This is a genomic window from Planktothricoides sp. SR001, from assembly GCF_001276715.1.
GTDB lineage: Bacteria > Cyanobacteriota > Cyanobacteriia > Cyanobacteriales > Laspinemataceae > Planktothricoides > Planktothricoides raciborskii.
In genome coordinates this window covers 1-57671 of sequence record NZ_LIUQ01000038.1, presented here as the reverse complement: position 1 = coordinate 57671, position 57671 = coordinate 1, and the positions used below count along the sequence as shown (strand labels likewise).

The 57671-nt window shown below is 43.1% G+C and carries 62 protein-coding genes and 1 pseudogene (1 of these 63 running past the window's edge); 23 read left to right on the top strand and 40 right to left on the bottom strand.

What is annotated here, in order from left to right; translation table 11 throughout:
• A protein-coding gene (gene dndD, locus AM228_RS19985) for a DNA sulfur modification protein DndD (protein WP_054468553.1) crosses the window boundary here: on the bottom strand, nt 1-1604 show its 5' portion. It extends 400 nt beyond the left edge of the window; only the first 1604 of its 2004 coding nucleotides appear in the window; its start codon is at nt 1602-1604; its stop codon lies beyond the left edge, outside the window.
• A gap of 56 nt (nt 1605-1660) precedes the next feature.
• Nucleotides 1661-3229 (bottom strand): DNA phosphorothioation system sulfurtransferase DndC, encoded by a 1569-nt coding sequence (gene dndC / locus AM228_RS19980; RefSeq protein ID WP_054468551.1) that lies wholly within the window; start codon nt 3227-3229, stop codon nt 1661-1663.
• Nucleotides 3230-3322: 93 nt separating this feature from the next.
• Between dndC and AM228_RS19975 the strand changes: the two genes are divergently transcribed.
• Nucleotides 3323-4477, top strand: coding sequence for a DNA sulfur modification protein DndB (locus tag AM228_RS19975; protein ID WP_231636878.1), 1155 nt, complete (start codon nt 3323-3325; stop codon nt 4475-4477).
• Between the two features lie 203 nt (nt 4478-4680).
• Nucleotides 4681-6282: a DGQHR domain-containing protein gene (locus tag AM228_RS19970; RefSeq protein WP_054468546.1), complete on the top strand. Its 1602-nt coding sequence runs from the start codon at nt 4681-4683 to the stop codon at nt 6280-6282.
• Between the two features lie 343 nt (nt 6283-6625).
• Here AM228_RS19970 and AM228_RS19965 read toward each other — a convergent pair whose 3' ends face one another.
• The 6 genes from AM228_RS19965 to AM228_RS19945 all read right to left on the bottom strand — a co-directional run bounded on the left by AM228_RS19965 (nt 6626) and on the right by AM228_RS19945 (nt 11853).
• Nucleotides 6626-8815, bottom strand: a complete 2190-nt coding sequence (locus AM228_RS19965) for a DNA sulfur modification protein DndB (protein WP_054468545.1) — start codon at nt 8813-8815, stop codon at nt 6626-6628.
• A gap of 114 nt (nt 8816-8929) precedes the next feature.
• Nucleotides 8930-9400, bottom strand: a complete 471-nt coding sequence (locus AM228_RS19960; RefSeq protein WP_054468544.1) for a DNA phosphorothioation-associated protein 4 — start codon at nt 9398-9400, stop codon at nt 8930-8932.
• Between the two features lie 356 nt (nt 9401-9756).
• Nucleotides 9757-10077, bottom strand: coding sequence for a hypothetical protein (locus AM228_RS19955; protein WP_054468543.1), 321 nt, complete (start codon nt 10075-10077; stop codon nt 9757-9759).
• Between the two features lie 119 nt (nt 10078-10196).
• Entirely contained in the window at nt 10197-10337 is a 141-nt protein-coding gene (locus AM228_RS33115; RefSeq protein WP_156331925.1) for a hypothetical protein, read from the bottom strand.
• A 22-nt stretch (nt 10338-10359) separates the two neighbouring features.
• Nucleotides 10360-10860: a helix-turn-helix domain-containing protein gene (locus tag AM228_RS19950; protein WP_054468541.1), complete on the bottom strand. Its 501-nt coding sequence runs from the start codon at nt 10858-10860 to the stop codon at nt 10360-10362.
• Nucleotides 10861-10980: 120 nt separating this feature from the next.
• Complete coding sequence (locus AM228_RS19945) at nt 10981-11853, bottom strand: DUF6816 family protein (RefSeq protein ID WP_054468561.1); 873 nt, start codon at nt 11851-11853, stop codon at nt 10981-10983.
• 262 nt (nt 11854-12115) lie between these two features.
• On the opposite strand from AM228_RS19945, the gene AM228_RS19940 reads away from it, so the two are divergent.
• From AM228_RS19940 to AM228_RS19915, 5 genes are all read left to right on the top strand, one after another.
• Nucleotides 12116-12382 (top strand): hypothetical protein, encoded by a 267-nt coding sequence (locus AM228_RS19940; RefSeq protein ID WP_054468539.1) that lies wholly within the window; start codon nt 12116-12118, stop codon nt 12380-12382.
• Between the two features lie 31 nt (nt 12383-12413).
• Nucleotides 12414-13502: an RIP metalloprotease RseP gene (rseP, locus tag AM228_RS19935; protein ID WP_054468538.1), complete on the top strand. Its 1089-nt coding sequence runs from the start codon at nt 12414-12416 to the stop codon at nt 13500-13502.
• A 274-nt stretch (nt 13503-13776) separates the two neighbouring features.
• Nucleotides 13777-14430, top strand: a complete 654-nt coding sequence (gene nth, locus AM228_RS19930; protein WP_054468525.1) for an endonuclease III — start codon at nt 13777-13779, stop codon at nt 14428-14430.
• Nucleotides 14431-15074: 644 nt separating this feature from the next.
• On the top strand, nt 15075-16409 hold the full coding sequence (locus AM228_RS19920) for a TrkH family potassium uptake protein (RefSeq protein WP_054468521.1): 1335 nt from the start codon (nt 15075-15077) through the stop codon (nt 16407-16409).
• Between the two features lie 51 nt (nt 16410-16460).
• Nucleotides 16461-17159 carry a TrkA family potassium uptake protein gene (locus AM228_RS19915; RefSeq protein WP_054468517.1) on the top strand — a complete coding sequence of 233 codons (699 nt, stop codon included), beginning with the start codon at nt 16461-16463 and terminating at the stop codon, nt 17157-17159.
• Nucleotides 17160-17199: 40 nt separating this feature from the next.
• On the opposite strand, the gene AM228_RS19910 is transcribed toward AM228_RS19915, so the two are convergent.
• The 14 genes and pseudogenes from AM228_RS19910 to AM228_RS19860 form a co-directional block, all read right to left on the bottom strand.
• Complete coding sequence (locus AM228_RS19910; RefSeq protein WP_054468516.1) at nt 17200-17661, bottom strand: hypothetical protein; 462 nt, start codon at nt 17659-17661, stop codon at nt 17200-17202.
• A 1106-nt stretch (nt 17662-18767) separates the two neighbouring features.
• Nucleotides 18768-18971, bottom strand: coding sequence for a phycobilisome linker polypeptide (locus tag AM228_RS19905; protein WP_072160863.1), 204 nt, complete (start codon nt 18969-18971; stop codon nt 18768-18770).
• A 212-nt stretch (nt 18972-19183) separates the two neighbouring features.
• Nucleotides 19184-19669: an allophycocyanin subunit beta gene (gene apcB / locus AM228_RS19900; RefSeq protein WP_054468513.1), complete on the bottom strand. Its 486-nt coding sequence runs from the start codon at nt 19667-19669 to the stop codon at nt 19184-19186.
• An 89-nt stretch (nt 19670-19758) separates the two neighbouring features.
• Nucleotides 19759-20244 (bottom strand): allophycocyanin subunit alpha, encoded by a 486-nt coding sequence (gene apcA, locus AM228_RS19895; protein WP_054468512.1) that lies wholly within the window; start codon nt 20242-20244, stop codon nt 19759-19761.
• A 484-nt stretch (nt 20245-20728) separates the two neighbouring features.
• Nucleotides 20729-21091 (bottom strand): DUF2237 family protein, encoded by a 363-nt coding sequence (locus tag AM228_RS19890; RefSeq protein WP_054468509.1) that lies wholly within the window; start codon nt 21089-21091, stop codon nt 20729-20731.
• Nucleotides 21092-21356: 265 nt separating this feature from the next.
• A pseudogene (locus AM228_RS19885) lies at nt 21357-21701 on the bottom strand (sensor histidine kinase); the annotation flags it as partial.
• A gap of 12 nt (nt 21702-21713) precedes the next feature.
• Nucleotides 21714-22541, bottom strand: a complete 828-nt coding sequence (locus AM228_RS19880; protein ID WP_255353229.1) for a sensor histidine kinase — start codon at nt 22539-22541, stop codon at nt 21714-21716.
• 28 nt (nt 22542-22569) lie between these two features.
• Nucleotides 22570-22731: a hypothetical protein gene (locus AM228_RS33110; protein WP_156331924.1), complete on the bottom strand. Its 162-nt coding sequence runs from the start codon at nt 22729-22731 to the stop codon at nt 22570-22572.
• Between the two features lie 12 nt (nt 22732-22743).
• Nucleotides 22744-23505: a hypothetical protein gene (locus AM228_RS19875; RefSeq protein ID WP_054468503.1), complete on the bottom strand. Its 762-nt coding sequence runs from the start codon at nt 23503-23505 to the stop codon at nt 22744-22746.
• 242 nt (nt 23506-23747) lie between these two features.
• Complete coding sequence (locus tag AM228_RS35505) at nt 23748-23885, bottom strand: hypothetical protein (protein ID WP_231636877.1); 138 nt, start codon at nt 23883-23885, stop codon at nt 23748-23750.
• The gene (locus AM228_RS35500) at nt 23831-24085 is read right to left on the bottom strand and encodes an AAA family ATPase (RefSeq protein WP_054468501.1); all 255 of its coding nucleotides are present in this window, start codon (nt 24083-24085) and stop codon (nt 23831-23833) included. The genes AM228_RS35505 and AM228_RS35500 overlap by 55 nt, the downstream gene beginning before the upstream one ends.
• Nucleotides 24086-24088: 3 nt before the next feature.
• Nucleotides 24089-24250, bottom strand: a complete 162-nt coding sequence (locus tag AM228_RS35495) for an ATP-binding protein (protein ID WP_231636876.1) — start codon at nt 24248-24250, stop codon at nt 24089-24091.
• Nucleotides 24251-24377: 127 nt separating this feature from the next.
• Complete coding sequence (locus AM228_RS35490; protein ID WP_231636879.1) at nt 24378-24881, bottom strand: serine/threonine-protein kinase; 504 nt, start codon at nt 24879-24881, stop codon at nt 24378-24380.
• 167 nt (nt 24882-25048) lie between these two features.
• A complete protein-coding gene (locus AM228_RS19860; protein ID WP_054468493.1) occupies nt 25049-28267 on the bottom strand; it encodes a phycobilisome rod-core linker polypeptide in 3219 nt (1072 codons plus the stop codon).
• Nucleotides 28268-28897: 630 nt separating this feature from the next.
• Here AM228_RS19860 and AM228_RS19855 point away from each other — a divergent pair.
• From AM228_RS19855 to AM228_RS19825, 8 genes are all read left to right on the top strand, one after another.
• Nucleotides 28898-30124 carry a bifunctional 2-polyprenyl-6-hydroxyphenol methylase/3-demethylubiquinol 3-O-methyltransferase UbiG gene (locus tag AM228_RS19855; protein WP_054468491.1) on the top strand — a complete coding sequence of 409 codons (1227 nt, stop codon included), beginning with the start codon at nt 28898-28900 and terminating at the stop codon, nt 30122-30124.
• Between the two features lie 380 nt (nt 30125-30504).
• Nucleotides 30505-30825 carry a DUF433 domain-containing protein gene (locus tag AM228_RS19850; RefSeq protein WP_054468488.1) on the top strand — a complete coding sequence of 107 codons (321 nt, stop codon included), beginning with the start codon at nt 30505-30507 and terminating at the stop codon, nt 30823-30825.
• Nucleotides 30818-31153: a DUF5615 family PIN-like protein gene (locus AM228_RS19845; protein WP_054468487.1), complete on the top strand. Its 336-nt coding sequence runs from the start codon at nt 30818-30820 to the stop codon at nt 31151-31153. The genes AM228_RS19850 and AM228_RS19845 overlap by 8 nt, the downstream gene beginning before the upstream one ends.
• A 199-nt stretch (nt 31154-31352) precedes the next feature.
• The gene (locus AM228_RS19840) at nt 31353-31625 is read left to right on the top strand and encodes a hypothetical protein (protein ID WP_054468485.1); all 273 of its coding nucleotides are present in this window, start codon (nt 31353-31355) and stop codon (nt 31623-31625) included.
• Nucleotides 31626-31673: 48 nt separating this feature from the next.
• Nucleotides 31674-32000, top strand: coding sequence for a type II toxin-antitoxin system VapC family toxin (locus AM228_RS19835; RefSeq protein ID WP_231636875.1), 327 nt, complete (start codon nt 31674-31676; stop codon nt 31998-32000).
• 437 nt (nt 32001-32437) lie between these two features.
• Complete coding sequence (locus tag AM228_RS33100) at nt 32438-32608, top strand: hypothetical protein (RefSeq protein WP_156331923.1); 171 nt, start codon at nt 32438-32440, stop codon at nt 32606-32608.
• 95 nt (nt 32609-32703) lie between these two features.
• Nucleotides 32704-32922 carry a hypothetical protein gene (locus AM228_RS19830; RefSeq protein ID WP_054468482.1) on the top strand — a complete coding sequence of 73 codons (219 nt, stop codon included), beginning with the start codon at nt 32704-32706 and terminating at the stop codon, nt 32920-32922.
• Entirely contained in the window at nt 32919-33170 is a 252-nt protein-coding gene (locus AM228_RS19825) for a PIN domain-containing protein (RefSeq protein WP_072160861.1), read from the top strand. Before AM228_RS19830 ends, AM228_RS19825 begins: the two co-directional genes overlap by 4 nt.
• A gap of 126 nt (nt 33171-33296) precedes the next feature.
• Here the strand turns inward: AM228_RS19825 and AM228_RS19820 are convergent, their stop codons facing one another.
• From AM228_RS19820 to AM228_RS19805, 4 genes are all read right to left on the bottom strand, one after another.
• A complete protein-coding gene (locus AM228_RS19820) occupies nt 33297-33635 on the bottom strand; it encodes a type II toxin-antitoxin system PemK/MazF family toxin (protein WP_046320580.1) in 339 nt (112 codons plus the stop codon).
• On the bottom strand, nt 33622-33849 hold the full coding sequence (locus tag AM228_RS19815) for a hypothetical protein (RefSeq protein WP_006620406.1): 228 nt from the start codon (nt 33847-33849) through the stop codon (nt 33622-33624). The genes AM228_RS19820 and AM228_RS19815 overlap by 14 nt, the downstream gene beginning before the upstream one ends.
• Before the next feature lie 60 nt (nt 33850-33909).
• Nucleotides 33910-34089: a hypothetical protein gene (locus AM228_RS19810; RefSeq protein WP_054468480.1), complete on the bottom strand. Its 180-nt coding sequence runs from the start codon at nt 34087-34089 to the stop codon at nt 33910-33912.
• 109 nt (nt 34090-34198) lie between these two features.
• Complete coding sequence (locus tag AM228_RS19805) at nt 34199-34441, bottom strand: hypothetical protein (protein ID WP_054468479.1); 243 nt, start codon at nt 34439-34441, stop codon at nt 34199-34201.
• Between the two features lie 73 nt (nt 34442-34514).
• On the opposite strand from AM228_RS19805, the gene AM228_RS33095 reads away from it, so the two are divergent.
• The 3 genes from AM228_RS33095 to ruvA all read left to right on the top strand — a co-directional run bounded on the left by AM228_RS33095 (nt 34515) and on the right by ruvA (nt 37108).
• The gene (locus AM228_RS33095) at nt 34515-34655 is read left to right on the top strand and encodes a hypothetical protein (RefSeq protein ID WP_156331922.1); all 141 of its coding nucleotides are present in this window, start codon (nt 34515-34517) and stop codon (nt 34653-34655) included.
• The gene (locus AM228_RS19800; protein ID WP_190879638.1) at nt 34652-36031 is read left to right on the top strand and encodes an NB-ARC domain-containing protein; all 1380 of its coding nucleotides are present in this window, start codon (nt 34652-34654) and stop codon (nt 36029-36031) included. Before AM228_RS33095 ends, AM228_RS19800 begins: the two co-directional genes overlap by 4 nt.
• 447 nt (nt 36032-36478) lie before the next feature.
• Nucleotides 36479-37108: a Holliday junction branch migration protein RuvA gene (gene ruvA, locus AM228_RS19795; protein WP_054468478.1), complete on the top strand. Its 630-nt coding sequence runs from the start codon at nt 36479-36481 to the stop codon at nt 37106-37108.
• Between the two features lie 3 nt (nt 37109-37111).
• Here ruvA and AM228_RS33090 read toward each other — a convergent pair whose 3' ends face one another.
• On the bottom strand, nt 37112-37267 hold the full coding sequence (locus AM228_RS33090) for a hypothetical protein (protein WP_156331921.1): 156 nt from the start codon (nt 37265-37267) through the stop codon (nt 37112-37114).
• 301 nt (nt 37268-37568) lie between these two features.
• Between AM228_RS33090 and rpsO the strand changes: the two genes are divergently transcribed.
• The 3 genes from rpsO to aroF all read left to right on the top strand — a co-directional run bounded on the left by rpsO (nt 37569) and on the right by aroF (nt 39671).
• Nucleotides 37569-37838: a 30S ribosomal protein S15 gene (rpsO, locus tag AM228_RS19790; protein ID WP_054468477.1), complete on the top strand. Its 270-nt coding sequence runs from the start codon at nt 37569-37571 to the stop codon at nt 37836-37838.
• Nucleotides 37839-37861: 23 nt separating this feature from the next.
• Nucleotides 37862-38356, top strand: coding sequence for a PAM68 family protein (locus AM228_RS19785; RefSeq protein ID WP_054468475.1), 495 nt, complete (start codon nt 37862-37864; stop codon nt 38354-38356).
• Nucleotides 38357-38606: 250 nt separating this feature from the next.
• Nucleotides 38607-39671: a 3-deoxy-7-phosphoheptulonate synthase gene (gene aroF / locus AM228_RS19780; protein WP_054468470.1), complete on the top strand. Its 1065-nt coding sequence runs from the start codon at nt 38607-38609 to the stop codon at nt 39669-39671.
• Between the two features lie 127 nt (nt 39672-39798).
• On the opposite strand, the gene AM228_RS19775 is transcribed toward aroF, so the two are convergent.
• The 10 genes from AM228_RS19775 to gndA form a co-directional block, all read right to left on the bottom strand.
• Nucleotides 39799-40935 (bottom strand): hypothetical protein, encoded by a 1137-nt coding sequence (locus AM228_RS19775; protein ID WP_054468468.1) that lies wholly within the window; start codon nt 40933-40935, stop codon nt 39799-39801.
• Between the two features lie 343 nt (nt 40936-41278).
• Entirely contained in the window at nt 41279-42406 is a 1128-nt protein-coding gene (locus tag AM228_RS19770) for a HetZ-related protein 2 (RefSeq protein ID WP_054468466.1), read from the bottom strand.
• A 492-nt stretch (nt 42407-42898) separates the two neighbouring features.
• Nucleotides 42899-43714, bottom strand: coding sequence for an inositol monophosphatase family protein (locus AM228_RS19765; protein WP_054468464.1), 816 nt, complete (start codon nt 43712-43714; stop codon nt 42899-42901).
• 297 nt (nt 43715-44011) lie between these two features.
• Complete coding sequence (locus tag AM228_RS19755; RefSeq protein ID WP_054468460.1) at nt 44012-45448, bottom strand: BCD family MFS transporter; 1437 nt, start codon at nt 45446-45448, stop codon at nt 44012-44014.
• 357 nt (nt 45449-45805) lie between these two features.
• Nucleotides 45806-46132: a DUF2973 domain-containing protein gene (locus tag AM228_RS19750; RefSeq protein WP_054468456.1), complete on the bottom strand. Its 327-nt coding sequence runs from the start codon at nt 46130-46132 to the stop codon at nt 45806-45808.
• A gap of 159 nt (nt 46133-46291) precedes the next feature.
• Nucleotides 46292-46627 carry a DUF2605 domain-containing protein gene (locus AM228_RS19745; protein ID WP_054468455.1) on the bottom strand — a complete coding sequence of 112 codons (336 nt, stop codon included), beginning with the start codon at nt 46625-46627 and terminating at the stop codon, nt 46292-46294.
• 1082 nt (nt 46628-47709) lie between these two features.
• Nucleotides 47710-48786 (bottom strand): M20/M25/M40 family metallo-hydrolase, encoded by a 1077-nt coding sequence (locus tag AM228_RS19735; protein WP_054468452.1) that lies wholly within the window; start codon nt 48784-48786, stop codon nt 47710-47712.
• Nucleotides 48787-49051: 265 nt separating this feature from the next.
• Nucleotides 49052-49720, bottom strand: coding sequence for a PEP-CTERM sorting domain-containing protein (locus tag AM228_RS19730; protein ID WP_054468447.1), 669 nt, complete (start codon nt 49718-49720; stop codon nt 49052-49054).
• Nucleotides 49721-50526: 806 nt separating this feature from the next.
• Nucleotides 50527-51198, bottom strand: a complete 672-nt coding sequence (locus AM228_RS19725; protein ID WP_054468445.1) for a PEP-CTERM sorting domain-containing protein — start codon at nt 51196-51198, stop codon at nt 50527-50529.
• A 363-nt stretch (nt 51199-51561) separates the two neighbouring features.
• Nucleotides 51562-52974: an NADP-dependent phosphogluconate dehydrogenase gene (gndA, locus tag AM228_RS19720; protein WP_054468442.1), complete on the bottom strand. Its 1413-nt coding sequence runs from the start codon at nt 52972-52974 to the stop codon at nt 51562-51564.
• A 294-nt stretch (nt 52975-53268) separates the two neighbouring features.
• On the opposite strand from gndA, the gene AM228_RS19715 reads away from it, so the two are divergent.
• Complete coding sequence (locus AM228_RS19715; protein WP_054468440.1) at nt 53269-55524, top strand: Ycf66 family protein; 2256 nt, start codon at nt 53269-53271, stop codon at nt 55522-55524.
• A gap of 258 nt (nt 55525-55782) precedes the next feature.
• Here AM228_RS19715 and AM228_RS19710 read toward each other — a convergent pair whose 3' ends face one another.
• Together AM228_RS19710 and AM228_RS19705 are read right to left on the bottom strand one after the other, a co-directional pair.
• A complete protein-coding gene (locus AM228_RS19710) occupies nt 55783-56622 on the bottom strand; it encodes a pentapeptide repeat-containing protein (RefSeq protein WP_054468439.1) in 840 nt (279 codons plus the stop codon).
• Between the two features lie 66 nt (nt 56623-56688).
• Nucleotides 56689-56910 (bottom strand): hypothetical protein, encoded by a 222-nt coding sequence (locus tag AM228_RS19705; RefSeq protein ID WP_156331920.1) that lies wholly within the window; start codon nt 56908-56910, stop codon nt 56689-56691.
• On the opposite strand from AM228_RS19705, the gene AM228_RS33085 reads away from it, so the two are divergent.
• The gene (locus tag AM228_RS33085; protein WP_156331919.1) at nt 56902-57057 is read left to right on the top strand and encodes a hypothetical protein; all 156 of its coding nucleotides are present in this window, start codon (nt 56902-56904) and stop codon (nt 57055-57057) included. The genes AM228_RS19705 and AM228_RS33085 overlap by 9 nt on opposite strands.
• A 172-nt stretch (nt 57058-57229) precedes the next feature.
• On the opposite strand, the gene AM228_RS19700 is transcribed toward AM228_RS33085, so the two are convergent.
• Nucleotides 57230-57517: a hypothetical protein gene (locus tag AM228_RS19700; RefSeq protein ID WP_054468432.1), complete on the bottom strand. Its 288-nt coding sequence runs from the start codon at nt 57515-57517 to the stop codon at nt 57230-57232.
• Nucleotides 57518-57671: the final 154 nt, after the last annotated feature.

Genomic DNA, 57671 nt, shown 5'->3' with positions numbered 1-57671 from the left:
TTATGGAGTAAATAGCGGAAACAGTCGGTGACTTCTTTTTCGAGTTTACTGAGTTTTTTGATGGTTAATTTTTCCCGAAATAGTTTTAGGGTGTCTTGGACTCTGGCCGCTGTTTTAATTGTATGTTCATCTTGTTGGCGTTCAATGGTGTTGTCTACATAATTGATTAATTCTTTTTTGGCTTTGTTAATTTCTCGTTCTAGTTGGACAACGAGATGCTGGGCGTTTTCATAGTTAATTCTGGCTTTGATTAAGGCGGTTTGGGTCTTTTGTACCGCGTTTTTTAACTGTTCATAGATTTCCGGCGGTGGGGCAACTGCCAGTTGTTTTTCTATGGCGTTGAGTTGCAGTTCTAGCTGGTCAATTTCGGCGCGAGTTTGTTGGGCGGATTTGATGCGATCGCCTAAGTCAGATTGCACCACAATGCCCAGAGTTTCTAAGGCTTTTTCGTCCGCTGCTAACCAGGCATCTTTTTCGGCACCAATTTGATCTAATAGTTGTTGGTTTTCGTCCGCTAAAAATTGGTCAATTTTTTTGATTTGGTCGGCTTTTAATTTTAAGTTTTTGATATACTCTAAGAGGCGATCGCCCGTTGCTTGGACTAAAGCTTGAGCATTTTTTGCCTGTTGTCGCTTGGTTTCTCTTTCCCCTTGGGTACGGGCCGCTATTAGCAATGGTTGAATTAATGCTAAGGGTAATTTTTCGGCGGCTAATTCTCGTAAATATTGGCGCGATCGCTCAATTTGCCCCTCTAAATCGGCTTTTTGTCTTTCCAGGTCTGCTTCTCTTGAGGCAATTTTACCCCCTTCCGAGAGAAAGCGATCGCTGGCTTCTTTGGCTTTTTTTTCGGCTTTTTCCAACTGAGTTTTTAGGGTAGCTTCCTCCGCTTGTGCCTCCGCTAACTCAGCCTGATATTTTTTCAGCTTGATGTCAATTTCATCTAAACTAATTTTTTGTTGGAAATTCGCCAGCTTCTTTTGTTTCCGCTTGACGAGAATATCAATATCAATAGATAGCCTTTCGATTAATTCCAAGCCCAGCAGGGACTCGATCGCTTTGACCACCGTCGAGGGGGGAACCTCTTGTTCTGCTAACTCTTTCACCTGTTCCCCATCAAATAAGAATAGGTTAGAAATTCCCAGGGGCAGCAGATTTTCAATATACTCGTCCCAAGTTTCCGTTAGATAATCGTCTTTCCAGTAATCTTGCTGACTTTCATTCCACTCTAAAATCCCTAACGTATCTTTGCCGTCTTTGGGGTTTTTTGTCCAATAGCGGACAATTCTTAATTCCACCCAGCGATTGCGATCGATATGTTTAAAAGCCAACTCCAAACGGCTTTTATCCGTAAACGGAGATTGGCGATTCACACATTGAGAGAGAAAATCACCATAACTCAAATTTCCCCGCGTGGAACATTGCGCCCGTGACCCATATAAAGCGAGGCGAATTGCATCCATCAGGGTAGTTTTTCCGCCCCCATTCATGCCGCCAAATAGGATAATCGGGCGGGTTTCTCCAGCTTCGGCTTCCGGGTGAAAGTTAATGATTTGTTTGCCCACATAAGGGCCAAAATTTTCTAAGACAAGTTCAGTGAGAATCATGGTTGATTATATATGTGGTTATGGGTTGCGAATCCGTTATCTATCTGTTGTTCAAATCAATCATCACCATCCACCGCATCCACTCCTTGCTGCCCATATTTAACGTCCGACCAAGGGTTTAACTCAAGCTGTTTCACCTCATCAATACCCCCACCCCCAGCGGCAACCTTTAAATCCCGCTGATAATAAGCAGTTCCTACCGCGTCTTTTTCATCACGGGAACTACTTTCAAAGCAACCATCCAACGCTTCAAAAATGCCGCGTCGTTTAACGTAATAGTGGGATTCGGTGCCAATCAGTTTTGACATCAGTTCTAAATACATCGAATCTTCAGCACAAATTTCCTGAAGAATTTCCCATTCATCGCTGCCTAATAGTTTTTTGGCAACTCCTACTCGCGGGTCATTAAAAGGTTGCCCGGTGACTTCTTCATAGATTTTCGGCAAACTGTCATCTAACTCGTGCTTTTCTTCCAGCCAAATCCGGCGAATTTCGCTGAGTTCGTCATCAGAAATCAGGGTAATATCCCTCATTTCCTCCGGGGCAGTTCGCCGAATTTCTGTTTGCGCTTCCAGCAGTTTCCTGAGCAAATATTCTCGATATTCTTTAGTATATGGCCCTGGAATAGGTTCTACAGAAATTTTGCCATCAATATTCCGTTCAAAGAGTTGAACCGTACCCCAAATTCGGCGAAAGTCTCTTTTATCGTAATCCTTCATAACATCTAATTCGAGACGAAAATCAACGAGAGGCTGTAGCCATTCTTTTTCTTCGTCATTTTGGATCATAGCGTTTAAAGATTTATCGCTATCTACCAGGGTGCAAACCCAGCAACCAAACCGTGAACTACCACAACTAGGGGTTGAAGTATCTACTACTAACGGACATTCATTATCCGCAGTGGCTCCTCGATACATGGCGAATAAATCTTTATTGCTATGTCCCCAGGGATTTTCCCATTGCATTAGATATAGCCAAACTTCATCAGTCCGCCAATCTTCAATTGGGCTATAAACTAAAGAATTCAGAAGATTTGCATTAGGACTCAGGCGATCGCGCACTCGCTTTTCTTCAAGTTTTATCATTCTTTTAGCTCGTGCTGAACTTTCAGCTTTACGAGTTCCTAAAACTAGAATCACCTCTCCATTATCTCTAACAATGTTACGAACAAATCGATTAGATGGATCAATTTTTAATCGTCCAGTACACCATCTAAATTTCACACGAGGAGCCGGATAACCTTTGCCAATTAAACCAACCCAATAAGTAAGAGACACTTCTGGCTGCAATAAATGCGGCTCGAAAGGTAAATTTTCTTTTTGTGCCGTGAGTTTAATTTTTTCTAGAGACTTTTTCACCCAAGCAGCAACAATCGGATTTTCTACCAAAGTATCCGTCGTAATCACATAAATAGTTTTTTGGCGTTTGTCTTGAGGCAATTCGGCGATCGCATTCCAAATCAACTGTAAAGTTGCCGTAGAATCTTTTCCCCCAGAATAACCGATTACCCAAGGAATCTCATCCAAGCAGTATAAATACTTAATTTCTTGACTCAGCTTTTCAATATCTTCAACTAATTGACTAACTGTTCGGGATGGAAATAGTGAAATTTGATTTGCGATCATTCTTTTGAATAGCCCCCCTTTGATGCCCTTTGATGATAAATATACTGTTATGTAATTATTCAAAAATAAAATATGATATAATATTCTTAAGTTTTGAGTAATTCAGCCATAACCGAAAATCTTCAATCTGTCATGGAATTATATTTTACCTCTAAAGATAATGAACGGTGTTATCCCGGATTGATTTTTCATCACGGTAAACGAACTCTGTTACAAATTAATGTTCCTGCTTTAGATTTGCCCAATTTATTGCAAGCAAAACCTGCTACAGCCAACAATCCCGAATCAGGTAAAGATCGTCCAGAAATTCCTGGTCATGCTGATGAGATTAAGCAATATATTATTGAGCGTGTAATCTCAAATAAATCTTGGATACTCGGTACATTCACGGCGAATGTAGCACCAGAGATGATTACAGTCAATGAACTAGATAGAGGATTTTGCATTGTTCGGGTTCCGCAAGCAATTAAATTAGATTTAACTGATGGACAACATAGACTAAAGGCTATTACAGAATTGATTAAAAATGGTCAACACCATCTAATTTACGACCAAAATTTACCAATAACTGTTATTTTAGAGGATCGGTTTCACCAATGTCAAACAGATTTTAAAGATTTAGCTGAAGCAAAACCTGTCGATCGCTCATTGCTGCTGTCATTTAGTCCATCATCTGCTAGGAGTGGAATAACTAAAAATTTAATAGAGCAAGTTTCTATGTTTCGCGGTAAAACAGATAAGGTCAGCAAACAACCTAACAAAAATAGTAAATTAATCTACACATCGAATTATATAGCCAGAGCAGCCAGTTCTGCTTTAACGGATCAATCAGATGATAGCTTAGATGGCTTTGACATTGATCGATATTCACAAAAATTATCTGAATGCTTTAACTATTTTTTCTCAGCATCTCAACAAACTCAATATATTTCTCAAACAAGCGTGGAAAAGCTGACGGTTGAAGAAATTAAGGAATTTAAACAAACTTGTTTGCTAGGAGTCAGTGTTGGACTAGAAATTTTAGGCCGTTTGTTATATTGTGCCTATGAGGAAAATCAGGATTGCTTTAATTTTTCTAAGGTTTTACAGATTGCTAAATTAGATTGGTCGAGAAATAATCCTATTTGGCATAGAAATGTCGTGAGACTGAATACAAAAAATAACCAAACAACTTTAAACATAGCATGGGGTGCTGGTGCAATCTCAGATGCAGTTAAAGCAGCTAAAAGCGAATTAAGATGGATGTAATCGATCGCCCACTAAATTTTTCTCTCTACTCTGGAACATAGTTGCACCCTAAAATATTGACAAAAAAACAAAAATGTGCATTAGGCATCGGCGTCCTAGGTAGTTTTTATCTAGACCGCATTATTTTTTAAAAACTGCAAAAGTATCGTAGCATATTAACCAGCGATTTTCAAAAACTTTACAAAAATTGCTCCTCAGCAACCATGAACAGCGACCCCAAACAACCTCCGAACATTGCCAAGCAAATACTGGAACAGGATCAGCAAGACCGAGAAGCCCTAGCCCTGCTATTAGATCGCCATTTGTCCAGAAGCGATCGCCTCCTAGTCCAGCAGACTCACATGGGCAACACCGAAGCCTTCATTGGATCCGTGACCTTAGAATGGCTAGACAGTCGAGTCCGTTTTGCCTCGCAACTGCCCCTATTCCGCAAAAAATTTGACCCGGAAACCGACAACGTAATCCGGGACGAGGAAACCATCGACGATATCTTGCAACGACCCCTCGACTGGTCTAGACAAGCGCCCCTCAGCCTGTATCTGGTCGCCCGCAAAGCCCACAAATTCCCCGCCGTCCTGGTTGTCCTCAGCGCCAGTTGGGTAGACGACCCCCACGCGGACGAATGGGACGAACAAGGACGCGCCCGCCAATCCGCCGCCGATTTCACCCCATTAGATAAAGATGGCACCGTAGGACTATTAGACATTACTGAAAAAGTCTCTATTTTTGCCCTAGATGGCCAACACCGACTCATGGGCGTTCAAGGGTTAATGCAACTAATTAAAACCGGCAAAATTCAACGCTATAACAAACAGAAAAAGGCGATCGGTAATCCCATCACCATTGAAGACCTACAAAAGCAATATCAAGTTGAACCCAACCATGTCCAAACTTTAGCCTATGAAAAAATCGGCATTGAATTTATCCCCGCCGTCGTGAAAGGGGAAACTCGCGAAGAAGCCCGCTTGCGAGTTAGGTCTATTTTTGTCCATGTTAACCTCATGGCCGTTAACCTCAGCAAAGGCCAATTAGCGGTACTAAATGAAGATGATGGTTTTTCCATTGTGGCTCGGAAAATTGCCGTCCAACATCCTTTATTTAAAGAAACTAAATATCGCAAACCTCGCGTTAATTGGGATAGTGCTACGGTCGCCAGCAAATCCACAGTTTTAACCACTTTACAAGCGCTCAAAGATATGTCTGAGCGTTACTTATCTGCTCGTTTTCCCACTTGGCAAACTTCAGACAATAAAGGGTTAATTCCCATGCGTCCCGAAGATGAAGAACTAGAAGCTGGAGTGGCTGAATTTAGTCAGCTTTTCGACCATTTAAGCAAGTTATTAAGTTATGAACGTTTAGAATATGAAGCCGAAACTCCAAAAATGCGCCGATTTAGCCATGAAAAAAGCGGCGGTGAGGGGAATTTTCTTTTCCGTCCCGTGGGTCAGGTTGCTTTTGCTCAAGCGATGGGTATTTTAGTCTATGAAAAAGGATTTTCTCTGGAGAGTTTATTTGAAAAACTTAGCCGGTTTGATACAGACGGCGGTTTTAGTGGCATGGAACATCCCCAGTCTATTTGGTATGGGATATTATACGACCCAAATCGCAAGCGGGTGTTAGTGGCTGGTCGTGATTTAGCGGCCAAGTTGCTGGTGTATCTTTTAGGGGGAATTACTGACAATTATGAGCGAGCTAATCTGCGGAAAGAAGTGGCGATCGCTCGTACTTTTGGCAGTCAAGCCATGAACTTTGATGGTAAATTTGTGGAGCAGAAAAAAATCGTTTTGCCTCCTATTTTGGGGTAATTTGGCAACGGATGGGATAACTGATGGGGTAATGGAAAAATAAAAGGTGATTTTTTTACCACAGAGACACAAAGGACACAGAGAGAAAAACCATTATCCCATCGGTTGCCAATCACTATTTATGACTAAAACAGTTAATCTATCCGTTGGCAACTATCCGCTGCCGATCAAAAAATAAAATGTGATTTTTTTTACCACAGAGACACAAAGGACACAGAGAGAAAAACCATTATCCCATCGGTTGCCAACCACTATTTATGACTAAAACAGTCAACCCATCCCTTGCCAACTATCCGCTGCCAACTGCCTAGGAGTTGCCAATTTTTACCCGCCCCATTAAACCTCAATTATCATCATCAAAATCAGACTCTTCATATGAATATTCACTTTCGTTTAAAGTGGAAATTTCCTGATTTAATGGTCTATCAAAATTCTCTAACCAGTCACTAAATTGCTGTGAAGTAATGCCAAACCATTTCCGACAAAATTTACTCATCCGGTTTTTAGCCTTAACATTGGCTTTTTGTTGGCAAACTTTAGAAGTCATACTGGGATAATTCTTTTTCAGGGTTTTTTCTTCGTCTTTTACCAAAGCGTCTAAATACAATTTTCTTGCTTGACTTAAAAGACGGGCGATCGCCTCTTTTTCTTCCGGGGTAAATTCCTCGCTTCGAGAAACTTGCATAAACTCTAATAAGAGATACCGGAAATAGACCGCATCAGCGGGAGATAGTGTGGTAAAGTCTAAAAAAGCATAGTCTTGTTGGCGATCGAATATCTTAATCCGATCTAATGATAATTCTAAGGCCAAATTCCAAGACCGGATCCAAACTTCAGCCCGTTCTTTAAAAGTCTTGGCATCATACCCTAAATCGTGTTTTAGACTCGCCAAAGTTAAGACCGCACCAGATAAAAAAGCCTGAGTAAACAGCCACTTGTAAATATTGTCGGCAGTTTTCAATAATTCATCATTAATTTCTCGTTTCCGGTTAAATAATTTCTTGGCACGTTCCTGCTCAAACTCTTTTTCTTTATATTGAATAATTTCCCAAGCTTTTACGGTTTCAGTTTTATCTTGAACTGTACCACCATCCAAGCGAGCCGTTTGATTATTTTTTAACCATTGCTCGTGATCTTCTTTAAGAGTCCAGTAAATCCCTAACCCTTTGAACATCGCATCATTTGCCAAAATAGCATGAGCCGCCCCAGCCGTCCAGTTATTTTGTAAGTCCTTCAAAGCTTCAATGTGACATTTAAACGGAAAAAATTCAGAAAAAATATTCATAATCACACTGCCCCAGCCATCCCAAAACTTTTCAATTAATGTTTTTAACTGTGTCTTGGGAAAATTCTCATTCGTTAAATCATTTCTCACAAAGGCGATCGGGCCATTCATTCCTTCATCGACGATTTCTGAATCCAGCCATTTATTAATTTCTAATTCATACTGAAGTCGCCGGTCTTTGTCACTTTTTTTCGCGGTTCCTTGAATCGTTTTACTCACATCTTTAATATACTTATCTGGGCCGCGTAATGCCCATTTTATAGCACTATTGAGCATCAAAATGCTGGCTAAAGCCGTCTTGCGAACTGGCACTCCTTCCCCTTGTTCATGGGGATAATCGTATTCAATGGCGTGCAAAGGAAACCGCGCATCTTTTGTGCGGAGATGATTTAAAAATTCCCTGACAAAAATAGACGTTAACTCGGAATCCGAAAGCAAAATCAATCGAGATTTACTGGGGGTTCGCGCATTCTTATTTACATCCACAAAAAGCTTCCGCGCCGCTTTATGAGGATTTGGCCATAATGAATTGTCAGAGGTAGGGTGTGGAAACCAACAAATACAGACCGGAAATTCGATATTTTCCAACAAATCAGGGGGCGGATTATTTAATAACTCGTTAATTCGTTTCTCATAAAAATAACGATAAGCGCCACCAGTCCCCGCATCCCAATTGCGATCGATAGTGCGACGAATCGCTAACAATGCCATTGCCCGATGTTGCCCATCAATCACCACCAGTTTAACGTGCTTAGTATTAAAATCTAAGCGACCTAGGGGAGTTTTATGCAGCATTTGATTATTCTTATCCCAGAATTTTAACACCCGAAATGCCTCTCCATATTGCGTTTGTTCCCAGGTATTTCCATCAACCTGGGTAACTGAAATATCTAGATTTTCAGGATAACTATCGATTGGATTTGGCCCATCAAACGGTAATACTGCTGCAAGAATCGGCGTATAAAATGCCGGACCGCCAAAATTGGGTTTAAGCAAATAATCGACTAAATCTGTGGCTACCCGGTAATCATCCAGATCCCGTTGCAGCAATTGGTTAAAATCCAGATCGTCAATATTGAGAACTTCGCGCACTGGGGCTAAATATTTAGTCAGAATGCCTTCGGGAGTAGTATCTGCTTTTAGCTTGGCTTTAGTCATTAAATAAGAGACTTTTCCGGCAAGGGTATGGAATTCGCCATAAGTTCCTTGAGTTTTAACTTCCCAATCTTGGATTGATGGACCTAGCATTTTTTCGTTGACTCCTATATATAGATCGATAAACAAATCTGTTGTTAGAGAAAGAAACCGGGTTTCTTTTCGGGAAACCAAGAAACCCGGTTTCTGGGCTTTCCTGACGTTTCTTTACAAAAACTTACTCAAATCAAAAGAAAACTGCCCGGTATCTTCCTGCTTAAACCGCTCAGAAATCAGCATTAACATGATTTGCTCGGTGTAGTCCACGGCGCCGCGCAATTCATCCCGCAAAATTTCTAACCCCCCATTGGCATATTCTTCAAAAATCTCCAGCCGTTTTTCCACCATTGTTTGGTCTAGAGTCCCCAGAATTTTCGCGTCTTTGGTTTCGGCGATCGCCAATAATTTGATGGCGACATCGTACCCACGGGTGACAAAAATATCCAAGTTAATTGGGCCGGGATCTTTTTTAGAAATTTGTCCCAAAGGCGATCGCTTCTTGCGTTTTGCCCCCAAAGCCGCAGCAAACACCATCACATCCGCATAGGTGGGAAAGGGAGAGTTATTATTTTCTGAAGTAGTTAAGGATTTAATCAACTCAGCTTTATCTTTAGCAATCCTAATTTTCAGAGCACTCATAAAACGGTTAGGCTATAATTAACGGCTATGATTAACAATAAAAAAGCGCTATAGATCATTATCTCATATTTTTTAGCGATCGACACAAAATCGCCGCAAAAAAAAGTTAACACAGCTATCCCGTATTTTTACGGAGAAATCATGGAATTATACGGATAGCAATGGCGTTTTCCCATGAAAAAGGGTGGACAATGCCCACCATAAGAAAATTTTAATGATCTATGCCCATAGAATTTTAAATTAAAAAATTACCGCCAATTGCCCACCAAAGCAAACCCCGACCATAAACAAGGATGAAAGATTATATCATCCTTTAACCTTTTCTCATTAAAAATAAAAACACGAATAGAATCAACTTAATCGTTATACAAATCCGGCAAATGAAATCGAACCAATTCCACAAAATTTGGCGCATCAACTGCCAAAGCATTTAACACATCACTGACGCTAATTGGGGGTTGACGAAGCTGTTTTGCTTGTTCTATAATAATTTGCGTCATAATCTGCGGATTTTCATTAAATAAACAAATTAAAAATTGATCCGCTGACCAAGCTTCAATTTCATAAATTGATAAAGCTGATGCGGGAAAATCTTTGAGATTGCTCGTCACAATAATATCAGCTTCAGCCATCACTGCTGCCGCGAGGATATGGCGGTCTTTTGGGTCATTTTTCATCTCTGGAATCAGAAATTAAAAACCCTTAACTGTAGCATTGGGGAAAAATTGGCGCATAGCCGATAAAAGTCGCTGTACTTGCTGGCTATTCATCTTATCGGTTTTGAGCAGATTCCGATTTACTTCTTCAAGAATTGTCTCACTCCAATAAACAAAACATCATATATGCCTTTTTCCGCTGCACGCAGTAAAGTATCTCGCAGGGACGATTTAAATAAAATACAAGCGTCTAAGACCACTTTGAATAAACCTGATTTCATCAATCTATTTCCTATTAAGCGTTTATTCTGCTGATATTTTAGCGGTTGGTTCGCTTAACTCAGATCCCAGAAAATAAAGACCGGCATCATGGCTCATCTGGGCAATGTCTCTAATATTTTTATGCCGCAATTTTGCCCAATTTTTCTGATAATCAATTAGATGATCAAACTGAATTTTACGATTAACTCCTTCTCCGGTACTCGGAATCTCACCATTTTGGAGTATTTCTACCATATGTTGCCGGGAAAAATTCAGTAAATAGGCAGCTTCATTGATGGTTAATGGCTGATGAAATGTTTCTATAACTACCCCTTTTCCCTGGTTAAATTGATGGACAACTTGGCGAAGTAACTGCAAGATACACTGAGGCATTGGGATGGTTTCTCCGGTTTCTCCATCCAGGATTTGTAATTTGCGATCGGAGTGACCATTATTCAGCATATTTAATATTTGTGCTAATTTGGCTAAATCAGCTTTTTCGTTTTCATCGGCAACAATGGGTTCAATATTTACTTCAGTCATCGGTTAATTCTCCTATTTTGCTGGCATTTTGCTGGCAATTATGCTTTTATTATATAACGTGATTATGATCGATCGCCTCTGGGTTAAAACATCTCTGGTAAAACCTCTCTGGTAAAACATTTATGGAGAAACCGTCGGAACTGGCAATAATTCCAACTGATAACGATACAAAGCCACCGGATGACCTGCGGCATTAAAATAATCTGGGTCTTGGGGAGATAAATAAATCGCCGTAATTTGGTCAGCAGCGATTCGCGTTCGCGATCCGCTTTGCGGAATCGCCCCGGAATTTTGGAACTGATAACGGGTCGTAGTTTCCACTTCATTTAAATAAATATCCGTTTGACCATGAAAAATTTGTTGGGTAATTTCTGTAGCCACAAATTCATCCGGGGCAATAGTTTCACTTAACCGTCCTGTGACCACAGAAACCAATTGGCGATCGCCTCGCAGTCCCGTAATTTGCCGATTGGGATTTTCCGGATCGACTTTCACCGACAATATGCTATCATTCCCTAAATACGCTTGGGCAATATTCAACCCATTAAAAGCGCGATCTGCGACGACCAAAGTTTCCCGAAAATCCTGATTTTTTACTAAAGGAATCGGCACCAATGTAACCTTTTTACCCTTAGATGAATTTTGCCGATAAGTCGGTTCGCCAAACTTAACTAAAAACTTGATTGGTTGATGCAAATACTGACGATTACTTTCAAATCCGGGCGTGATTAATTTGGGGGCTAAAGGGGCGACTAAATCAACCAAGGTACTGCTGACTTCCCAAGTTCCAGCCATCCATTCAGGATAGCGTAAATCTCCTTGGGCTATCTCAACCGGGGGTTTACTTTCCCAATGGGGAAATTGGGCAATGCGATCGCCCAAAACACCGGCGATCGCTGAGTCATTACCCCACAACACCAGCATCAAGACTAAGCAAACTTTCCAGCAAACTTTCCAGCAAACTTTCCAGCAAACTTTTACAAGTAATTTCATAATAGTGGCATAATCCAATTAAAATTGTAGGTTGGGTTGAGGCACGAAACCCAACACAAACCATAAAAATTCGTAGGGGCGAAGCATGACCGCAGTCAATTCATGGGTCTAATCAATAACTTATATGCGGTCATGCTTCGCCCTTACAATATTTTACCCAATAAATTATCTCCTCTTGGGGCGAAACATGACCACAGTCAGGGCGGCGTTGCATGACCGCAGTCAGGGCGGCGTTGCATGACCGCAGTCAGGGCGGCGTTGCATGACCGCAGTCAGGGCGGCGTTGCATGACCGCAGTCCAATTAATATTTTAAGCAATAAGCTATCTGCGGCCATGCTTCGCCCCTACAATATTTTAATCAATAAATTATCTATAGTTTTAACCAATAAATCATTGGCGGGAAAAATTACGAATGGGCGATCGGTTAACTTAAATTGCCCGAATATTTCGATTCCGGGATCGGAATTGACAGATCGGTCAGAAATTTTCCCAGAGGCACACAGACCTGAACATAAACCCGTAAAATAGAACAAAGTAAAAATAAACCTGTAATTTCTCTATGTCTATATTGGCAGCGATCGCGGTTCTTGCCCTACTCATTTTCGTCCATGAACTAGGACATTTCCTAGCCGCTAGACTCCAAGGCATTCATGCGAATCGTTTTTCCATCGGCTTTGGCCCCGTATTGTGGAAATACCAAGGCCCCGAAACCGAATACGCCATCCGAGGCATTCCCCTGGGGGGTTATGTGGGATTTCCCGACGACGACCCGGACAGCGAAATTCCCCTGGATGACCCAAATTTACTCCGCAACCGGCCAATTCTTGACCGGGCGATCGTCATTAGTGCCGGGGTGATTGCCAACTTAATCTTTGCCTATGTGCTATTAGTCGGTCAGGTTGGCATTGTTGGCATCCCAGAATTTAACTACCAACCGGGAGTAATTGTGGCGGAAATCATGTCCCAAGACTCTGCCGCTTATCGGGCTGGACTGCAAACAAAAGATATTGTGCTTCAAGTCAACAATCAAAAACTTGAGGCTTCCGAAGAAGCCATGCAACTGTTCATTCAAGAAATCCAAAATCATCCCAACCAAGAACTTTCTCTGATAATTCAAAGGGATGAAAAAACCTATCCCATAACCATTATCCCCAACGATCAAAACGGCAAAGGAATTATTGGGGTTCAGTTAGCCCAAAACCGGGAAGTTTTCAGACATAAAGCCGCAAATATTATTGATGCTTTTGTCTCTGGGGCGAATGAATTTCAGCGCCTCACCATGTTTACCCTCAACGGATTTGGTAAGCTAATTAGCAACTTTGGGGAAACCGCTGAACAAGTCGCAGGCCCCGTAGCAATTGTGGCGATCGGTGCCAATATTGCCAAAGATAATGCGGCCAACTTATTCCAATTTGCCTCGCTAATTAGTATTAACTTAGCGATTCTGAATATACTGCCCTTACCTGCCCTTGATGGCGGACAATTAGCGTTTCTCCTAATAGAAGCCTTACGAGGCAAACCCTTACCCACCCATATTCAAGATGGCGTGATGCAAACCGGGTTAATGCTATTATTGGGTCTAGGAATTTTCCTAATTATTCGGGATACAACGCAACTGGATTTTGTCCAGCAGTTATTCCAAGAATAACCAGAATAAATTCCGTGGTAGTGGTAGGGTGCGTTAGGCTGACCAGCCGTAACGCACCAACCAGCAATCCCGTGGTAGTAGTGGTAGGGTGGGTTAGGCTGACCAGCCGTAACGCACCAATCAGCACTCCTGTTGTAGTAGTAGGCTTAAAAATGTAGGTTGGGTTGACGAAGGAAACCCAAAACGAAGAATAATGTGGGGTTTCGTTCCTCAACCCAACCTACGAATCAAGCCACGAATCAAGCTAAATTCAATCATTCATTTAATAGATTCTATGAGTATTACTCGAAAATGGGCAGCCAAAGAACAACGGGCTATTGAAATATTGATTCGCTTAAAGCGCCTTTATCCCGATGCGAAATGCAGCCTAAACTATGAAACTCCTCTACAATTATTAGTCGCCACAATTCTATCCGCCCAATGTACCGATGAACGAGTCAATAAAGTAACCCCCGCATTATTTCAACGGTTTCCTGATGCCCAAGCTTTTGCCGAAGCTGATATCGCAGAAATCGAAAATTTAGTCCGTTCAACGGGCTTTTATCGTAATAAAGCGAAAAATATTCAAGGGGCTTGTCAAAAAATTGTGGAAAAATTTAAAGGTCAAGTCCCTAAACGCATGGAATTATTGTTAGAATTACCGGGAGTCGCCCGGAAAACGGCTAATGTGGTATTAGCCAATGCTTATGGTATTAATCAGGGAGTTACGGTTGATACTCATGTCAAACGTTTAAGTAATCGTTTGGCCTTAACCACTCATCAAGACCCGGTAAGAATTGAAAAAGATTTAATTAGATTAATTCCCCAAGAAGATTGGGAAAATTGGTCAATTCGCTTAATTTATCACGGACGGGCTGTTTGTCAAGCTAGAAAACCTATGTGCGATCGCTGTGATTTGGCGGAACTTTGTCCCTCTAAAAATGAATGAGCGATCGCCAACAGTCAACCCCCAAAAGCCAACCAACAACTCACAACAAATAACCAACAACAAATAAACTCATCAACACCTAACCGCCCAGTAGCAGCCTGCAAAATATTCAGGATGATTAAAAATTTTCGGTTGGCGCATAAAACCCATATAGTCAGCGAGTTATTAAAAATAATAGCGATAAAATAGCGAGCCAAAAATTAGTAATTATCATGGTAATAATTTGACTCTTTTATCAAAGATAAATAAATTTAATTCAATCAAATCAATCTGAATCTGAGTTGACAAAATAGATCATTGATATATCATTGATGGTTGATACCCGATCGCTCAAATAGTAATTCTGCCTAATTCTGCCTAACTGCCTAATTCTGTCTAATTCAAGCCTAATCAAAGCCTAATTCAAGCCTAATTCAAGCCTAATTAAGATTTCTGTCATAAATTTTACCACTAAAATTGATAAAAGCAAAAAAATCTCAAGTTTTGAGGTTCCCTGACCCAATATGCGGGGATTTGTGATTTTCTGTGTCTCAGGAGTCAAATTATGTCACAATAACTGACATTATTAGACCCATGAGTGATTTAGGTCAATCCCAGCCTAAGTCGATTCATGTTAACCCGATGAAAACATTACATTTTATCTTATGACAGTATCCAGAACGATTTGCCTAGGTTTTCTGGCAATCATCAGCGTTGGTACGATTTTACTACTATTGCCTTGGTCAACCACAGAACCCGGTTTTAGTGATGTCATCACTGCTTTATTTACTTCCACTTCCGCCGTCTGTGTCACCGGGTTAGTTGTGAAAGACACGGGCACATATTATACAGGATTTGGACAGTTTATTATTGTATTGCTGATTCAGTTGGGTGGCTTAGGTTACATGACCGCCTCAAGTTTTTTGCTATTGTTACTGGGTCGCAAATTTCGGTTACGAGAAAAGCTGGCCATTCAACAATCTTTGGATAAACCGGGAATGGCGGGAGTTTTGCAGTTGGTTAAATCCATTATTGCCGCCACTCTGATTGTGGAAATTACCGGCATTTTTTTACTGATGCTAGTCTTCATCCCCAATTATGGTCAAGCTTATGGGCTGTGGTTGTCAATATTTCATAGTGTCAGCGCTTTTAATAATGCGGGATTTGGTTTATTTTATGATAACCTAGTCCAATATGTAGGAAATCCTTTAATTAACCTGGCAATTACCTTGTTAATTATTTTGGGCGGCATCGGCTATCAAGTAATGATGGAATTATTTTACTGGATGCGCGATCGGCTACAAGGCCGTTCCCAACGAGTCATATTTTCCCTTCATTTCAAAATTGCCACCACCACCACAATTTTTCTGCTAATTTTCGGTACTCTGATCTTTTTCATCATAGAATTCAGCAATCCAAATACCCTAGCCAGTTTGACCTTTGGCGAAAAAATATTAGCAGCTTGGTTTCAATCTGTCACCACCCGTACCGCTGGATTTAATAGCATTGATATTGGCAAAATGACCACCGCAGGTTTATGTCTCAGCATTGTGTTAATGTTTATCGGGGCTTCTCCGGGCAGTACCGGCGGCGGGATTAAAACCACCACCTTTCGAGTATTACTGAACACAGCGCAAACTGTTGTCCAAGGCCGTCAACAAGTGCTGTCTTTTCAGCGGCAAATTCCCATAGAATTAGTCCTGAAAGCTGTCGGACTGATTATGACCGCGATGTTTACCGTGTTCGCCGCTACTATGATGATTTGCATTAGTGACCCTGAAATTCCCGCGATTCAAATTTTGTTTGAAGTCGTTTCTGCTTTTGCAACAGTGGGCTTATCTACGGGAATTACTGCCAGTTTGACTCCCTTTGCCAAACTGGTTTTGGTTTTGACCATGTATATAGGTCGAGTCGGTCCATTGTTGCTGATGAATGCAATTCTGGGAGAACCCCAGCCCACAACTCTTCGTTACCCCGACGAAGAACTATTAGTTGGTTAATCAAGCATTGAATTTGTTGCCATTTACCATAGAGAATTAATAGGAGCATTAATGGTCAACTTATCGTCTCTAAGTTTTCTGCGTAATCTCCGCACCGACAACAAGCAATTTGCGGTGATTGGGTTAGGTCGTTTTGGTCGCGCTGTCTCTTCCACATTACATAGTTTGGGATATGAAGTGCTGGCAATTGATAACAATGAAACGAGTGTTAACCAAGCGTTAAAAGAGCAAATATCCTCCCATGCAATTCAACTAGATACTACCGATCCGATCGCCCTGGAGGAGGCAGGACTTTCTGATTTTGATGTGGTGATTGTAGCCATTGGGAATTATCTCGCCCAAAGTATTATTACCACTTTGAACTTAAAAGAGTTGGGCGTCAAGCACGTCGTGGCCAAAGCCTCCTCAGAAATTCACATGAAACTGCTGAATAAAGTCGGCGCCGATCATGTAGTTTTTCCCGAAAGAGAAATGGGATGTGAACTCGCCCGCAGTCTGACTAAACCTAGACTTTTAGATCAGTTTGAACTCGACCCCAATCATAGTATTGTGGAAATGCTAGTTCCTGCCCAATTTAACGGGAAAACCATCGCAGAATTAGAACTGAGAAATCGGTTTGGCATTAATGTGCTGGCGGTGGGTTCTGATGAGAAGTTTGAAATTAATCCGCCGCCGAATAAACGCATGGAAAAAGGAACGATGATGGTAGTGATTGGAGCCAATAAAGATATTGATCGCATCCCCTTGTAGTTAACTGTAGGGTGGGCAATGCCCACCCTACACCTATTTTTTAACTAATTTCTGGGTCTAAAACAATCTCAGTTTGATGGATTAAATCCTCAAAAGATAGAACAAATTTACTCCGAGAATAAGCCCCCGCTAGATTTTTCATTAAAGACCTTTGCATTTGGCTAGTCATTTGCCATAAAATTTGACGGGTGGGTTTAACCAAACTGTTCCATAAATGGAACAAGGCTAATTCAATATATTTCTCTGTTTTTAGCAGATCATCAAACACGACCCGACTCATCAATTGAGTTGGCTTGATCCACGCAAAAATCTTGGCTTTGTTGTTAATTTGATGCCAAAATCCCATACGAGGTGATTTCGCCTTTTGCTGGTTCAGCAAGACACTCACCGTTGGTTGATCGGTGAACTCATCCCCAACCATTTCTGGTGAAAGGAATAAGGGCAGTGGTAAGGTCAGCCATAAAATCAACAAACCGACGATCATTCCCCGAAAAATTCCCATAGCAAAATAGACCCATGACTAGAAAAAGAAATGGGACTTATTTAGTCCTGTAAGAAAGTCACTTGATTTTCCCAGGATGGCTGTGTTTAATGCGATCGCTTCTCACCGCCATGCTTAGTCAAACTAGCCCCCGGCTGCTCCATAGACGATCAACATCTATTTGCCGACTTTTTCCGTCGTCATATGCGTTGATTTGACCGGGTAAGACTATCTTGACTGACGGTTATTTCTGTGCTTTCTGGGTGACAGAAGCAAATTACCCACTCAACTTACCCTTGGTAAGTTTTTGTCTTACAGTTATCCAAGTCTCATCGTTTCTACTTCCAGATCCGATGGCCGGATGTCAAGCCCTCTTTTTTGATTATAACCCCTTTTATAAATTTATTGAGATCCCTAGAGCAAATTTCTGAAAAATTTATTTTTTTACTGCCAAAATTATTACAAATAGATTTGACATTAGCCATTAGCCATTAGCCATTAGCCATTAGCCATTAGCCATTAGCCATTCAAAGAGTAAATAGGACACCTAGGAAAGAGGCAGCATAAGCGATCGTCAGTGTAAATCAACGCAGCCGAACACTTTAGTTCTTAGTTCCAGTCTTCTCTTGGCAATGTATCCTGGCCATAGCCTGTAACAACAGCGATCGCGGCATCACCACTGAAAACTGAAAGCTGATACCTGAATGCTTACAAAAGCCCACCCTAGGGAATGCTATCAAATACTGGCCAAATACTGAAAATCATTCGGTGGTTCAAGCTGACCTGAAATGCGATGAACACCCGAAAATCTCAAGATAATCTAATTAGTTTTGAGTCTTAAACAAGCAATACTGAAAAATGCTGGAGGGAGAACTATGGAGAGGGAAAAACCGGATTGAAAAACACATTGAAAAACACATTGAAAAACACAACTAAGTGAGATATCCTCTGCTTTTTCAAGGAAAATAACCTTAGCTTAAGAGAATTGAAACCCACCGTGTTTCTATCCATCCCATCCCTGAAACAGCAGAGGTTTTCCCACCTGAGCCTGAATCTATACTACACACAGTTCTAAATATTTGTGTTGGGTCGATTCAGTCATCGAAATTCATATCGCTGAATGTTAATTACAGCAGCCCAGTGTTGGTTCCGGGCGTACCAGTGACCAATTTAACCTTAATAATTTTGCCACCCATTTTCATAATTCTTTGCTGTTCACTAAACCAGTTATCATAAGGCACTAGCTTGGTGAAGTAGGTGTTTTGCAATTCTCGTTGGGTACGAATACGAGTTTGACTTGGGACGCAAGCCGTCACCTTGAACATACGCATGAGTTTTTTCTCCTGATTTAATTGAGAAAATTGTAAATGTCAATTGAGATTATCAAAATTAAAGGCAGGGAGTCGAGAGTCAATCCTAACTCGTCAAAACTCATCTTGTAGATAAGCCCTCGACCAGCTAGAACTCACTCTTGACTTCCCTGACCTCAATAGACTCAAGACAATGCTATGATTTGTAGCATTTCCCTGTCAGGGTGGCTATACTAGCTCAAACCAGAGCTAATGTAGTCGAAGTAAACACCCATTTCTTTGCCAGCGTCAGGGCCGACCAGAGAAGCGGTGACTTCTTTCATGGCTTGGATGGCTTGCACGGTAGAACCGATTGGTACACCCAGGGAGTTGTAGGTTTCCTTCAGACCGTTGAGCACGCGCTCATCCAGGATGGAAGGATCGCCAGCTAACATAGCGTATGTGGCGTAGCGCAGGTAGTAGTCCAAGTCGCGAATGCAAGCAGCATAACGACGGGTGGTGTACATGTTGCCACCGGGACGGGTGACATCACTGTACAGTAAGGACTTGGCCACAGCTTCCTTGACGATGGTAGCGGCATTGGCGCTGATGGTGGTTGCAGCACGAACGCGCAGTTCGCCGGTTGCGAAGTAAGACTTGAGCTTGGCCAAGGAAGAGCTATCGAGGTACTTACCTTGGACGTCGGAGGAGTTAATTACAGCGGTAATTGCGTCTTGCATTGTTTTGATGATTCCTTAAACTGCTTAATCTGGTGACAATTGGCTAAAAGGTGCGGAAAGAATTAAAGAATTAATCAGAGGATTAACTCTTAGGACATAGCACCAATTACATAGTCAAAGTAGGAAGAAGCTTCGGCAGCATCTTCGGCAGAAAGCAAGGAGGAAGCAGCTTCCTTCATTTCACGGACGCCTTGTGCCACTGCATCAATGGGGGTGCCCAGAGATTTGTACATTTCACGAACACCAACGATGCCGATTTCTTCGATGGGGGTCACATCACCAGCGATGATTCCGTAGGTGACGAGACGCAGGTAGTAGTCCAGGTCACGCAGGCAGGTGGCGGTCATTTGCTCGCCGTAGGCGTTTCCACCAGGAGACACCACGTCGGGACGTTTTTGGAACAGACGATCGCCAGCGGTCTTGACGATGCGTTCACGAGATTCACTGAGAATTTGAACGATGCGGAGGCGCTTTTCGCCGGTGGTGACAAAGCTCTTGATCCGATCTAATTCGCCTGGGCTCAGGTAACGAGCTTCAGCATCGGCATTCACGATGGATTTCGTGACGATACTCATTAATTACTTCCTCCAAAAGAGAATGATGTCCAGATAGGTCAAAGATTGATCTGGATTGTGGGTTTGGGTGAGAAAGCGGAGATTCTTTAAGTTTTTTTACTTAAAGACTCATATTTGAGCCTCTCTGCTGCTCCCGACAATATTGTACGGGATAACGTCACCCAAAGAAACTCAATTCAGTTTTTCTTTGACTTCAGTTTTGTAAGTATCGCTATTTTGCAGCATTAGGTTAACACTTGAGCGATTTGCTTAATATTTTTTTACAAATCCGTTAATTTTTGGCCGATTCACCCACCCCATGATTAACCTCTTATGCTTTCATTACAAGAGTTTCAGGGACTTATGTGTTGCTACCTCTTGGATGTAATGTGATTGGTGATTCGTTATGGGACAATTCCTCCCCCCAATCACAAACAACGAATAACAAGCAACAAAAGAATCCCTACCCAACAACAAATAACAAATAACAAATAACAATTAACAATTAAATTGCATATTTTCGCAAATCTTCCAGAGAAACAAATTCTAGGGCTTTTTCATGGGTGGCAGAGAGAATGACCGGGGGCGCCACTCCAGCTTCCAGGGCTTCTTGCCAGCGGCTGGCACATAAACACCAGCGATCGCCCGGTTTCAGTCCCGGAAATTGATAGGCAGGCATGGGGGTGGATAAATCGTTGCCACGAGATTTGGTAAATTCGAGGAATTCCTCGGTGACTTGGGCACAGATGACATGGCTGCCAAAATCCATCGGGCCGGTTTTGCAACAGCCGTCGCGATAAAATCCGGTGACGGGATTGGTACAGCAAGTTTCCAGGGTTTCGCCTAAGACATTTTTTGCTTCAGCCATAAGTAATTCCGATGTGATGGTTGGATGGATTGGTTTAAACCTATTAGTCTAAGTAGGTGAACATAATTAATTGCACTTTTCGTTCCCCGCCGATAGGCTTTGGATTCCCGCCTGTAGGAAGGAGAGAGGTTCGTAGGAGAGAGGAGAGAGAATATCTTTACTCTTTACTCTTTACTCTTTACTCTTTCCTATGCATCCTCTTTCCTCTTTCCTCTAATGGGGTCTGTGGTGCATTTATTTCTGCCCGTCTACTTATTATGTTCACCTATATAGATGAAATTTTGGGGGCAATGGGAATCTCTATGATAAACTCGGTGCCTTGATTGGTTTGACTTTCATAAGTTAATTGCCCTCCATGTTGTTCGACGATAATTTGGTAGCTGGTGGAGAGTCCTAACCCTGTCCCTTGTCCGACGGGTTTGGTGGTAAAAAAGGGATCGAATATTTTGCCTTTAATCGCTTCTGGAATACCCACCCCATTATCTCGAATCAAAATTCTCACAGTGTCTTGAGAAGTTCTTTCGGTAATAATCTCGATTTTAGGGGCAGACTCAGAAAGCGATCGCACTTCCGCTAAAGCATCGATCGCATTAGTCAAAAGATTGAAAAATACCTGATTTAATTATGCGCCATAGCAAATCACGTTGGGTAAATTGCCATAATTTTTCTCCACGGTTACTTGGCGCAAATTTGCTTCACCGTTAATCCGACTTTGCAATAACATTAAACTACTCTCGATACTGACATGAATATCCACGGGTTTGATTTCAGCTTCATCTAACCGGGAGAAAGTGCGTAATCCTTGGACAATCTTGGCAATGCGATCGCAGCCATATTTCATAGAAGTCAATAACTCTTTCACATCAACTCGCAGATAGTCCAAATCCATCTCTTCAATTTTCTCTTGAATCATGGGACTGGGATGGGGCAATTCCTCTCCATAAGCATGAATCAGATATAGTAACTCATCAAAATAATTCTGGGCATAAATCACATTGCCAGAAATAAAATTAATGGGGTTATTAATTTCATGGGCAATTCCGCCAACTATTCGTCCCAATCCAGACATTTTTTCCGATTGAATCAATCGGACTTGGGTGCGCTGCAATTCCTCTAAGGTTTGGGATAACTTCTGATTTTTTTGTTCTAATTCCTCAGTCCGTTGCTGCACTTTTTCTTCTAAGGAAGCATAAAGCCGAGAAGTTTCTAAAGAAATCGCTGCCTGGGTGGATATCATTTGCAATATTTCCATGGGTTTCGTGGTAAACACCCCAGTAGCCAAATTATTTTCTAGATACACTAAGGCAATTAACCGTCGTTGATTTAATAGGGGAATACAGAGGATTGATTTGGGTTGATGGGTTTTAAAGTAAGAGTCGTTACTTTGGCTAATTTCTTGACTAGCATTCTGATAAACCAAAGGTTTTTTAGTGCGAATAACATATTGAATAATTGAGTTAAAAAGCTGATTTTTTAAGTCAATTATTCAATATAGCCGTTTGCTCATCTCCTGGCACTTCTCCAATAGCTTCGATTTTCCAGTTATCTAATTTTACATAACTTTTGTCACCGAATTTCAAGATTAAATAACCCCTTTTGGTTCCGGCAATTTTAATAAAAATTGTCATTAAATTTTTCAAAATTTATTCTACTTATAAACACCGATAAATAATTTGATAATTTTTCGCCAATGCCGCATAATCTAAAAAAGCATTAGCATTATTATCCCCAGGATAAGATGAAATTGTTGTGGTGTTAAACTCAGGGAAATTACCAATTTGGAGGATATATTGAGAGTAGTTGGCTTCCAGTTGTTTTAATTTGTTTTTCGCCCCCCAGCGATCGTAAGAAGAGTAACTCTGGCTGAGGTAAATTTTGGCAAAGTGTTCTTTCCCTAAACCCAGATAAAAATAACCAGCCATTTGATTGGCTAATGCATGATCTTGGAGAAATTCGTTTTCTTTCGCTAAGGCGATCGCGCGATCGTATAAATCCATTGCTGCGAGAATATTTTCGTTTCTCCGCGCTTGTTCCGCTTCGATCAGCAGCAACTTATGTTGGAAATTTTTTGGACAACTTTTCACCCATTGGCTCATCGTTTGCTGATTTTTATTGATTTCATTCAGATAAAGATACCAATTGGGCTGATTTAACATCAGTAAGGAAGCATAATAGTAATATTCTGAGGATAAAGTAAATCCCAAGATACTGGTTAAGATTTTTTTGGTTGGGTTGATATATAGGATGCCTTGGGCAAAATCCTGAGTGATACAACAGAGTTGCATTTGACAGATATAATAAATGGTCAAAGCAAACAAAGATTCAGAAGATTTACAGCGATTAACAAATTCGCGATCGCTAATATCCTTATCCCTTTCAATTGTGCTGTCAATTTCCTCGGCATCAACTCCCACGAAGGAAATGATAAATTTTTTAATCGCGAATAAGACATCAATACCTAACCTAATTGATTTTTGCTAGTTAATGCAAAAGATAAATAATCATTTAATTTATTTAAAATTTCAGGCAAATACAAGCCTTTAATCAGTAAAAATTAAACTCGCTAAGTCTGACAATTGCAAATCATCCAAGAATAAGAATAAGGGATGTTCTGGGTTACAGAAAGATCGGATAAATAAAATATTTAAATAAAAGATTAATTAAATCGATTTTGGGCTTCCACCAGCCCGACTTCAGCCACCGCAGGCTGAGAACTAATAATTAACTCTAATTCAGGAATCACATCAATAATAATTTGCCATTCCCTAATGCGGAGAATATTTTTTCTCGCCATTCTTGTAGTTGCTCTTCACTTTCTGTTAAGATTTGTTCGATTAATTCTCTAAAAGCATTGATTAAGGCTGAGTAGGGAATATGAGTTGGCAATTGATCGAATTTACCACTAATAAAATAGCCCCGTTTGGCGATAATGGCTTTGTGAAGTTCTGCCACTAACGCTGATTTGCCGATACCGGAATATCCGCTAATAAGCATTATTTAATTGGAGAGAATTACCCCGTATCCATGAGCGATCGCCGGTTCTTTGCCCAGACTACTGCTAACTCGTTCAAAGGCACTAATTAACTCAGCAATTTCCGCTTCTCTGCCATAGAGTTTTTGGGGAATCTGGAATTGATCGGCAAAATACCACGCTCCCAAAGCAAAGGGTTCAATAAAACCAAGGGCATTAAACTGCCTTTGACATTCTTGTAAATCCGTCAGGAAACCCCAAGCACTTTGATAACGTTCTTCCGCATTTTCGCCATCAATTTCAGCACAATGTTAGCTAAATTTGAGGTAATTTCGGGACAAATAGAGGAGATGGGGGTTGGGTGGCTAAATGACAGTGGACTAATTCCAGTGGATCTTGGCTGGTAAATGGCAGTTTTCCCGTGAGGAGTTCGTAAAAAGTAACCCCAAGAGAGTAAAAGTCACTGCGATAATCAATTACCCGGTTCATCCTGCCAGTTTGTTCTGGGGAAATATAAGATAAAGTTCCCTCTAAAACATGGGGATTTTTAACTGTGGGATTTTCTCGACTCAGTTGGGTGGCAATGCCAAAATCAATTATTTTCACCTCATTGGTAGAGGGGTTGATGATAATATTACTGGGATTAATATCTTTGTGAATAATGTTGCCACCGTGAATTTCGCCAACAATCTTGGTAATTTGAATGGCGATCGCCAAGAATTTAAGTAAAGGTAGAGGACGACCTGCCAGATATTTCTTTAAGGAGATGCCCCCAATGTCCTGAAACACCAAAAAAGGCTTTTGTTGATGGTATTCCAGGCTATCTACTTTGACGACGCCGGGGAGGGAGAGATTTTGCGCGATATTGCATCCGCAACGCTGACGCGATATTGCATCCGCAACGCGAGAGCGATCGCATCAAAAAACCCCCAGTCTCATCAACAGACCAGGGGTTAAACATTAGAAATGAAAGGTGAAATCAGAAGTTAGGAACGCTTGTAAGGCACCACATCCTCGCGGAAGTAGCGGCCATACTCTGCACCATCCACCAAAGCATCCACAGCGGCAGCCAATCCTTGGTCTAACATCAACTGCTCACACTGATTCACTTCTGGGGTAGCGCCAGGAAGTATGGAACTGCGACCCAACAGGTGACGGCACAACAACTCAGCGGCCTTCGGTGCCGGATAAGGAGTCACAAACCGAGCCTTGTAAGCGTCGGAACTGGCCAACTGGCGGACAAACTCGCGCACGGAAATTTCTCCGTTGCGGAGTTGTGCTTCAGCGTCCAACAAGCGAAACTCTTGGGGAATTTCCTCAGAGTAAACATCCATAATCTGTTGATAGATCGCTTGGATGCCTTCTTCCACTTGATCCACACCACTGTTCGGCGCAACTCGGTGAATCCGGGCGGCTTTCTGGACGGCCACCGGCTGAGGGCTGACGCCGTTCACCGATCGCCCGATTTCCACCACATCGAATTGAGCGGCGGATTCGGCGGTCTGAGACATACCAGACTTCACCGGCTTAAAGCTGGGGACAACGATGTCTTTACTTTGCTTGGTTAGCTGGTTGTAAAGAATTTCCGTATTCGGGAAGTTGGCCGCAGGCAGGGTCGGGAAGCGGCAGAACGGCACGGTATCTTCATTAAAGGCTTGGAGATATTCCATGCTGTTCACCATTGCGGTGATGAATCCACGCAGACCTTGAGCCGCGAGAATCTGGTTATACTTGCGAATTTCCTGCTGATTCAAGGGCGCACGACCCAAGAAATGCTTGGTGCCAAGTTCAATCACCTTGGTATTGGGATAGGGAGTGTAGAACTCTTTAACATAGAGTTTGGAACAACCTAAGCCTTCAATAAATTCCTTAACGGTGATTTCCCCATTCCGCAGTTTGCTTTCCAGGACGCTGAACTCGTTCTTGATGATATAAGCATCAATATCCCGCTCAAAGATTTGCCGGTAAGCTGCTTGAATGACGTTTTGGGCTTCCACGGGGCTGAGGTTGGTGAGCTTGAACACCTTGGTTTGCTCGCGCCGCTTGCTGACCCCTTGAGCCAAGCGCATTTCCACATCGGGAACACTGCGATCGCCCACCGCACCCAGTTCGATAAACAGCGGGGTTTCTTCCTTAACAATCTTGAGATTCTTATCGGCAATGCTGCCAACACGGGTACTGCGTAAGGATTGACCCGCTGGAGTCAGATAGCGCTCATAAGGAACGGTATCTTCCCCAAAGGCTTCCTCATATTCTTTGCTATCGATAATTGCATCGACCAAAGCATAGAAACCTTTCTTCGCCGAGATATCAAAATAGGCATTCATCTCTTGACGACCATAAGTAGGACGTCCTAATAAACGCCGATGGATATACTCGATCGCCTTACAAACGTAGAGGGGAGTCCAGTACAGTTTCAGGAAAGCGGGAGACTTAGCGATCATGCGAATAAATTCCCGCATGGTGATTTCGCGGTTTTCCAACTTAATCTCTGCCACTGTCAAACGCTGACCGGAATAAACCTGACGGCCAAAGACTTGGCGGTAAGCGGCTTCAATCACCGTTTGGGTGCTGGCTTCAATCCCACTGATATTGACACTGCGGGCGCGATCGCGAGGAACTCCAGTCAACTTAAACACCTTAGCGCCCAAAGAACCGGGATTTTCACCCCGTGCCCCTGGGTTGCTCAACTGGTTATTAATTCCCGGTCCTTGATGAATCAGAATCCGGCGACTATCCTTACCAAACGGTGCGGGACGGTTCTTGGGATTCCGGGTTTCTTTCGGGAAAATCGCGCCAAACTGGATTTCCAGAGGATCGTTGCCACTGCCATAGGGATGCTGATCCGGCAACGGCTGGGTGTAATCCGCAAACAGAGTAATAAACTGTGGCACCTTGCGGAAGGGAGCGCTGTAATTAAACAGGTCAAACTGCACGCCCCAGTTGCGGCATTCTTGAGCCTCTTGGCCCAAACCGCGCAGGTAAGGCACCGTTTCCTCACCGAAGTAGTCAGAATACTCTTGGGAATCTACCAAGGCATCGACCAAGGCGGATAAACCGCCAGTAGAAACAATTGAGAAATATTTATTAAACTCTTCGCGGCTAGAAAGACCCCGGCCCAAGAAGTGCCGATGAGCCAATTCCACCACCCGGCTGTTCACAAACGGGCCATAAAACTGTTTTTGGTATAGAGGCGATTTGCCCAAACGACGGACAAACTCTTTCATGGAGATATCGCCATTTTTTACCTGAGACTCCAGGTAAGACAGGCTCAAGCCATAAGCACGAGTAATATCCCGCTCAAAGATTTGCCGATAAGCTGCCTTCACCACTGATTGTTTTTCAGAGAAAGACAAACCGGGCTTCATCACAAATTTTTGCCGACGCTCAGATGCATTGAAATAAATCTGAGGCAGTTCTAGACCTTGTTGATCGGTTGAAGGCCGTTGGCGCAACTTATTAGAAGGAGTAGAACCTTGGAACTCAGTTAATACCAAGTCAAAGCATTGACCGACAAGGCTCTGCGCTTCTGCATCTTCCTTGAAATAAGACAAACTGGCTTGTCTCATTCCTTGGATGGCCACAATGGTCGCCGCCGAAGAACAAGCCCCTTCAATGATTTCCCGCAGTCCGCGCACGTTCACCGAGAGAATATTCATATCCCCGGCCACGATCGCGTAGGTAATATAACGCAAGAACCAAGACAAATCCCGCAAGGATTTGGTCATATTGGATGGACCATAGCGGGAAACGTTAATCGGTTGGAACCCTGGGGGAATTGGTCCACCGCCTGGGGCTGTGGAAAAAATCTCACCCAACCGGCTAAAGATATTGCCACCGCTGGATTTACTTTCCACATAGGTGACAGTTCCCAGTTTCATCCCTTCTTGCAGGGTCATCGGATCGCCTGCTTTGGTCATTTCCATTGGGCGATCGTCCGCTGGCTTTTCTAAGAAAGCCAAGGGAGAACCCCCAGTGAAAATCCGGTTCGCACCACGAGACACAATCAGTTCTGAGTTTTGAGTCAGGACTTCCGCAATCTCTAACCGCTTGGTGCCGGATTGAAAAAATACTTGCAGTTCGCTTAATTCAGAATTATCTGGGAAGCGATCTTGTTGTTCCGCTTGCGAAATGGTTGCAACGGCCACTGTTTGATATAGTTGCGGACGTGCAACTGAGCTTCCACCACTTGCCTTTACACTCATGCGATTTCAAAAACTCCCAACACAGATATTACTAGATTCAACCGAACTCATATAGTTAATCGGCACTTTCACTCCAGTCATGGTTAACAATTCCAGAGTGCCTTCCCTCGATTCGGGGACGGTGAATCATGCCATTGGTTCGACCGTCTGGGTTTAATCAACACAATCTTATTTAGATTAAAACGATTCGGCCTTAACCTCTCAATTATTAAGAATTGTGTAGAAATCTTACGATAGACCCACCATTGGATCTTATGGGTTCATGGGAAAAACTGAGAAAAAAGATAACTTTTGTTACGCTTTCATTGCAAATTACTAACTGCTTATAGAAAAAGAGGAGTTCTAAAGCTTTCGCGGATTACCCGATCGCCCAGCGATCGCGAGTCACGGGCAACTACCAAGCGATCGCCCATTGGAGCCTACTGATTCCTTTGATAATTGGGAAAACGGGTAAAAATCGTTAAATTTACCCCGGCAAATTACGGAAAAATCACCTCGGATTTTGGCAATATTTGCGGAAAACTGACCGAACAAAAAAGGTAAAAAAATTTTTTCCTATTGCACGATAAAAAAAGTCCATAAAAGGTTAAAATAATCGGGAAAATAACCATCATCAATCACGGATAAATTATGAATTCTGAAAGTAACATTAGTCAGGCAGTCCAACAACTTTATGATACTTACCCGTTTCCCCCAGAAACCCTCTTAGATGAACCCCCACCGGGATATAACTGGCGCTGGAATTGGCCGGTTGCTTATAGTTTTTGCACCGGACAAAAACCAAAAAATCAGGCCATTCGGATTCTTGATGCCGGTTGTGGTACTGGGGTGGGAACCGATTATTTAGTTCACCTCAACCCGGAAGCCCATATCACCGCTATTGATTTAAGTAGCGGGGCATTGGAGGTAGCCCAAGAACGCTGTCAACGTTCTGGGGCAGACCGGGTGACATTTCATCATTTAAGTATTTATGATGTGGGTCAACTGGAGGGAGAATTTGATTTAATTAATTGTGTCGGGGTACTGCATCATTTACCCGATCCAATTCGGGGGATTAAAGCTTTGGCGTCTAAGTTGGCGCAGGGGGGTTTATTTCATATTTTTGTCTATGCAGAGTTAGGTCGCTGGGAAATTCAACTGATGCAGAAAGCGATCGGGCTGTTACAACAAAATTCTAGCCTCGATCGACCCACAGGCGAAACCTATCAAGAAGGGGTGAAAATTGGGCGGCAAATTTTTGCCGCATTACCAGAAAATAACCGGATTTTGAAACGGGAAAAAGAACGTTGGGCAATGGAAAATCACCGGGATGCCAGTTTTGCGGATATGTATGTGCATCCTCAAGAAATTGACTACAATATTGACACTTTATTTGAATTTATTGATGCATCAGGATTAGAGTTTTTAGGGTTTTCTAATGTAGATTATTGGAATTTAGAGCGACTTTTGGGCAAGGAACCAGAGTTAATGGAACGGGCAAAACAGTTGAGCGATCGCCAACGGTATCGACTGATTGAATTACTCGATCCAGAAGTAACTCACTATGAGTTTTTCCTGACTCGTCCCCCATTAGCGATCGCTGACTGGTCTAATGATGAGGCATTAAAAGCAGCCTATCCCGAAATCAGTCCTTGTTTACATGGATGGCCAAGCACACAAGTCTTTGACTATAACTACCAAATCGTCGATTTTTCCCCGGCAGAATTTGAATTTCTCCAAGCTTGTGAAACCGCTAATTCTTCTGGTGACACCAAAAAGACTATCGCCGAAATATTAGCCAAAGTTGACCTAGATTTGGATGGGGTGCGGAGTCTGCAAAAACGACAAATTATTTTACTTTCACCGGCTCAAGGTTAAGCATAGGAAAAATACTTAGAAACCGGGTTTCTTTAGACCATCTCTGTCACCTAACCAAAATGCTGATAGAAACCCGGTTTGTTTGCTTGAGCACATTTTTGGCTATTGGTGCGTTACGGCGGGAATGAAGATAATTAATTTGAGCCATAAATTTTGCCCCGCAAACACGCACCCTACCAAAGACTACCAAAGACGTAGGCTTGAGAAACCGGGTTTCTTTAGACCATCTCTGTCACCGAACCAAGAAACCGGGTTTCGTCAAAGAAACCCGGTTTCTAACCCGGTTTCTTTGCTTGGTTGATTTCGGTGCGATCGCCCTTCATTTGTTTATGCTAGGATTAAGTAGCTTAAACATTAGCAAATAAGAGATTTTCAATAAAATGCCTCAGCCAGCAATCATCACAGAACATATTGAAATTACGCCGGGAGTCCTTGGTGGTAAGCCCCGCATTGCCGGTCATAGAATTGCCGTAGCACATATCGCTGAAATGTATCTAAAAATGGGAATTTCTCTAGAAGAAATTGCGGGCAAATATGATTTATCCCTGGCATCGGTTCATGCAGCAATGACTTATTATTACGATCATCGCTCGGAAATCGATCGTCATACCGCTGAAAGTCGAATGCGGGTAGAAGAATTAAAGCGCAATAGTCCCCCATCTCCGTTACAAGAAAAGTTGAGGGCAATTAGAGGTGAGTGAGAAAATTCGGTTTCATTTGGACGAGCATATTGACCCTAATATTGCGCGGGGTTTACGTCGTTATGGCATAGATGTAACCACAACAGTAGATGCAGGGTTGCGGACTCAAAGTGATGAATTACATCTGGCATTTATTCGTGAAGAGCAGCGGGTGATAGTCACCCATGATGATGATTTTCTAATTATGGCCAGTGATATCACCAATTATCCTGGGATTGTCTATTGTGCGCCTAATTCTCGTTCCGTTGGGGAGATTATCCGTAGTTTGATTTTAATTTATGAAGTCTATACCCCTGAAGAAATGAGCGGAAGAATTGAATATATTTGATATGATTGCAAGGCGATCGCCTCTATCCAGAAACCGGGTTTCTTTAGACCATCTTTGTCACCGAAACAAGAAACCGGGTTTCGTCAAAGTTACCCGGTTTTTAACCCGGTTTCTTTGGTTGTAAGATGAATTCTCAATATCCTGGTAAATTTAGACTAATTTGAGATAAAATAGAATAGGTTTTTCTGGAGCAAAAGAGATGGAAACAATTAAGCTGAATTCTCATGTGGTAACCGATGGTATTCTCCAAATTACGATGCCAGCTAATTTAAAAAATACTGCGGTTGAAGTAGTATTAGTAGTACAGCCGTTATTATCTGAAGAAACTAAATCCAAGTATAATGCCTGGGGGAAGTTGACCACTAAAGAATCAATTCAACAAGCCATTGAGCAAATGCGAAAATTGCAGCAACAAGTGGCGTTGTCACCAAATTTTATTCGAGAAATGATTGATGAAGGGCGGAGATTTTAATGCATTTTGTCTTAGATTGTTCGATCGCAATTAGTTGGTGCTTAGTCGATGAAAATAACGATTGTACCGGCAATTTGGTCACTAGAAGTCGCGAATACTCTACTGGTGGCGGAACGACGCAACCGTATGACTCAGGAGCAATCACAATTAGCGATCGCTTTGTTACAATCTTTGTTAATTCACGTTGAGGAAGCAACGGATAGCAAGGCGTTCTCTTCAACATTTGATCTGGCAAGAAAAGAAGGTTTAGCGGCTTATGATGCGGCATATTTAGAGTTAGCCATACGATTAAAATTGCCAATTGCAACACTCGATCGCCGCTTGGCAGAAGCCGCAACTCGCTGCAGGGTAGATTTGGTAGTTGTTGATGGTTAGAAAAATCCCAGAAACCGGGTTTCTTTAGACCGTCTTTGTCACCCCACCAGAGGGTTCATAGAAACCCGGCTTCTTTGCTTGGTTGCTTGGTTGCTTGGGGGCAACAGAGAAACCGGGTTTCTTACCCAAATCTCTGTCACCCAATCAACATTATCGCAGAAACCCGGTTTCTTTATTGTAGGGTGCGTGTTTGCGGCGAAAAAATTGAGATTTTTACCGAGATTTATAAATCCGCCGTAACGCACCAATATTTAGCAATAAAGGTGCGTTACGTCTGGAATGGAGATGGTTAATTGGAGGCATAAATTTACCCCCGACTAACGCACCCTACCAAAGACTACCAAAGATTACCAAAGACTGTAGGCGATCGCCTCTATCCAGAAACCGGGTTTCTTTAGACCATATTTGTCACCCAACCTAGTAGGGGCGTTCTCGCATTGGCCCCTACTAGAAACCCGGTTTCTTTGCTTGGTTGCTTGGGGGCAACAGAGAAACCGGGTTTCTTCAGACCATCTTTGTCACCCCACCAAAATGCTCATAGAAACCCGGTTTCTTTGCTTGGTTGCTTGAGTACCTTTTTGGCTATTGGTGCGTTACGGCGGGAATGAAAATAATTAATTTGAGCCATAAATTTTGCCCCGCAAACACGCACCCTACCAAAGAGGTGGTTAAACTAGATACACATCCTTAATTCTGTTAACCTATGATTTCATTTAAAACGATTCTTCACAACGGCATCATTAACATTCCGTCTCAATACTCCTCCCAATGGGAAGGAAAAACCATCTGCGTCATTGTGTTAGAAAACCAGGAAAGCACACCGTCATCTATTGATATTGAAAACAACCCCCTCAAAGGAAGTATTATTTTTGAGGATGACCTGATTTCTCCCATTGATGAGCCTTGGGAAACAGACGAATGATTATTCTCGATACTCATGCTTGGCTTTGGTGGGTCAATGAATCCGACAAACTAGCTCCTCACGCCGGAGAAATCATTCAGGGAGCAGACCAGATTGGGATTTGTGCGATTAGTTGCTGGGAAGTAGCAATGCTCATTGCCAAAGATAGACTCGGGCTATCAATGGATGTACAAGTCTGGATTGATTTAGCACTACAAGTTTCTTTGCTTAGTTGCTTGCTGATGGCGTCAGAAACCGGGTTTCTTTAGACCATCTTTGTCACCCAACCAAAATGCTGATAGAAACCCGGTTTCTTTACTTGGTTGATTTTGGCGCGATCGCGCTTTTTTAACCACAAATAAAGGTGAATGAATCAATGGCGATCGTGAGGAAATTTAATCTAGCTTTAAGTGGAGTTTGAGGGCAGTCTCTACTATTTGCATAACTTCCTGACTCAAAAAACCCACTGCATCCCCACCGATCCTTTGTTTAGAAATAGTTCGCACCTGCTGCGCTTGCACCTTGGAAGGCTTGGATAAACCGCTATCCTCCGGATTGATTAACACTTCAAAAGGGTAAACGCGAGTCACATTAGAGGTAATGGGTAGAATTGTCACTGTATCCGCTGCGCGGTTATTTGCATCGTTACTTACTATAAGCACGGGGCGGCGTTTATCCATTTCCGATCCAACCGCCGGACTGAGATTAGCATAGTAAATTTCACCACGTTTCATCGGTTAATCCATCGGCAATTGTAATATCCCAAGCGGAATCAATTTCACTAGATGCTTCTCTGTAAGCGGATTCTAGTTCTTGATTTCTCAATAATTCTAAAGCTAATTGAATCACTTGGTCAGGGGATTGACATCCTTTGGCGGTTTTATAGTTCTCAATAAATTGTACTAGGGATGTTGGTAAGGAAATTGAGATTTCTTTAGCGGGCGACATCTTAGTTATTGATCGTTATAGATATGATTATTTGATTATAGCATCAGCGATCAACTTAATTCAGAAACTCGGTAATTGACACCAAATCTCTGTCACCCAACCAAGAAACCCGGTTTCTAACCCGGTTTTTTTGCTTGGTTGCTTGCTGAGGGCAACAGAGAAACCGGGTTTCTTCAGACCATCTTTGTCACCCAACCAAAATGCTGATAGAAACCCGGTTTCTTTGCTTGCTTGGGGCAACAGAGAAACCGGGTTTCTTTAGACCATCTCTGTCACCTCACCTTAATGCTCACAGAAACCCGGTTTCTTTATTGGTAGGGTGCGTTAGGCGGCGACAAACTTTAGATTTTTACCGAGATTGATAAATCTGCTCGTTGAGTTCTTGCATTCCACCAGATATGATAGCAATTAGAATAATCGCACAAACGACAAATGTAGTCCATCGATTTGCGGCTTCACGATCACCAGTCAAAGCCTCGAAGATGCCGCCAACGGGTATAACAGCTAAAAGTCCTGCCCCAACTCCTGCAACTCCCCAGACGAAAGATGACCATAAAACTGCAAAAATGTTAATTGTGGCAAGTATAAACATACTTTACTAAGAAATATGTGCTTGAATACCTCTCCTATGATCGTTGCTAAATCAAAGCGTTGTCTAGGCTAAAATGCTCGATTTTGTTGGCAATTTTGTCGGCAACCCCAACTCCACCGCGTCAAAACTGTTGGAAAATGCCAGAATTTGTTGGAAAATGCTAGGAAATGTTGGCTATAATACGGAAAATCCCGAAATCTACCCGAATCCATGAATCTTGATGAAGTGCTAAAAATGGCTGACGCTCTGGTGTTTGCTAAGACCGGGCAACACCTTGATGACTTGCAACAGGCGATCGCACGGGGAACTCTGCAAGGTAAGAAATACAGCGAAATTGCCCAAGAAAAGCACTGTAATGAGAGTTATGTTCGGGATGTTGGAGCAAAATTATGGCAGATACTTTCAAAGGAGTTAGAGGAAGAAGTTACTGAGGAAGTTACTAAAGTTACTAAATCTAATTTTAGATCGACAATGGAGAGGCTGCAATTTGCCTTATTTTCATCAAATGTTGCTCAAGATTCTGTGCAAATTAGGAATATTAATATCTGCGGAGAAGCCAGACAACCACCAGATACAACTAACCAAAACCCACAAAATAAAACAACATCTAACCCCCAACAAACCCCAACTTTCCATCACGATTTAAGTGAAATGCCCAAGTTAGGCAGCTTCTATAATCGGACTGCTGAACTGGAACTACTCAAAAAGGAAATCCTCACAGAAAAAGCACAACTTTTAACCATTACTGGCATGATAGGGATGGGCAAAACCGCCCTGGGGATAAAACTTGTAGAAGAAATTAAACATGAATTTGAATATGTGATTTGGCGTAGTCTGGAAACTTGCCCGACCCTTGCCCAATTGCAAAATAATTTAACCGAAATTTTTACCGAGGGGGATAATCAAACTTCACCGCTACCCCTGATGAACCTGATGAAATTTTTACAAAATCATCGCTGTTTAATTATTTTAGATGATATCCATTACCTGTTTATGCGGGGTGAATTGGCCGGTCATTATCAACCAAAATATGAGGATTATCGCAGTTTCTTTAAACAAATTAAAGAGCGATCGCATCAAACTTGTTTTCTCTTAATTGGTTGGGAATACCCGCGAGAAATTGCTCAAATTAAACACCCAAATACCCCTAACTTAATCTTGACCGGGTTAGACACTGCATCCGCTCACCAAATTATCGCCGAACAAGGATTAGAACCCGAAGCAAACGGCTCCCGATTCATTGATCATTATCAAGGCAACCCGTTATGGTTAAAAACTGTGGCGAATTTTATGGTTGAATTAGGCTTAACTGTGACTGAAGTGTTACAAAATCAGCCTTTATTATTTCCCCAAGATTTGAAAGATATTTTACAGCAACCGTTGGCTTACCTATCGGAACCAGAAAAGCAACTTTTATCCCTATTAGCTAAAGAAAATGAGGCGATCGCCCTGGTCAAACTATTAGAAATTGCCCCGATGCCATATGCCGATTTACTGGATATCCTACAATCTCTTTGCCGTCGTTATTGGATAGAAAAAACCGATCATCTTTATGGAATGTCACCTGTATTGAGACCGTACCAATTTTGAATAAAAAAAGCTGAATAAAAAAAAGCGTCTATTCGGGAATGAAGATAATTAATTTGAACCCTAAATTTTACCCCTACTAACGCACCCTACCAAAGACTTAATACCATCTTTGTCACCAAACCTTATGGCTGATAGCAACCCGGTTTCTTGGTTTCTTTGCTTGGTTGCTTCGGGAGCATCTCCATTAAATTAATCTATAAGTAGAAATACTTAGATAATTTAGGCACCAAAAGCCCCATTGAGATAGGCGCAACGATGCTTGAGTACCTGACTTCTCTTATGGTTAAAATTGTCAAGGAATTCTAGGGATTTCTGAGACAATTTCCCAACCCTAACCCTAATAAAGAACCATAAATAACAAACAACCAACAACCAAAGAATCCCTACCCAACAACCAATAACTAATAACCAATAACTAATAACTAATATTTAATAACTAATCAAAAAATGTTAAGCTATCTCAAAGGCACAGTCGTCGGCGTGCAAAAAATCGCTCCTTGTCGAGTTATTCTCACCGTAGAAGTGAATCATATCGGTTATGACTTGCAAATTCCGCCTCGGATGATGCAGCAGTTGCCCACGAGCGTCGGGCAACCTATTCAAGTATTTACCCACTTACAAGTTCGGGAAGACCAGTGGATATTATATGGCTTTGCATCAGTAGCGGAACGGGACTTATATCGCCAGTTAATCAGTGTGAGTGGGATTGGTTCTCAGTTGGCGATCGCCCTCCTGGATACCTTGGGCATGACGGACTTAGTGCAGGCGATCGTCACCGGCAACACCAAAGTGCTAATTCAAACCCCTGGGGTGGGCAAAAAAACCGCTGAACGCATTGCCTTGGAACTCAGAACCAAGCTGGCAGAATGGCATCAGCGATCGGGTTTATCGACCACAGCCACTCCAGGGCTAAACCCAGCCCTCCAAGAGGATATAGAAATGACCTTACTCGCTTTGGGATATACCCCCAGTGAAGTCATGGCTACTCTGACCAGTCTCAGCCGAGATCCGCATTTATCGGCGGATACCGATGCGGATGAGTGGATTAGACAGGCGATCGCGCTTCTCAGTCAATAATTGTCATTTGTTGATTGTTGATTGTTGATTGTTGATTGTTGATTGTTGATTGTTGTTGGTTGGTTGTTGGTTGGTTGTTGGTTGGGGTGTGGGGGGGGAAAGTGATGCATTGAAAAGTGATGCATTGAAAAGTGAAAAGTCGTAGGGGCGAATGGCCATATAGCCTGACGGCATGGGCTTCGCAAGGACGCCCGTACAAAAGAAATATCACTATTCACTATTCACTATTCATTATTCACTATTCACTATTCACTATTCACTATTCACTACACCTCTTACCCTGAGCCTGCCGAAGGGCTACACCCTCTCTTCCCCCTACACCCCACACCGATGGCGGCCCCACACCCCAAAACCGCGCTTTCACAAAAAAATCAGGCAAATAGATGAAAACCCCTAGACCCAATCGAAAAGAATTTGCTATGATTAAAAATTGCTGTTTTAGAAAAATCAAAAAAAATCAATGGGTTTGCCACAACCAGTCAAACAACAAATCATCAACGAATACCAAAAGCATGAAACGGACACCGGATCCGCTGATTTGCAGGTTGCCATTCTCACCGAAAGAGTCAAACAACTCAGCCAACACCTAGAAAATAATCCCAAAGATTACGCTTGCCGTCGAGGACTTCTAAAAGTGATTGGCCAGAGAAAGCGGTTGCTGTCCTATATACTAAACGAAGACCGGGCGCGGTATCAGGCACTGATTGCCCGCCTCGGCATTCGTGGTTAAGTGGTTAAACAGTAACAAAACTTATGTCGTCGGAATCAACACGCGATCGCTTACCCTTTGAACCCGGTAAACGAAAAAAATCAGCCAAAAAAGCCGCTGATCGGGCAACAGAGCAAAATCAACCATCACGTCCCACTGCCAAAGCAGAAGCCACCAACAACCCACCCAGTAAGGCGATCGCCAAAGAGGACAGGGCAATCCCGGAAGTTGTCAGCAATCGCATGATCCGCCGGATGGCGATTTTATGTGGAATACCTTCCGCTTTGGGGATGGCTACGTTTATCGTTAGCTATTGGATTACGATCAATGAAATTTTTGAGCTACCGAATACAGCGGTGGTGTTGGTGAGTTTGGGCTTTTTTGGCTTGGGCGTCTTAGGGTTAAGCTATGGCGTTTTGTCGGCGTCTTGGGATCCTGAAATATCTGGAAGCCTGGTAGGGTGGAGCGAATTTACCACAAATTTGGGACGAATGACCCAAGCATGGCGGACGGCAAAAGAAAAACGTCAACAAAATTAGTTGTCATCAGTCAAATCACCAGTAAATGTTGGGTTGGCAGAGTCAATCGTCAACACTCAACATCTAACCGTCAAATAAAGATATACAAGACTTACGCATCAGGGTTTGACCGTTGCTGAATCTGATGAGGTGGTAAAAACATACCGCCCCCTGCGGATCAGCCGATACCATGCGTAAGTCTTCGTTTATTAGGGCTGCGATCGATAAAATAGATGACAAAGGACGTAGCAACACAAAAATTGAGAAATTTATGATTATCGTCACAAAAGTCGGGACTCCACCAGCGGAGATTGATCGGATTAATGAAGAACTGAGAACCAAATGGGGACTAACACCAGAAAATATTGTTGGTCGCTACAAAGTGGTGATTGGTCTGGTGGGAGATACCGTTGACCTAGACCGAGAAGTTCTCCAAGAAATTAGTCCTTGGATCGAGCAAGTTTTGCGAGTCGAACAGCCGTTTAAACGAGCGAGTCGTGAGTTTCGCCAAGGGGAAGCCAGCGATGTAGTGGTGCCTACCCCCGCCGGGTCGGTGATTTTTGGCGAAAATCAGCCTTTGGTGACAATCGCTGGGCCTTGTTCCGTGGAAAATGAGGAAATGATTGTGGAGACGGCACTGCGAGTCAAGGCTGCCGGTGCCCAGTTTCTCCGGGGGGGTGCCTATAAACCCCGCACTTCCCCTTATGCGTTTCAAGGACATGGAGAAAGTGCCCTCGGTTTACTGGCAGCGGCAAGAGACGCCAGTGGTCTGGGGATTATTACGGAAGTGATGGATGCAGCGGATCTAGAAAAGATTGCGGAAGTAGCAGATGTGATCCAGGTGGGGGCGCGAAATATGCAGAATTTCGCGTTGCTGAAAAAAGTGGGCAGTCAAAATAAACCCGTGTTGCTGAAACGAGGGATGTCAGCGACGATTGAGGAGTGGTTGATGGCCGCTGAGTATATTTTGGCCGCCGGAAATTCCCAGGTGATTTTGTGTGAACGGGGGATTCGCACCTTTGACCGGGACTATACGCGCAATACTTTGGATTTGTCGGTGATTCCGGTGTTGCGATCGCTCACTCACCTGCCGATTTGCATTGACCCCAGTCATGGAACTGGTAAGTGGGAATATGTGCCTTCAATGGCAATGGCAGCGATCGCGGCGGGAACGGATGCTTTAATGATCGAAGTGCATCCAACGCCCAATAAAGCCCTATCCGATGGCCCACAATCTTTAACCCCAGCAAAATTTGACAAACTGATGCAAGACCTGTCTGTAATTGGCAAAGCGGTGGGGCGTTGGCCGCAGCAAAAAACACCAGTTTTAGCCTAATTTTCTAGGGCTGAAATGGCTAATTTCAGCAATTAATTTGGTAATTTTACCAGATTCACGGACACGGAAAAAGCCCGTGTCCTTATTTTTACACCATATTATTCTATCCCATTCAAATATCTTTAATTCACAGCTTTTTATATTGTAAAGACCGCAGAAAATTGACTTGATTTTCTACTTTTTGAAGAAGCTGATTCAGCACGGGTAAAGAGTCTAATTCTCTGGGCATAAGATCGGGATTATTCCGAGCATTTCGCTCTAGTTGGTTAATTTTATATTCAAGTTGATGGGCTAATCGTAAAGCATCTCGACTCAAAGCCACAATTTGTTGCTGTTGATAGAATTTTAAAGCTGCTCCCCGTAAAACTTGCAGAGTCGCTTCTTCCCCATTCACCCCAGGCATAATCCTTAAGCGTAATAATAAATCCGCATTTTGATAAGAACGTAAAATTTCCACTTGTTTCGGTTCTTTGACCGGCATTAAACTTAAATTAACTAAGCGCTTAAATTCATTCAGGGTACTTTGAAATAAAGGTTCAGACATATTAGATAATACCGATTGCACCACCCCATTTTGACTCCAAAGAATTCGGCCTTTTTGCATTTGTCGCTCGAAGTATAAGCGACCAATTCCTCCTTGTAAAACTCTGGCTAATAATTCTTGCAGGAGTTGATTGGGTGGTAAATGCGCCAGTGACTCAAGATCCTTACCTAAATGAACGGAATGCACCGTTAAAACTGGCAATTCATTCAGGGATGGGGAGACCCCAGGAGGAACTTTTATTTCCGGCGGCTTGTTGAGGCGACGGGCGGCGGCTATTTGTTGTTCAGTCCGCACCAAATTCCCCGCCGGATTATAAACTAAAGCCGATTCATTATTTTGATTAACTGGAGGTTCGCTTTCCTGCTCTTTAGCATATTTGCTCGGACTGGGTTTGGCGGCAGCAGCGCTCGATACCGCAGCATGGCGAGAATGAGAATATTTTAAATAAGCGGAAAGGGTGTCACTATGCACTTTGGATTCTAAAGATTTTGGCACCAAGGAACAATTTACATAGCTCAAAATTCGTCGCACATAATCAAGGGCAGAGACATCTTTAGGATCGACCATACCAAGATGGAGGCGACTCCCCTGGATCGATAAAGGCAGGACTTGATAGTAAAGACAGACTTCAAACGGCAGGATGCTATCAATCAACTGGAATATTTGCTGAGAATCAATTCGGGCAGACCCGTCACTTGGAGATGGGGATGGTATAGGCATAGATGGCATGATTTTAAATTCAACTGAGGCAAAACTTTCGGTGACACCAATCGCAGGTATATACCGCTGGCTTTATTTTCTCAGGATAAAATTTGCGATGATATACCTCCGACCCAAGGATGTTGAATGCTAGGGAGTCGGTCAGAGGGTAGAGAGATTGGACTGACATATTCGTGAGGCTTTTCAGGTTAAGTCTCACGCCTACGATCGCCACGTCAGGAGAATCAGCGAGGTTTGGAACAGGGTTCCGATCCTGGATTCATCAGGAATCGGACATGGATGTACCCGCATCCCATAAAAAGTGATCGGGTTTACTTAGTGTATCAAGAACCAATTTTCCCGATCAGGAATTTCTTACGGATTGGGCGGTTAAATACAGTTGAGTCCATTCGGTCAATACTTGAGAAGTTTTTAGATGTAAAGAAGTCGCGATCGCCTTGATGGGTTGACCGGCTTTTAACTGGGATAAGACCTGCCGTTGGATCGGGGTGAGACTATCTAGATATTTCTGCCATTGAGTTGGGGTCAAACCCAGGCTATGTTCGGTTAGAGAGGTTTGCAGCCAGTTGGTGACTAACTCTGGTTGAATTTTCAGGCTAAAAATCCGCATGGCATGGTAGCTGATTTTTTCCCGTAAACGATAAATTTGTTTGATCGGCAGGTTGAGTTCTTGGGCGATCGCCTCTTGGGAACGACCTTGCAAATACAGATGCAGCCATTTAGCCGCCATCGGATCGACTTTTTTGGCTAAATAATCGGCAAATTCTTCACAGACCGCTTGACGCAGACGCTGTTGTTCTTCCCAGGCTTGTCGATCTTCATATTGGGCGATCGCTTGTTCATCCAGGAGGCTTACAGGGTCATCACTGTCATCGGTGGTAATCTCTTGGGAGACTAAGCGAATTAACTCGGTATCGGGTACATGGGTGAGTCCAGCGCGTCCCGACTGGCGCAGATAGTTAAAAAAGCGATAGGTCAAGAGGGGCTGGTTGCGGACTGGACGCAGACAATATTCTTCGAGGCTTGCCAGTAATAAGGCATTGCGTAACCGGGAATCTTCCGTGCATTGACCGATCCAGGTTACTTGTTTTTGCATATAGCGATCGCGCTGACAAAGTTCTTGGACAACTTCTTGGATCACGTCTACCACCGTGCGCTGGCGATCGCGACTCAAAGCCACCCAAGTGCGGATCTTATTGCGAACTAAAAATAAACTGGCCAAGCGACGAATTAACTGGTTATACCCTTGGGTCATGGGTACGCCCAAATAACGCTGTTGTAAAATTCTCCAGCGGTAATCCATCCCCTGAGAAATCACCAAAAGCTCTTGATCGTTCAAGTGATTCAGCCGTTCTGGGTTTTCGCCTAACAGCCAGCGGATCATCCCATCATAACTGCTTTGATATTCTGGAGCCTCCCGCAACAGGCGCGATCGCCAATCTTGTGTCAGCTTTTCTTCAACCAATATCATACCGATTGCACTCCTTCCTCACCAGTCCAAGCTCTGCTGATTCTAATCTCTCATATATTTTTCCTTGTCGGTTGCGGCAAACACGCAATCAATAGCGTAATTAGCGCATAAGTCAGATGTAGTGGCGATCAAATTCAAAATGGTTTGAAAAGATTTGAAAATGATGGGAAGCTGGCAACGGATACCCCTCAAAATCCCGATCCGGAATTTTTTTATACCCTTTGAATACCGAATTGTAGATCCGTCAGGTATGGGATAAACCATCAATCAGGGGTTAATTGCGTCGAATTTGGTAGGATAATGGTAGGATAAATGGCGATGAATAGAAATTGATAATTTTCCGGCGAAAAAACTTGGTTTTAATCAACAGAGGACTTACTCATCAAACCCTAGAAGCTGACTGAGTTTTACTGCTACTCTCGCTCCCAGATTTATTTTTGGTTTAAATCTGAGAGCGGTGTAAGTCCAATTAATTGTCAAGAAAAACAGCCTTCAGGGGTTAAATTTTGCCCATGGGACAAAGGGTTGAAAAATTCGCACTAATTCTGGTTTAGCCACAACTAATGTCGGAAAATTGCGATCGCTATAATCGTGACCCGGTTTCAGGGGAAAAATCTGGGCATTATCCAAAGGTTGCCACACTCCTCCTGCCGCTTGGACAATTGGATAAGCCCCACAAATATCCCAAACTTTGGGGGTTGCTTCGACTCCGCCAATAGTTGAACCGGCGGCCACGCAGAGAAAATTGTAACTCGCGACGCCTAATAAGCGAATTTTGCAGGGAAAAGGATGCTGGACTATCGGAATACTGCGAGAACAAAAATTAAAAAAGTGATTGTGAGTCGGTTCATCAGCGCAAGTTTCGATCGGGCGATTATTGCGAAACGCACCCCTAGGCCCTTTTAGATCTGTTTGGCCATACCAAAAGCCATGAAAAGAAGTTCCCAATGGGGGCATATAGATGTAACCAAACACGGGAATGCCACGATAAAGTAATCCCAAAGAAATCCCCCACAGGGGAATGCCACGGGCAAAGTTGGTGGTGCCATCAAGCGGATCGACGACCCAACACCATTCGGAATTAGGGAATATCCGCTGGCTTTCCTCGCTCAAAATCCCATGATCGGGAAAATGAAATGCGATCGCCTTGCACAATTCTTCATCAGCCCATTTATCTGATTGGGTAATTAAACTCCCATCTTTCTTTTCCGAAGGCTGAACCTGGCCAAAATCCGCAAGCAGTTCACTGCCCACTTTGTTACAGGTGGTCTTGGCAAAATTTAAGACTTGATCCCAAAAATCTTTCATTAGTCAGTGGTCAATGGTCAAATGTAATGCTTGTAGGTGATGCAAAATGTAATGCAATCTGTGTAAACAGTCAGTTTATCGCAGTGGATTTCTCAGCCAGATCATCCACATTAAACCCATTAGAGATGGCCAAACAATACGCCACTTGGCGCCAGTTGCTCTACTTGGGGGCACCCCAAGCCTGCCCCCATGCAGCCAGCCCCCCGTGCAGACGGGGGAAGCCTGCCCCCGTGAAGACGGGGGACGGGGGACGGGGGACGGGGGGCGGGGGGCGAGGGGCGGGGAAGCGCAGTGGCTTTAGTCTAGTTCCCCTTCGATGATCGTCATAATCGTTGCCCTTGCATTATCGCGAAACTCTTGGATATTCACCTGGTTCAGCAAGATAATTGACAAGAGCATCCCAACTGCTTGGGTGGCAAACACCGTGCCGTAAGCCAGAACTGGTTCGGTGAATAGATTTCGACCCGCATCCAGAATGGCACCGCCCAACACCGTCGAAAGTCCTCTGGCAATTGCTTGAGCTAATCCCCATGCGCCAATAAATGTACCTGCTGTTTCCGCTGCTGTCAAATCTAACATTAAGCTTAAGACTCCAGCGGTAAGGATGCCTGATAGTAAACCAAATAAAACTAAGACACCCATGAGCATTCCCGGTTGACCGACAAATCCGGCCATAATAAATAATCCAGAGCAAACTGCCGCACCGATACAGCCATATTTAGCTGTCTTTTGTTTGCCCAAGCGCGGCACAATCAAAAAACCAGTAGACCCAATTCCCATTAAAGTACCCATGCCCAAAAATGCATTCAGGCGAGTGGTTTGGGCAATTTCCATTTTGAAGACTTGGCCACCATAAGGTTCGAGAATAGCATCTTGCATAAATAAACTAATCGTCATTATTAAGACGAAGCAGAAAAATATCCCGGTTTGGCGGTTGGCGGTTAAAATCTTTAAGGCTTTGCCGAAGGTAATTTGATCTTCCCGGTTGGCAACCGTAGAACGGATGGCGTAGCGAGAATACTTTTTTTCTACGCCAAAAGTAGCAATGATGGCTAAGGAAAATACGATCGCTGGAATAATGATAAAGAGTCGGTTAATCGAAGCTTTTAATTCCGCGATCGGGGCATCTAAAGCGATTTGCTTGAGTAAACCACTACTGACAATTGCCCCAATAATAATCCCCACCATGAGCATTGACCAAACAATACTGACCAGCTTGGAACGGTTATCATCATCAGAAATATCCACCAGTAAAGCGGCAAAAGGAGTGGAACTCATACTCAGGGCTAATCCGTAGAGGGCAAAGATCGCCGCGAGTATCACAGCCCAAGGATAGCTGGCGGGAGTCCAGCCGTTGAGCGCTACAGTATCACCGAGTTGCCAAACCACTTGCAAGGCCACAAATGAGAGACTGGTAAATAATAATGCACCGAGCCAAACATATGCAGTCCGGTGCATCCCCATCATGGGTTTGGCATCGGACATTTGACCAAACCATACTCTGGCAGGGGCGACAAACTGATGCATGGCGATCGCCCCGGCGGTAATTAAGGCCGGGACTTTCAGTTCATCAATCATTACGCGATTAATCACACCCAAGGTTAATAGGGTCATCATTCCTAGTCCCATCTGAAATGTCCCCAGACGGAACATAGTGAATAGATTAATTGGTGGCAGTGTTTCGTTCATTATTGGGGCGTCCGGTTGTGGTTCAGATAACTGATTTGTTTTCATCGTTTCAGGGGTGATTAATTGTCCTCTAGATTTTTATTTAAGATACCTTTTTCTCGTTCAGGGCTGATACAAATATATCCAAATATATATACACAAATATATAATTTAGACTTAGTTATACTCTACCCTATATGGGATTTTCATCTTTGATGTAAATAATTAATCGGGAATCAATCGTGTACTCATGGGCGGTTAAATCCCGATGATTCTGGTTGATTGGCAATTCATCGCCAATCACAATTGATAACAATCCATCAGTAATTACCGGGGATTCTAGTGTTCTGAATCTCTCAAAAAATTAAGACCTGAGTGATGATTCTCAAGTCTTAATTTTGGCAGTTTTTATGATTAAACCAACTAGGCTTGTTCCTTGGGTTCACTGTTGCCACTTGGAGAAGAATTATAAAGCTCATCTAATTTCTGACGGGCATCTTCTACCGTCATTGATTTCATTACTAACAAGGGTTCATTCACTAGATTCCCTTGATCGTCTAAAAATTCTGGGTGAGGCACTCGTCGAGACCGGGGGGAGGCAACGGGAGACAAGGGAGAATTTTGGTTCCAATTGGTCGGGGAGTAGCTTCTCTGTGATTCAGCACTTAATGTAATCAGACTGCGGACTAAATTACCTACTGCCAGAATTGCTAGGCCGGTAAACGCAAGAATATAAAGTAGGTGTAGCATCGGGTTTATCCTCCAGTGTATTTGATGTTTAATCAGGTGAGCAATTGGATTTGCGATCGCCGCCAAGCTGCTTTTTGCTAACCCTGGGCTTTTATGTAGCGAAACTCTAATCTTAATTTTCGGTTAAAATCGCTTTTTCTTCAACCTATTGTATTGAACCTATTGTTCTGATTGCTGTTGTGCCGCTTGTTCTTGACGAAAACGAATGCTGACTTGCCAGCACTCCGTTAGGAGTTGATGCCAGGGCATGAGTACCTGCATTTGCACTCCCGCTTGACCATTGGTTAAAAGAAAAAGCTGCTTGGCAATCTTGACTTCTTCTGATGCTGCTTGCACTCGTGATAGCATATCCGCCTGTTTTTCTGCACCGAGAAAGTCAATTTTCTCAGTTTCGAGCAAAGTCCGCGATCGCCCAAACCAATAGTGGAAGTCCTCTAGTAACGGTTCTAGTAGGTTTTTGAGTAATTCTGATTCGCCTGGATTCGGGGGGGTCATAGGTTAAAAAAGTCCTAGTCTATGGAATTAATATTAACTTAGTTTACAAATTTTAACATTAGTGGGCTGATTTTAAGCTAACCGCCTAGTTAGTCTCATAATTTTTTCTAATTTTTTAATATTTAGAGGGTTGATATAATGTAAATAGTCAGCAACTTGTTATTATAGCAGTTACAAAAATTCATCCAACAGTAGGGGCAAAGCATTCCGGCAGATCGTATCCGCTCAAAATATTAACCTATATACCGGAATGCTTTGCCCATCCTCCCCTAAGTAGTCGCCCCGCTATTCTACTGTTGCATTTTTAATTGGAAACGGTATTAAATCAATTAATTAAAGTAAATTAAAGAGATCCGCGATCGCCTTGAATCAGAGATCGCGGATCTGGTTAGATTATTCAAGTGTAAACCTGGACTTTCGCCGTTCACAGAGGAACCCAGCCAACTAGGAGATATCAATCGATGAATCCACGGGGGAAATCAAGCTTCATCCTCAACTTGCAGCCACCCGCGCCGAACGGCGTGCAACAGTCGGTCAATGGCATCCCGCTCATCCTCGCTCAGAGAATCTTGCATGAGAGCAGACATTAATCCCCATCGATGGCGGGCGCTGATTTGTTTTGTTTGCCAGATCTGATAAAAGATTTCTGAGATGGTTTGTTTATAGAAATTAACGTAAACTATCATTTGCCTAAGATGCGAGATTTTTCTGGAAGTTTCTCTATATTTAGATTATCTTTGATTGGCGGGAAATATTAAGTAAATTTAATCCTTAATCCCCAATGATCATTCTCACTAAGCCTTGTGACAGAGATCATTGCCTGGGTGAAGCTGAGGGGGAATCCGGGAATGTAACTAATCGTTATCATTAGATTATCTTTACTGCTTCTACTTAGGAAGGGATCAATTTGAGATGGGAAAATTTTTAACAGATAATAGGCAGTAGGAAGTAGGTAGTAGGGAGTGGGGAGTAGGCTGTCTTCTTGAGTCAGAAAGCATCGGGAATAAAAGACAATTTCCCTTGCCCTCAGAAATGCGGAACGCGCCTCTACGGTTTCTAAAGGCAGTTGCTAAAAGCGGTTTCTAACGGTGACTTTCTAATAAAGTAGTAGTGCTGTTGAGAATTAGTTGCGCCGAACCAAGAAAGAACTCGCGATCAATATTTTCCACCACATCCGTGGGCTGATGATAATGGGGATTGCGAAGGTTGGCCGTATCCGTCACCAAGACCGCCCCAATCCCTTGATACCAGAAAGGTGCATGGTCACTACGCAAGGTATCTGGGGTTAAAACACCTTTTAACGGAATGGGTATGGTTAAAACTGGGCTGGTGTGAATGTTTTTACTGGCGATCGCGTCAGTTTTTACAGAATTGAAGGTATTCAGTAAGGGTAAATTTTCCGCATCCCCAATCACCACAATAAAATCCCCTTTGTTGCTAGGGGGAGTAACCGGGATATTCACAGGATAGCTTTGACATCCGGGAATATGGCAAGCATAGCCAATCATGTCAGCGATAATTACCCCTTTTAAGTTAGCGCGGAGTTGCTCATTGCCCGCAAAAGCCAAACTGCCCCAAAGCCCACTTTCTTCTTTGTCAAAGAAAGCCACTCGCAGCGATCGCGCCGTTTCTCTATTTTTTAATAACCGAGCAATTTCTAAAACCGTAGCCACTCCCGTGGCATTATCATCGGCGCCGGGAGAAAATGCCACCGTATCATAATGGGCAGCCACTAAAATCGTCCCAGCGTCGGGGTCTGTTCCGGGGCGATCGCCATAGAGGTTAATTCCCTCCTCAAACTCTTGCTGCTGGGTTTCCCATCCCGCTGCTTCTAGCTGATCGATAATATATTGACGGGCTTGTTCTCGTTGTGATTCAGAATAACGCTCAAAAGCCAAGTTCTCTAAGTCGGTGAAGATTCTCTTAGAAGATATCGTAGGAAAATCAATCGGTGACGATGTTTCCGGTGGTTTTGGGGCTTCCTCTGTCTTGATGGGTGAAAATTCGGACACAAGTTCAGGGGTGGGAATGGTTGCCGGGGGAGAAGAAACCGGATGTTTTAGAGAAGCCTGGTTTCTGTGACTGGGGGCGATCGTCATTCCCATCACCAAAATCATCAACAACACAAACCCGATAAATTGCTGAATCTTATTTATCATCGATAGTCAATGGGCAGCCCCAGAGAATCTGTGAATATTTTTACAGTAGCATGAGTCACTTTTCCTAGGCAGAGTTTTGCCGATCTTGGGCGATCGCTCAAACTAAAATACCCCGTATTATTAAGTGAAAAACTTAAAATACGGGGGCATCGATCAAAGTTAAATATAATCATGCTACCTGATATTAAATTGCGGGAAGTCCCTGCTGAATACGACTGGACACACTAACCTAAGCGGAGACTTTCCCGTCATTATCGGTTAGGAATTAAGCAGATTTTTGATTTTTGCGCTTGCTGGCATTGCGTTGGAATAAGCCACCAAATCCCAAGGCTAAACCACTACCCATAATAGTCAAAGGTTCCGGTACATCTGTTGCTAAAGTCATTTGATAAGTTGAACTTTGATTTGAACCCCAATTTGTGTAGCCGCCCGACAGTTGACCCTTAGCTAAGGTAGTACCATTAAACTTAAACGCACCAGTCAAATAGGGGAAGGAAACTGTAGTGCCAGTGCCGAAGGCTTCCCAGCTAATGAACTGAGTTTCATCTAAATTAAAGGTTAGCTCCGCTATTTCTCCCTTAATGCTTTGCGTACCAAAGCTAATGAATGGGGTGACAGGATCGGTGGTGCAAAGAGTAGGGTTTCCGATTCCACAAGTGAATGCCAAATCATTGATTTGAGGCAGAGAACCGTCCGCAGGAAATGATAGTCCAGCAAAATCATCGAATTTATCATTAACTACATTCTCAGAAAATTTCCAAGTAAAGCCATTGGCAGTATCATTAATGTCCAAGTCTCCGGATAAGCCAACACTACCATGTAGACCAACATCTAGACTGGCGGCTTGGGCTGGGGCGACTGCTACGACGGTGGCGGCGGTGACGGTAGCGGCGATTAAACTGGTTCCTAGACCTAAAGAAGATAAAGTTTTCATGGCTGTACTCCTGGTATATTCGTGAGAATTTTTATTTATATCTATCTCAGAGACTTGAAGAATTGCTCTCTGTGTGATTACTTACGAATATACTCGGAGCTTTTTGGGAGAGGCAATAGCTTTTGCGTAACTTTACGAAAGCTTTAAAATTCGCCAACGAGTTTTCAGGATTTTCTCGTTTAACCTTCCTTGGCGCTTCATATTACCTTTAAAAAACTATCTAAGTAACCCGCTTCTTTCACTTAGAAGCTATGATAAAAAATACCGTAATCCGTAAAAATACGGATATTTTATTTCAGTATTTTTACGGATTGCGGATATTTTTGTCGGGAGAGAATTTACGGGATGCTCCAATCCGCAAATCTACGCAAATTAGATCATCTTTAAAGTAAAAAATTGCCAACAAAAATAATTAAAATTGACGGTGACAAAATTTGCTTATAGCGGTTATTATCCCGATGAAGTACAGAGGTTTTCTGGATTCCCGGCGATGGCGGCGCGGGGGCAGGCCGCCATCGCCGGGAATGACAGGTTTTTTTTGCACTTCATAACTCTGACAAGTGCTGTAAGCGATCGCAGAATTTGTCTAATTCATCGGCCACTCAGGACTGCCGCCGAAACATAAACAGGGGTGGTGAGTATGACCCACCACCCCTGTGAAGATGGAAAATTACCGAGGAAAAAACTCTGATTCGGCTTCGGCGATCGAGAGGAAGTTTCCTCGGAGTTAATTGTTTGTTTGTCAACGGAGAATTTCCCTGGTAAATACAGCAATACTACAGCACTAATACAGCACTAATACAGCATTAAGCCGGTGTATTGTTGTTTTTTGAGGCAGAGTTTTTACGTCGCAGTAAGCCAGCCAAACCTACGGTCAAACCAATTCCCAGAGTGGTGGAGGGTTCTGGGATAGTTGTTGGTACTGCCGCCAAAGTCATCTGATAAGTTGACGAGTTTCCGGTTTTACCACCAGCAAAATTGCCCACCGCAAGAGTTGTACCATTAAACATTAATGAACCAGTAATAGCAGGGGCGGCAGATGTGGTGTTAAAGAAGTTATTTCCCCAACTCATGTAATTAGCGGCATCTAGGTTAAAGCTGAGATTGGCGGTGACTCCCTTAATCGTTTGCATACCGAAGTCGATGAATGAGGCGATCGGGTCGGTGGTGCAAGACTTCATCGACACACCAAACATACTTGGTGCGGATATACAGCTAAATTCCAGGGTACTGATTTGCGGTTTAGAATTGTCCGCAAATGAGACGCCTAGGAAATCACCGAATTTATCGTTGAGGACATTTTGCGAAAAATTCCAGATAAAACCGTTGCTAGTATTAGTAATGTTCAGGTTTCCGGACAGTCCCATGCTACCGGATAGTTGAATCGCTTGGGCTGGGGCAACGCTTACCACAGTGGCGACGGTGACACTGGCGGCGATTAAGCTGGTTCTTAAATCTAGAGATGGTAAAGTTTTCATCGTATTTTCTCGCTTCTGTGATGTTCTACTGCTGTGATTCAGAGGAATCCTCCGTGTTATTACGCACAATTCTAGTCGGATCTAGGCAGTAACCGCTATATATGCGGAGTAACTTTACCAAATCTTTAAATTTCCCCCACAAATTATTGCGGGTTTAGGGCAAGGCACTGGTTGTGACTTCATCATTATAGCGGTTATTGTCCGAATGAAGTACAGAGGTTTTCTGGATTCCCGCGCGGGAATGACAGGTTTTTTTTGTACTTCATAACTATGACAATTGCTATAATTAATAATTGCCAGGAATTGCCCGGACAAGGCAATAGTCCGGGCAATTATTAACTCTAATTATTTACCTTATTTACCCTATTTACCCCATTCGGTGTGGAAACTGCCTTCTTGATCAATTCGTTGATAAGTATGGGCACCGAAATAATCTCGCTGGGCTTGGGTCAAGTTTTGGGGCAAACTGGCACGACGGTAACTATCAAAGTAATCTAATGATGCACTAAAAGCAGGCACGGGAATTCCTAGGGTATTGGCCAGAATTAAGACTTCTCGCCATGCTTGTTGTCGGTCGAGAATTGTTTGTTTGAATTCTGGGGCTAAGAGTAAATTGGGTAGGCTAGGATTATCGCTGAAGGCTTTTTTAATTTTATTCAAAAATCCAGCGCGAATAATACAGCCACCTTTCCAAATTCGGGCAATTTCACCTAAGTCTAAATCGTAGCCAAATTCTTGAGATGCCATACTTAATAAGGCCATGCCTTGAGCATAAGAGCAAATTTTTGAGCAGTATAGGGCATCGCGAATTTTGCTGATAAACGCTTTGACATCTCCGTCAAATTTAGCGGTTGGGCCGGTGAGTTCTTTGCTGGCGGCTATGCGTTCTTCTTTGCTAGAAGACATGATGCGGGCGTTGACCGCTGCACCGATGGTGGGAATGGCTACGCCTAATTCTAAGGAACTAACCACGGTCCAGCGTCCGGTGCCTTTTTGTCCGGCGGCATCGACAATTAGTTCGACTAAAGGTTTGTTGGTTTCTGGATCGATTTGTTTGAATATGTCAGCGGTGATTTCAATTAAGTATGAGTTGAGTTCGTCGGTGGTGTTCCATTCGGCAAATACTTCATGGAGTTGATTGTGGTCGAGTCCCAAGGCGTTTTTGAGGAGGTCGTAGGCTTCGGCAATTAATTGCATATCGCCGTATTCAATGCCGTTATGCACCATTTTGACGTAGTGACCGGCTCCTTTGGGCCCAATGTAGGTGACACAAGGGCCATCATCGACTTGGGCGGCAATTTTGGTGACGATCGCTTCTATTTCGTCGTAAGCTTCTTTGGTGCCTCCGGGCATTAAACTGGGGCCATTGAGTGCGCCTTCTTCGCCCCCGGAAACTCCCATACCGATATAGCGGAGTCCGGTGGATTCTAAGTATGCTACTCGGCGATCGGTATCTTCATAGAGAGAGTTACCGCCGTCGATAATCATGTCTCCGGGGTCTAGTAAGGGTTTGAGTTGGTCAATGACCGCATCTACGGGTTTACCGGCTTTGACCATAATCAAAATCCGCCGAGGACGTTCCAGGGACTCGACAAATTCTTCTAATGAGTAGGTGGCTTTGACTTGCTTACCACCAGCGCGGTTGGTCATAAAAGCATCGGTTTTTTCCGCTGTCCGGTTATATACGGCTACGGGAAAGCCATTGCGTTCCACGTTCAGGGCGAGGTTTTCACCCATGACGGCTAAACCAATGACACCAAATTTCTGTTTCGTCATAATGTGATGATTCTGATGTTTCTTTTGATGAACTCTAAGAAATCAGAGTAGCCCGATCGCCTGTAGGTTGTAATGGAAAAAGATATTAAGACTTGGCGATCGCCCTAGAATCAAAGGGGTTTTATCAGCGATCGCTGACATAACAGACTCTCGGACAAAACCTCAGAAAGAGGGCAATCAAAATAATTCTGGGAAAAAGCGCGATCGAGAACGGGGTCTGAACGGTAAAATTGACCACTGAGAGGACACACCGCCGAGTCTTCGTAGCACAGTACCATTGAAAGGAGCGCAAAAATGCTGGCATATATCTTAGCTTTAGCAGTCGTTATCGGTAGCTTCGCGATCTACATGGCTGCTTTCTTTTTTCCAGAAGTCCATCGTAAAGGAGATATATTCTGGAGTGGCATTGGCCTTTTCTATGCCTTGGTGTTATGGTTCTGTGCTGGAAGAATTACCGGCGCAGTGCTTCTGGGTCAGACTGCTAGTGTCGCCCTTTTAGTCTGGTTTGGCTGGCAAAGTATGCGTTTGCGTTGGGAAGTCACCCCAGCCCGACAACGCACTCAAGTCCCCAGCAAAGTTCAAACAACGGATCAAAAGACGGATCGGGACTTAGAGCAAAAACCCGCCAACGTTTTATCCAAACTGACCGGAAGTTTTACGACCTTATTTAAAGGCAAGTCCCCAGGGGAAACGCTACAACCGGAGAAAACTAAGACTAAAGCCAAGAAAGATAGCAAGAAAGACAGCAAGAAAGACAGCAAGAAAGACAGCAAACCAGACCAGAAAATCGCCGCAGAAACCCCGGAAACCTTGCTTTCAGAGTCTACGGTGGAGCCAACTGCTGCTCCTGAAGTCGTCGAGGTTACTCCAGAGACTCCAATCGCAAGTCAGGCGGACACCGCAACGGAAAGCACTGTTGCCGCAACTGAAACAACCGTTGCGACTCTGGAAGAAACTAATGAGACTAAACCAGAATCAACGGAAGAAATTGCGATCGCTCAACCTGTCGCTCAACCTGTTGTCTCTGAAGCACCGCAGGAAAGTCAAGCTGATGCCGCAGAAACGAACGCCGTGGCAAATGTAGAAGAAATCACCGATCGCCAGACTGAAGCAAAAGAAGATTGGGACAAAGAAGATGTGGACTTTGACCCAGAGTGGGACATTGAGAATCCTCCCGTATCTTCCCCTGCTGTGGGAGAAGATAGTTTAGGGTCTGGGACGGAAGCGGCAATCACCGAGTCCGCAGTTTCCCCAGTTTCTCCTGTTTCCGCCGATAATTTAGTGGCAGTGGATCGAGAAACCGAGTCGAAAACCGAGTCGAAAACGGAAATTAAGACTGAGGATCAGCAGGATAAGTCCGATCGCGATAAGTCAGAGGCGATCGCTGGGAAGAGTCCCAAGAAATCTAAAGGCAAAACCGCTAAAGAAAAACTAGGGGCAAAAGCCAAAACCGAAGCCAAAACCAAAGCCAAAACCGAAGCCAAAACCAAAGCCAAAACTGAAGCCAAAACCGAAGCCAAAACCAAAGCCAAAACTGACAAATCTAGCGGTGGTGTCACGAGCAAAATTCTGGCACCGATCGCCGGTTTATTCGGTACGATTCCAGGACTATTTGGCAAAGGGAAAAAGGATAAGCAAGATAAACCAGACCAAACACCCCTAGTTCAACCGGATCTTACGGATCTTAAAGAGTCGGAGGGCAAAGATGACACCCCGGAAATAGGGGCGAACGCATCTCAAATAGAATCAGCGGCAACCGTTGAAACAGCCGTTGAAACAGCGCTTGAAACAACCGTTGAAACACCCGATCTGGAACCAAAAACTGCACGTCCAGACACTTTAGAATCAGTTGCCACAACCGTTGAAAGTGCCGAACCGAAGGTCACGGAAACTGAATCTGACTCATTATCAGACCCATTACCAGAAGTTGCCGCAACAGAGGTGACAAGTTATGATTCAACGGACGATTTCACCCCAGAATCTGAAATAGAAGCCACGACTGTAAATCGAATTTCGCCAGTGGTGACAGAAAGCCAAAAGTCTCCAGAAAATACGGAGATCGCTGAAGTGGTGCTGGAAGTGGAAGAATTGCCAAATAACCCCGAAGCTGCCGAAGTGGTGCTGGAAGTGGAAGACTTGCCAATGACTTCCGAAGCTGCGGAAGTGGTGGTAGAGGTTCAAAATCCAGTTAATTCTGAAACCTCCGAAGAAATCACGGAAATTCAGGATGATGCGTTAACGGTTGATGCAGCGGCAGTGACCACGGTGTTAGAAACCGAGGTTCTGACAGAGGAGAATCAAGTAGAACCCTCGGAGGATGAGGAGAATCTGCATTCACGAAGCGTTGCGGATGCAACATCGCGAAGCGTTGCGGATGCAATATCCGCTGAAAATACCCCAGGAGAAGAGGGGACAGTTTCCACAGAAACAACTGCGGAAACAACTGTGGAAAACACTGCCGCATCTTCTGACCTAAACAAACCAGAAGAAACGGATCTATCTTCCTCTAACCAAAAGCAAAAAGACTCTTCAGAACCCAAGTCAGAATGAAAGTCAGAACCAAAGTCAGAACCAAAGTCCAATAGTGACAGCGAATATTAGACAATTCTGGCTTTCATTCCGGGATGGTGGATCCCCCCAACCCCCCTTAAAAAGGGGGGCTTTTTAGATTTTTCCAGAGGTCTAATATACAGAAAAAAGCTGATTTTATCTGCGTTAGATCCGGGGGAAGGTGCGATCGCGAAGCGTTGCGGATGCAACATCGTTAATAATCTCTAATCATCGCTAGTTATGACCAGTTATGGCCGCTTATATGTTCACAATTCCATCGGGCATCACCGTTTTAATCATCTGAGTATCCCTTAAATTCGCTTGATAAAGATTAGTATCAATTAAAATAGCCTGACTCAGATTTGCTTCAGTCAAATTCGACCAACTAAGATTCGCTCGATAGAGACTACAGCCTTCTAAGTTCGCGCCTCGCATCGAAGTCCAACTAATATTGGTGCTTCTAAGTTGTGCTTTACTCAAATTGGCTTTACTCAGATTAGAACCACTCAAATTTGCTCTAGTCAAATCCGCCTCAACGAGAATTGCATTCGTCAAATTAACCCCATTGAGAATAGCATTGGTCAGATTAGCTTTGGTCAAATTCGCACCTGTAATGATAGCAATACTTAGGTTAGCGGATTCTAATGACGATCCAGATAGGTCAGCATCCATTAAAATCGCTCGACTGAGGTTAGCATTACGACAATTGCTGCCACTAAGATTAGACAACCGAAAGCGCGTTTCACTAGCAATGCAGTGTTGAAGATTCACTTTTTCTAACGTCGCTCGCTCCACATTGGCTCGACTCAGGTTAACCGCACTTAAGTTAGCTTCACTTAAGTTGGCTCTACTGAGATTCGCGGCAATTAGGTTGGCTTGACGCAGGTCTACCGCAGTTAATTTGGCTCCAGAGAGATTTGCTTCTCGCAGATTTACCCCTGTTAAAATCGCCCCTGTGAGGTTTGCCTCCCTTAAATCACAATTCCTTAAGTTAGCCTCACTAAGGTTGATTCCCTGTAAGTGAGCCATTACCAGATCCAAGTTGCGAAAATCTCTTTCCCCTGCTTGATATCTTTCGCTTAGTTCATTGACATCCATCTAACATTACCCTCTGACTATAGAATCGGTCTAAATTTAATGGTCTATTGTTATAATTTATCGCCTTCAATGGACTATTTCAGCTACCTTGGTGGTAATCCGTACTAAATTGTCAGAGGTGCCGGGGATGCCAGGAACTCTTGACCGTGAAAAAAAATCCATAATCTGACGGGTGCGTTGTTTTCGACGCCGATCGCTTAAATGATAAACTGAATTAAAGAACAGGGATTTTTCATACATAAACTCTTCCGGGGTGCCTAAAATTGGCACGTTTAGAGTTTGATACAAGTTTTTAATGCTCTCAAAAAAGGCTTGTGTCCCTGGTTGTTGCTACTCTTAAAAGTAAACGGTACTAGGCCAAGTGGCGATCGCGCTCACCTGATGGCGATGTTGCATCCGCAACGCCGAAGCGAACGCACCCTTGAATATATTTAATTAAATTTTATTAAAATAAAAATTCATTTTAGCATGGCTTAAATTTTTCCAATCTTAAGCCATGCTAAAATTGTAAAATGGTTAAAAATGCGTAAAAATGCCAATTAAAATTTTTAAAAACCAATTAATTTTTTTAACAATCCAATGTTAATTAGCATAAAATTACCTCAAATTACCCAGACAAAAAAGCATAATGTTCTCCGCGTATTCGTGCATCAAAATAACAATCAATAGATTCAAAACCGTCCTCGACACAATCCACAGCAAGTTGATTGACGACTTGTGCTTTTTCAATGGAAGAATCGTCCGAAAGACTTCCTAAGCCAAAAGTCGTCGCGTCTAACAGCCAATCAACCCAATTGCCGTTAATACGGCCTGCATAATCTAGCTCAATCCAAGTTTTTACAGCTTGATTGTAGGAGCGTTTGCTAATCGTAAAATAAATATTTTTATCTCCCATAAATTAACCTTTTTGTTTAGGAATTCAACTTAGCCTAAGCTGCGAAAACCGACAATGATCAAACTTTTCCTAGAAAAAAAGAGATTAAAGCAATCAAGATTTTAAGCAAACCTGGTAATATAAAAGGGTAGGTGGGGATTAATCCCCAGCCGAC

Coding starts and splice junctions, on each gene's coding strand:
- AM228_RS19915 (WP_054468517.1), top strand. CDS start 16,461: ATGGTCAACTTATCGTCTCTAAGTTTTCTGCGTAATCTCCGCACCGAC.
- ruvA (WP_054468478.1), top strand. CDS start 36,479: ATGTTAAGCTATCTCAAAGGCACAGTCGTCGGCGTGCAAAAAATCGCT.
- AM228_RS19910 (WP_054468516.1), bottom strand. CDS start 17,661: ATGGGAATTTTTCGGGGAATGATCGTCGGTTTGTTGATTTTATGGCTG.
- dndC (WP_054468551.1), bottom strand. CDS start 3,229: ATGATCGCAAATCAAATTTCACTATTTCCATCCCGAACAGTTAGTCAA.
- AM228_RS19890 (WP_054468509.1), bottom strand. CDS start 21,091: ATGGCTGAAGCAAAAAATGTCTTAGGCGAAACCCTGGAAACTTGCTGT.
- AM228_RS19805 (WP_054468479.1), bottom strand. CDS start 34,441: ATGTTTATACTTGCCACAATTAACATTTTTGCAGTTTTATGGTCATCT.
- AM228_RS19750 (WP_054468456.1), bottom strand. CDS start 46,132: ATGCTACACCTACTTTATATTCTTGCGTTTACCGGCCTAGCAATTCTG.
- AM228_RS19960 (WP_054468544.1), bottom strand. CDS start 9,400: ATGAGTGCTCTGAAAATTAGGATTGCTAAAGATAAAGCTGAGTTGATT.
- apcA (WP_054468512.1), bottom strand. CDS start 20,244: ATGAGTATCGTCACGAAATCCATCGTGAATGCCGATGCTGAAGCTCGT.
- AM228_RS19725 (WP_054468445.1), bottom strand. CDS start 51,198: ATGAAAACTTTACCATCTCTAGATTTAAGAACCAGCTTAATCGCCGCC.
- AM228_RS19855 (WP_054468491.1), top strand. CDS start 28,898: ATGAATTCTGAAAGTAACATTAGTCAGGCAGTCCAACAACTTTATGAT.
- AM228_RS19745 (WP_054468455.1), bottom strand. CDS start 46,627: ATGACCCCCCCGAATCCAGGCGAATCAGAATTACTCAAAAACCTACTA.
- nth (WP_054468525.1), top strand. CDS start 13,777: ATGAGTATTACTCGAAAATGGGCAGCCAAAGAACAACGGGCTATTGAA.
- AM228_RS35505 (WP_231636877.1), bottom strand. CDS start 23,885: ATGGCGAGAAAAAATATTCTCCGCATTAGGGAATGGCAAATTATTATT.
- AM228_RS19755 (WP_054468460.1), bottom strand. CDS start 45,448: ATGAAAACAAATCAGTTATCTGAACCACAACCGGACGCCCCAATAATG.
- AM228_RS19815 (WP_006620406.1), bottom strand. CDS start 33,849: ATGTCGCCCGCTAAAGAAATCTCAATTTCCTTACCAACATCCCTAGTA.
- AM228_RS19850 (WP_054468488.1), top strand. CDS start 30,505: ATGCCTCAGCCAGCAATCATCACAGAACATATTGAAATTACGCCGGGA.
- AM228_RS19820 (WP_046320580.1), bottom strand. CDS start 33,635: ATGAAACGTGGTGAAATTTACTATGCTAATCTCAGTCCGGCGGTTGGA.
- AM228_RS33095 (WP_156331922.1), top strand. CDS start 34,515: ATGCTCGATTTTGTTGGCAATTTTGTCGGCAACCCCAACTCCACCGCG.
- AM228_RS19825 (WP_072160861.1), top strand. CDS start 32,919: ATGATTATTCTCGATACTCATGCTTGGCTTTGGTGGGTCAATGAATCC.
- AM228_RS19940 (WP_054468539.1), top strand. CDS start 12,116: ATGACCGCAGTCAGGGCGGCGTTGCATGACCGCAGTCCAATTAATATT.
- AM228_RS19700 (WP_054468432.1), bottom strand. CDS start 57,517: ATGGGAGATAAAAATATTTATTTTACGATTAGCAAACGCTCCTACAAT.
- AM228_RS19715 (WP_054468440.1), top strand. CDS start 53,269: ATGCTGGCATATATCTTAGCTTTAGCAGTCGTTATCGGTAGCTTCGCG.
- AM228_RS19945 (WP_054468561.1), bottom strand. CDS start 11,853: ATGAAATTACTTGTAAAAGTTTGCTGGAAAGTTTGCTGGAAAGTTTGC.
- AM228_RS19905 (WP_072160863.1), bottom strand. CDS start 18,971: ATGCGTATGTTCAAGGTGACGGCTTGCGTCCCAAGTCAAACTCGTATT.
- AM228_RS19800 (WP_190879638.1), top strand. CDS start 34,652: ATGAATCTTGATGAAGTGCTAAAAATGGCTGACGCTCTGGTGTTTGCT.
- AM228_RS19710 (WP_054468439.1), bottom strand. CDS start 56,622: ATGGATGTCAATGAACTAAGCGAAAGATATCAAGCAGGGGAAAGAGAT.
- AM228_RS19730 (WP_054468447.1), bottom strand. CDS start 49,720: ATGAAAACTTTATCTTCTTTAGGTCTAGGAACCAGTTTAATCGCCGCT.
- AM228_RS19950 (WP_054468541.1), bottom strand. CDS start 10,860: ATGACTGAAGTAAATATTGAACCCATTGTTGCCGATGAAAACGAAAAA.
- AM228_RS19920 (WP_054468521.1), top strand. CDS start 15,075: ATGACAGTATCCAGAACGATTTGCCTAGGTTTTCTGGCAATCATCAGC.
- AM228_RS19955 (WP_054468543.1), bottom strand. CDS start 10,077: ATGAAAAATGACCCAAAAGACCGCCATATCCTCGCGGCAGCAGTGATG.
- AM228_RS19770 (WP_054468466.1), bottom strand. CDS start 42,406: ATGATATTGGTTGAAGAAAAGCTGACACAAGATTGGCGATCGCGCCTG.
- AM228_RS35500 (WP_054468501.1), bottom strand. CDS start 24,085: ATGCTTATTAGCGGATATTCCGGTATCGGCAAATCAGCGTTAGTGGCA.
- AM228_RS19970 (WP_054468546.1), top strand. CDS start 4,681: ATGAACAGCGACCCCAAACAACCTCCGAACATTGCCAAGCAAATACTG.
- AM228_RS19840 (WP_054468485.1), top strand. CDS start 31,353: ATGGAAACAATTAAGCTGAATTCTCATGTGGTAACCGATGGTATTCTC.
- AM228_RS19775 (WP_054468468.1), bottom strand. CDS start 40,935: ATGCCTATACCATCCCCATCTCCAAGTGACGGGTCTGCCCGAATTGAT.
- AM228_RS19735 (WP_054468452.1), bottom strand. CDS start 48,786: ATGATAAATAAGATTCAGCAATTTATCGGGTTTGTGTTGTTGATGATT.
- AM228_RS19830 (WP_054468482.1), top strand. CDS start 32,704: ATGATTTCATTTAAAACGATTCTTCACAACGGCATCATTAACATTCCG.
- aroF (WP_054468470.1), top strand. CDS start 38,607: ATGATTATCGTCACAAAAGTCGGGACTCCACCAGCGGAGATTGATCGG.
- AM228_RS33115 (WP_156331925.1), bottom strand. CDS start 10,337: ATGAAATCAGGTTTATTCAAAGTGGTCTTAGACGCTTGTATTTTATTT.
- AM228_RS19965 (WP_054468545.1), bottom strand. CDS start 8,815: ATGCTAGGTCCATCAATCCAAGATTGGGAAGTTAAAACTCAAGGAACT.
- AM228_RS19785 (WP_054468475.1), top strand. CDS start 37,862: ATGTCGTCGGAATCAACACGCGATCGCTTACCCTTTGAACCCGGTAAA.
- AM228_RS19860 (WP_054468493.1), bottom strand. CDS start 28,267: ATGAGTGTAAAGGCAAGTGGTGGAAGCTCAGTTGCACGTCCGCAACTA.
- rseP (WP_054468538.1), top strand. CDS start 12,414: ATGTCTATATTGGCAGCGATCGCGGTTCTTGCCCTACTCATTTTCGTC.
- AM228_RS19835 (WP_231636875.1), top strand. CDS start 31,674: ATGAAAATAACGATTGTACCGGCAATTTGGTCACTAGAAGTCGCGAAT.
- apcB (WP_054468513.1), bottom strand. CDS start 19,669: ATGCAAGACGCAATTACCGCTGTAATTAACTCCTCCGACGTCCAAGGT.
- AM228_RS19765 (WP_054468464.1), bottom strand. CDS start 43,714: ATGAAAGATTTTTGGGATCAAGTCTTAAATTTTGCCAAGACCACCTGT.
- AM228_RS33090 (WP_156331921.1), bottom strand. CDS start 37,267: ATGGCCATTCGCCCCTACGACTTTTCACTTTTCAATGCATCACTTTTC.
- gndA (WP_054468442.1), bottom strand. CDS start 52,974: ATGACGAAACAGAAATTTGGTGTCATTGGTTTAGCCGTCATGGGTGAA.
- rpsO (WP_054468477.1), top strand. CDS start 37,569: ATGGGTTTGCCACAACCAGTCAAACAACAAATCATCAACGAATACCAA.